The sequence below is a fragment of the Arthrobacter sp. Bi83 genome (assembly GCF_918698095.1).
Classification (GTDB): Bacteria; Actinomycetota; Actinomycetes; order Actinomycetales; family Micrococcaceae; genus Arthrobacter.
Genome location: NZ_CAKKLY010000027.1, coordinates 1 through 56,951 on the forward strand (window position 1 = coordinate 1; position 56,951 = coordinate 56,951).

Genomic DNA, 56,951 nt, shown 5'->3' on the forward strand with positions numbered 1-56,951 from the left:
CCTTGGCCAGGGCCAGGACGGACAGCGGGGTGTATTCGGACGGTTTGACCACCACGGCGTTGCCCATCCGCAGGGCGGGGGCGATCTGCCAGATGGTGATCATCATGGGCCAGTTCCACGGGCCGATGGCACCGACGACGCCGATGGGCCGGTAGTGCAGTTCGGCGCGGGTTTCGCCGTCGTCCACGACGGTTTCCGCCTCCAGCGGCGTTCCGGCGGCGGCGCGCAGCCAGGCGGCGCAGGCGCCGACTTCGAAGCGGGCGTTGGGGCCGTTGAGCGGTTTTCCCTGCTCGCGGGAGAGCAGGCGGGCGAGTTCCTCGGCGGAGCGTTCGACGGCGTCGGCTGCCTTGAGCAGCGCGGAGCTCCGGGCGTCGTGGCCCAGCGCCGCCCACGCCGGCTGGGCGGCCGATGCGGCGGCTATGGCCTGCTCCAGGTCCTGGACGCTGTGGACCGGCGCCTCACCGACTGCTTCTCCGGTGGCGGGGTCAAGGATGGTCCGGGTTTCGCCGGACTCCGGGGTGATCGAGGCCAGCAGGGCATCGTAGGTTTCCATGGGGTACTCCACTTCGAGTAGGTCAGGGACCGCAGGCCGGTGTGGCCTGTCAGCGCTGCTTCAAGCGTGCTCCGCCGCACGCCGCGGGTCTTGTCTATCCGCGAAGGGCTGTTGTGCGGGAGCGAACGGAACGGGATCATATGGGTGTGATTGCGCTCAGGAACAAGAACTGATCGCTGCAAGACAAGCCGCAGCCGGAGGCGACTGCCATGCTGGATTTCACGGTGCAGCCCTTGCCAGGCCCCGGCACCCATCCCAAGTTTTGCAGCACATTCCCCAGCACAATCCCAGCACTCATGACCGTTAAGAAGGATCCAATGAGTATTTCGAATCCCGAATCCCGGACCGCGGAACCCGGTTCCCGCCAGGAACACTCCACCGCCCTGCGCGCAGGCAGCATCGGAGTCCTGGGCATTCTGTTCTTTGTCCTGTCCGCGCAGGCCCCGCTGACCGGAATCGTCGGAGCAGCACCCCTGGCTGCAGCGCTCGGCAACGGTGCCGGCGCCCCCGGCGCGTACCTCGTCGTCGGCATTGTCATTGTGATCTTCGCCGTCGGTTTTGTGGCCATGAGCCGGAAGGTGCAGACCAACGGCGCCTTTTACGCCTACGTCACGGCAGCGTTCGGTCGCAAGGTCGGTGCGGGGGCGGCGTGGCTTGCACTGCTGGCCTACAGCACGGTGCAGGCGGCAATGTACGGGCTGTACGGTGCCGCGTTCTCCGGCCTGCTGGCATCGGCCGGGGTGACGCTTCCATGGTGGCTGCTCGCACTGGTCACCATGGCCGGCGTCCAGGTCCTGGGATCGAAGAACATCGAGCTGGGTGCCCGCGTGCTTGCGGTCCTGGTGGGCCTGGAAGTGGCCATCCTGTTGATGTTCGGATTCTCTGTCCTATTCCACGGCGGCGGCCCCGAGGGGCTGAACATCGGCGCCTCGTTCGCACCGGAAGCCATCGCCAGCGGGGCTCCGGGAGTCGCCATTATGTTCGCGGTGGCGTCCATGTTCGGCTTCGAATCCACGGCCATCTACTCCGCCGAGGCGAAGGACCCGCACCGGACCGTTGCCCGGGCCACTTATCTCTCTGTAGGCATCATCGCCGTCTTCTTCTCCTTCATCACCTGGATGCTGGTCAGTTTCTACGGCCCGTCACGCGTCGCCGATGCCGCAGGCGCCGCATTGGAGTCCGGCGACGCCACATCGTTCGTGATCGGCCCGATCGTGGAGATGTTCGGGCCATGGGCCGGGGTGACCGCCGGAGTCCTGCTGGTGACATCCCTGTTGGCCGGCATCATTGCGTTCCACAACGGCATCAACCGGTACCTTCACTCGCTGGCGCTCCGCGGCTCGATGCCCGCCGTCGTGGCCCGGACCAATAGGCACCGCGCCCCGGCCACCGCGGCCTGGATTCAGACCGCGGTTGCCGCCCTGCTCGTCGCGCCGTTTGCGCTGCTGGGAATGGACCCCGTCCTGACCCTTTTCTCGTGGTTCAGCGGCCTTGCCGTGGCAGCGCTGCTGGTGCTGTACATGCTGTGCTCACTCGCCGTCGTCGCCTATTTCCGCCGCGAACGGGTGACCGGACAGCACTGGCAGACACTGCTCGCCCCCGGGATCGCGTCCCTCCTCCTGGCCTGGGTGCTCTACCTGGTGGTCAGCAACTTCACGTCCCTCATCGGCGGAAGCGCCGAAACAGCCGTGGGGCTGCTGGTGGCCGTTCCCGTGATTTTCCTGGCCGGAGTGCTGGTGGAAGTCCGAGTGGAGAAGCGGGTCCGGATCCTAGAGCCTCAGCCCGCCGGGTAACGGGGGAGCGGGGGCGGCCGCGGCGTCGGCGCGCGCGGCGTCCCGGTGCCGCCCGCGCCACCCGACGCAGCCGGCCAGCAGCAAAAGCGCCACGATGAAGGCCGCCGCCCCCATCACCGCCTCGGGGTCGGTGGGCCAGTGCCCTGTGATGCCCATGAACGCCGGAACCGTGGCTGACGCCTGGCTGGTGAGGACGAGGGACCACCCAATGAGGGGCGTGAGGCGTTCGAACCCCAGCGCCAGTTGAAGGAAGCACAGCATCCACAGGTAGGTCCAGCAGAGCCAGAGAACGGCCAGAAGAGGATCCTCCCCGGACCAGGCCGCGGAGAGCAGGAGGCCGCATGCGCCCACCATCCCGCAGAACCAGCCGAGGCCTTTGGAGCCGAGCCCCAGCAGGAAATCCAGCCCCACATAGACGTACGTCAGGCCGAAGAGGAACATTCCGGCCGCGCCGAGCAGCAGGGGTGTTCCGCCGGCGTCACCACCGCGGCCGCCGGTAATCCCCAGGTACGTGATGCCCAGGATCAGCTGGATGCTGCCGATGACCAGGCTGAACACGGCGGCGTCCCTGCGGGGGAGCAGCTTCAGCGCTGCGAGCCCGTTGATCAGGAGCGCGGCCCCGGAGAGAAGCAGGCAAATATGGGCCATCAGAAGTCCCCCGCCGGGCCGCAACCCGAGGCCATTGTTTTCGTTTCATGGAAATTAGATGTCACAATACGGAGGCTAGTCGAAGACCGATTGGCCATGCGCGGCCCGCGCAGTCACAATTGGATATGTTGAAGTTTCAATAAAAGCGTATGCCGGAGACTTCCCGCGCCCGGTTCGACGTAAGGAATCACCATGGATGCACGGCTCGAGGCCATCAGGGATACCGTCCTGGCCAGAAACCCGGGCGAAGCCGAGTTCCACCAGGCGGTGACCGAGGTGTTTGAAAGCCTGGGCCCCGTCCATGACCGGCACCCCGAGTTCCTCGAAGCCGCCATCCTGGAACGGCTCTGCGAGCCCGAGCGGCAGATCATCTTCCGCGTGCCGTGGACCGACGATGCCGGCCGCGTACAGATAAACCGCGGTTTCCGCGTGGAGTTCAACTCCGCGCTTGGCCCCTACAAGGGCGGTCTGCGCTTCCACCCGTCCGTCTATCTCGGCATCGTGAAGTTCCTCGGCTTCGAGCAGATCTTCAAGAACGCCCTCACCGGCATGCCCATCGGCGGCGGCAAGGGCGGCTCCGATTTCGATCCCCGCGGCCGCAGTGATGCCGAAGTGATGCGGTTCTGCCAGTCGTTCATGACCGAGCTGTACCGCCACATCGGCGAGTACACCGACGTGCCGGCGGGCGACATCGGTGTCGGCGGCCGCGAAATCGGTTATCTCTTCGGTCAGTACAAGCGGATCACCAACCGCTATGAATCAGGCGTCCTGACGGGCAAGGGCATCTCCTGGGGAGGCTCGCTGGTTAGGCCCGAAGCCACCGGTTTCGGCACGGTGATCTTCACCGACGAGATGCTCAAGACCCGGGGAACGTCCTTCGACGGGCAGCGCGTGGTGGTATCCGGCTCCGGCAACGTGGCGATCAACGCGATCGCGAAAGCGCAGGCACTGGGCGCCGCAGTGGTGGCCTGCTCGGATTCCTCCGGCTACATCGTGGATGAGGCGGGAATAGACGTCGGCCTGCTCCGACAGGTCAAGGAAGTGGAACGCGGACGCCTCAAGGACTACGTGCTGCGCCGTTCCGGCGTTTCCTACGTGGAGGCCGGCTCGGTGTGGGACGTCGACGCCACAGTCGCACTGCCGTGCGCCACGCAGAACGAGCTCGACGGCGATGCTGCCGCGAGGCTGGTCCGCAACGGGCTGCTCGCCGTCGGTGAGGGTGCCAACATGCCCTCAACCCGTGAAGCCGTGGCGGTGTTCCAGGATGCTGGCGTGCTGTTCGGCCCCGGCAAGGCCGCCAACGCGGGCGGCGTGGCCACGTCGGCGTTGGAGATGCAGCAGAACGCGAGCCGTGACTCGTGGTCCTTCGACCATACGGAACAGCGCCTCACGGACACCATGGTGGGCATTCACCACCGCTGCGCCGCGACTGCGGACGAGTACGGACAACCCGGCAATTACGTGCTGGGCGCGAACATTGCAGGCTTCGTCAAAGTGGCTGATGCCATGCTGGCCCAGGGGCTGATCTAGGGCCTGGGCAGGGTCCCGTATGCGGGACTCGACCGCTGAACCCCGTCCGCCGGGCCGGGAGTTCGGGGGGTCAGGCGCCGCGCCGCCAGTCGCTGGGGGATTCGCCGAAGGCGTCCCGGAAGGTGCGGCTAAAATGCGCTGCGTCCAGGAATCCCCAGCGCGCTGCCACTGCGCCCACTGAGGTTCCGGAATGTAGCGGGTCCCTGAGGTCGCGGCGAACCCGTTCAAGCCGCCGGCTCCGGATCCAGCTGGCAACTGTTGTGCCCGACTCGTGGAAGACGTTGTGCAGGTGGCGCGTCGAAATGAAATGGGCCGCCGCAATGCTGGCCGGTGACAGCTGCGGATCCGCGAGGTTCGTGTCGATGTATTCGCGGACCGATGTCGCCAGCACCATCTGGGGCTTCATGCTGTCCGCGGCCAGGTCCAGTTCCGAATGGAGCATCGTTGACACGAGGTCAAGGGTATTGGCGGCCAGCCGGGAACCGCTGGGGCCGCTGAGCGCCTCGAGATTGCCGGCGAGCTGCGCGATGAACGGTCCCACAATACTGGTCAGCCCGTGCCCGGCGGCCAAGCGGACCGCGGAAAGCTGCCCCACGTAGTCCGGCGGCAGGGACAGCGAGTCGTGCGGGAACATGACCACCATCATCCGGGCCTGCTCTTCGAACGCGAGGGTGTAGGGGCGGTTGGTGTCGTAGATGGCCAGGTCCCCGGGGCGCAGCACGGCTTCGCGGTTGTCCTGGATGAGGAGGCCGGTCCCCTCCAGCTGGAGGTTGAGCTTGAAATAGCGCTGGTCCGACTGCGCCAGGAGGGCCGGTGTGCGGTGGACGCTGTGGGACGTGGACGACACCTCCACGATGCACATGCGGTCCAGAACCCTGGACCGCATGCGGCCGCGGAAGGAGTCGGGGCGGTCCGTCTCCGCGGTCAGCGGCACGAAGGACTGCGCCACGAGGTGTCGCCAGTGGTCAAACGACGCGGCCACGTTGGAGGTGAGGTCCTGGCCCACCGGGCGGACTGTTGTTGCAGACATTGGATGTTCCTGACGACGGACGGCCACCTGAATTTCGGTCCCCAGACTGTGTCCTGGAACACAGTCATTTCAGGTTAGCGCCGAAATTCCGCCGTGTCATCTTTTTTCGACGCATGTCGAAAAAAGATCAGTTCTTCGCCTCCAGGAGAGTCAGGAACGCCTCCAGCTGTTCGCTCAACCCCGGATCTACCTGCCCTTCGGGGGCCAGGGCGGCGGCGATCTGCGCGCCCAGCAGCATGTTCAGGAGGTGGCCGGCCACCGCCGCGTCGTCGACGGCGGCACTGACGGTTCCGTACTCCCGCGCCTGCGCCAGGTACTCCAGAATCGCCGCGTGCCACTGCTCCATGGACTCCCGGTGGATGGCGGCCTTTTCCGGATCGTTGATGGCTTTTTGCCAAAAGGGAATGACAATCCGCGCTTCACTGACGCGTTCGGAGTCCAGTGGCAGCACCTCAACACAGAAGGCCCGCAGCGCCGGGATGCCGGTCTTGCCTGCGGTCACTTCCCCGATGCGTTCATTGGTCCGGTTGAAGACGTGGCCGAAGGCGAACGTCAGCAGGGTGTCCTTGGTGGGGAAGTACGGTTTCAGGGCGCCGTTCGCGAACCCGGCCTCGAGTGCGATCTCCCTCATGGTGGCGCCTTCAATGCCCAGCCGGGCGATGATCCGCCAGGTCGCATCCACCAGCTCCAGACGCCGTTCATCATGGTCAACAATCTTTGGCACGCTGCCGCTCCCCGGAAATATGTGGCATCTGGCTATTGTGAGCCATCTTACGGACGGTTATTCTCTACAACTATAGAAAATAAAAATCCCGACCGAACCACGGTCCCGGACAAAGGTCGCTCATGACACTCGCACCAGCTGACACAGCCACCCAGTACCGCCTGGCAACGGGCACTGAAATCACCGACGTCCAGGGCATCCTCCGCGCCGGGGGACTTCTTGGCCCGGAGAAGCGCATAGCGTACCTCGGCCTGCTGGATCCGGCCCGGGGCGCGGCTCCGGATACCCAGGACCGGCGCTTCCGCGTCTTCGTCCATGATGTGTCCGGCGGACGACCCCTGGATGTCACGGTCTCCGCCACGAGCGGCACGGTGACCGCGGCCGTCGAACTCGACACCGCCGCCACGGGCGAACTGCCCGTCCTGGAAGAGGAGTTTGAAGTCGTTGAGGAACTGCTGGCATCTGACGAGCGCTGGCTGGCCGCGCTTGCGGCCAGGGGCCTTGACGTCGCCAAGGTCCGCGTCGCGCCGCTCTCCGCAGGCGTCTTCGAGTACCCCGATGAAAAAGGACGCCGCATCCTCCGCGGCCTGGCTTTCGTGCAGGAGTTTCCGGAGGACAGCGCCTGGGCGCACCCCGTTGACGGACTGGTTGCCTACGTGGACGTCGTCAGAAAAACCGTGACGCAGGTGCTGGACACCGGAGTGGTCCCCGTTCCGGCAGAGCACGGCAACTTCACCGACCCGGAGCTCACCGGACCGCTTCGCACGTCCCAGAAACCCATCAGCATCACGCAGCCGGAGGGACCCAGCTTTACCGTCGCGGGCGGAAACCATGTTGAGTGGGAAAAGTGGAGCGTCGATGTCGGCTTCGATGTCCGCGAGGGCGTGGTGCTGCACAACATTGCGTTCCAGGATGGCGACCGCAAGCGGCCCATCATCAACCGCGCATCCATTGCCGAGATGGTGGTTCCCTACGGCGACCCGTCGCCCATCCGGTCCTGGCAGAACTACTTCGACACCGGTGAATACCTGGTGGGCCAGTACGCCAATTCGCTCGAACTGGGCTGTGACTGCCTCGGCGACATCACCTACCTCAGCCCCGTGATCAGCGACGCGTTCGGCAACCCGCGCGAAATCCGCAACGGCATCTGCATGCACGAGGAGGACTGGGGCATCCTGGCCAAGCACAGCGACCTTTGGTCAGGCATCAACTACACCCGCCGGAACCGCCGACTGGTCATTTCCTTCTTCACCACCATCGGCAACTACGATTACGGCTTCTACTGGTACCTCTACCTCGACGGCACCATCGAGTTCGAGGCCAAGGCCACCGGCGTCGTTTTCACGAGCGCGTACCCGGAGGGCGGCTCGGACAATATCTCGCAGCTGGCGCCGGGCCTGGGCGCCCCCTTCCACCAGCACCTTTTCAGCGCCCGGCTGGACATGGCAATCGACGGGTTCACCAACAGGGTGGAAGAAGAGGATGTAGTCCGTCAGGCCATCGGGGAGGGCAACGAGCGGGGCAACGCCTTCTCGCGGAGGCGGACCCTGCTGGCCCGGGAGTCCGAAGCCGCCCGTGAAGCTGACGCCCGCAGCGGCCGGACCTGGGTCATTTCCAACCCGGGCTCAAGGAACCGCCTGGGGGAGCCCGTGGGCTACAAGCTCCACACCGAGGCTCAGCCGACCCTCCTGGCTGATCGCGACTCCTCCATCGCCAAGCGTGCGGCATTTGCCACGAAGGACCTGTGGGTGACCCGCTTCGCGGAAGACGAGCGGTACCCCACCGGCGACTTCGTGAACCAGCATGCCGGAGGAGCGGGCCTGCCCGCCTACATTGCCCAGGATCGGGACATCGACGGCCAGGACATTGTTGTCTGGCACACCTTCGGACTTACCCATTTCCCGCGGCCCGAAGACTGGCCGATCATGCCCGTGGATACGGTGGGGTTCAAGCTGCGGCCGGAGGGCTTCTTCGACCGCAGCCCGGTCCTGGACGTTCCCGCTTCAGCCCAGGCAGCCGGCGGCCACTGCCATGGTTAGCAGCTAGCTCATGACACCGATTCAGGCATGGGGCCGGGCAGCCGGGCCCAGGCTCCACTCGCGGATGTGCGCCGCCGTGACGGCCGGCTCCTGCCTCCTCCACCTGTGGCTGGTCGCCGGCAACCACCATGCGCTGTGGCTGAACCTCTCGATGCTGGCCATGGTTGCCGTATGCCTGCCGTGTTCGGTGCACATCTGGCGACACGTCCGCGTCGGCACACTCCACCGCGTCATGGCCTCCGCCCTGGCGATGGCGCTCCTCCACGCTGTCCTGCTCCTCGCCGCGGGACCGGCCAGCCACAGCCACGGAACGGCGGCGGCCGTCGGAGCCGCCGGCATCGCCGGAACCGAGGCCTTTGCGGAAACTGCCGCAGCCCCCTCGGCTTCGCTGGGTGTCATCGCCCTGGAGATTACGACGGCGCTGCTCGCCGCCACCCTCGTCGCCCGGCTGCGCCGTGGTCAGGTCGCATGCGTTTAGGGTGCCAGGCGGTGGTACTGGGAACCGAAATGGATGAGCGGATCCACGGCCTCGGCCGCTGCAGCATCACTGCCCATGGCCAGGACCTCGCCCACAACGAGCAGGTGCGTGGCGGCCGGATGGGTGGCAACAGTCCGCAGTTCGAAGTAGGCGAGCGCTCCGTTGAGGATCGCCGATCCGGTGGCGGGACCCCGGCGGTAGGGAACCTGGGCGAGCATCCCCTGTAGCGGAATCCCGGGACTGGCCAGCCAGTTCGCGGCGCCCTGATGCTTGCCGGACAGCAGGCTCAGTGCCCACGTTCCCGCCTCCGCCACCGCCTCGCCGATCCGGGACTCCGCATAGAGGCTGACCAGCAGGGTCGGCGGATCGTAGGAGACGGAGAGGAAGGCGCTCACCGTGGCTGCGTAATCGCGGTTCCGCAGGGACGTGGAAACGACGGCCACGCCGGCCGCGATGTCGGCGCTGAGCCTGCGGTACAGATCAATGTCCGCGTCCGACGGCGGCCCGCCGGCCAGGCGATGGGCGTCCAGGTCTCCGGGGGTCTCCATAACGCACATCGTGCCACGCGGCGGCCACGCCTGCACCCGTTCTCTGCAGGGAAGGCTGCTGATCACCAGAGCTGCATCTTTCACCGGCACGAGCACAGTGGGACCATGCAACCATGAGCGAAAACACGGAACCCAGGCCGGAAAACCCCACTGCGGATCAGCCCAGCACTGAACGGCCAGGCACTGATCAGGCCGGTCCTGACGGCGAGGAAAAGAAGGCACCCGCCGAACGCCATGACGATCACAGCGCACCGTCCACGCACCAAACGCGCACCGTGGGCCAGCGGCGCCGGGATTCAGAAGAGAAGCTCCAGCAGCACCAGAAGGACGCCCGCGACAAGCCGGAACACTGAGCCCGGGCCCACGCTCCGGGCCGGCACGCCACTGCTGTACCTGCCCTGCATCACAAAACCCCTTCCCAAATTTAGCCGTGGCGCAATGCGACGCCCGACCCACTACGACTGAGGCGCGTCCAGCGCAATGGGGACCCTGCATGTGTAAGCCAATATGCCGCCGTCGTTAATCCTCCGTTCACCTTGGACCCCAATACTCGTTACCTGGGACCCCTAACTTCAATGAAGGTACACAACGTACGCAGCTCCCAATCCGAACGTCTCCGGTTCGGATCGCATCAGAAACCCTGGAAGGGGTACACCCAAGTGAAGGCACTCCGCTTCGGCCGCCACGCGGCAATCGCTGTCATCGCCGCTGGCGCACTCGCGCTCACAGCCTGCGGTTCAGACAACGCCACGAATTCCCCGGCAGGCACCCAGTCCGCTGCCGGCACCAAGGTCACCGGCACCCTGACCGGCATCGGCTCCTCCGCGCAGGGCGCGGCCATGGACGTCTGGAAGACCAACTTCGCCACCGCAAACCAGGGCGCCACCGTGCAGTACTCCCCGGACGGTTCCGGCGCAGGCCGCAAGGCCATCATTGACGGCTCGGCGCAGTTCGCCGGTTCCGATGCCTACCTTAAGGACGAGGAACTCACCAAGGCCAAGGACCAGTGCGGCCCGGACGGCGCCATCGAGGTCCCCGTCTACATCTCGCCGATCGCCATCGCCTTCAACGTGCCGGATGTTACGGACCTGAAGCTGGATGCCTCCACCGCGGCCAAGATCTTCCGCGGCGAGATCGCCAAGTGGAATGACCCGGCAATCGCCGCCATGAACCCGGACGCCAAGCTTCCGGACCTCAAGGTCACCCCGGTCAGCCGCTCTGACGACTCCGGCACCACCAAGAACTTCACCGAGTACCTCTCCGCTGCGGCTCCCGACGTCTGGAAAGACAAGGCTGACGGCGTGTGGCCCGCTTCGCTGAAGGGCGAGAACGCCAAGGGCACCTCCGGCGTCGTCAAGACCGTCACCGACACCCCCGGCGCTGTCACCTACGCCGATGACTCCGCTGTCGGCGGCAAGCTGGGCACCGCCGAGATGAAGGTCGGCTCCGAGTTCGTCAAGATCTCCCCGGAAGCCGCCTCCAAGGCTGTGGACCTCGGCAAGGCTGTCGAGGGCCGCGGGGCCAACGACGGTGCCATCAAGCTGGACCGCACCACCACGGAATCCGGCGCCTACCCGGTAGTCCTGGTGTCGTACCACATTCTCTGCAGCACCTACGCCAAGCAGGAAACCGTCGATCTGGTCAAGGCCTTCGAGAAGTACGTACTCTCCGAAGAGGGCCAGAAGGCCGCTGCCGAGTCCGCCAAGTCGGCTCCGCTGTCCTCCACCCTGGCCGAAAAGGCCGTCAAGTCGGTCGAGTCCATCAAGGTCAAGTCGTAAGGTTTGACCCAAACGGCCGAGTTCCCCGCCCCGCCGCAAGGCAGGGCGGGGAACTTAGCCGTGTAATCCGCAGCTTCGAAAAGTTCCGCACTCCCGCAACATCAACACCGAAGGGCCAGGTATGACCACCACCTCCCTGACCAACCCCCAGGGCGCAGGACGTGCCGGGGATAAAGTCTTCTCAGGGGCCGCCTTGGCAGCAGGGTGCCTGATCCTCGCCGTGCTGTTTGGCGTTGCGCTGTTCCTCGTCATCCAGGCCATCCCGGCGTTCACTGCCCCTGCGGAGGACATCCAGGGCGGCCAGGGGTTCTTCGCCTATATCTGGCCGATCGTCGTGGGCACCCTTATCGCCGCCATCATCGCCCTGGTCATCGCCACCCCCGTGGCCATCGGCGTCGCGCTCTTTATCTCGCACTATGCCCCGCGCAGACTGGCCTCGGGCCTTGGCTATGTGGTGGACCTCCTGGCCGCCATTCCGTCGGTCATCTACGGCGCATGGGGTGCCGCCTTCCTGGCCAAGGAAATCGCGCCTGCCTACGACTGGCTCGCGAAAAACCTCGGCTGGCTGCCCATCTTCCACGGACCGGCTTCCTCCACAGGCAAGACCATCCTGACGGCGGGAATCGTGCTGTCCGTCATGGTCCTGCCCATCATCACGTCGCTGACCCGCGAGATCTTCCTGCAAACCCCCAAACTGCACGAAGAGGCCGCCCTTGCTTTGGGCGCCACGCGCTGGGAAATGATCAAGATGGCAGTCCTGCCCTTCGCCCGCCCCGGCATCATCAGCGCGGTTATGCTGGGCCTCGGACGCGCCCTCGGCGAGACCATGGCCGTTGCGCTGGTGCTCTCCTCCGGTGCTCTCACCGCCAGCCTGATCCAGTCCGGCAACCAGACCATCGCCGCCGAGATCGCGCTGAACTTCCCCGAAGCGGGAGGCCTGAAAGTCGCCACCCTGATCGCCGCCGGGCTGGTCCTGTTCGTGATCACCCTGGGCGTGAACATGGTTGCCCGCTGGATCATCACCCGGCACAAAGAATTCTCGGGAGCAAACTAAATGACCTCCACCCTGACCCCGGCCCGCAAGCGGTCCGCACTCACCAAGGGCCAGTTGCCAAAATTCGCCCCGTACGCCGTCCTGGCCGTAGCGCTGGTCCTCGGGGCGGCCATCCTCGCGCTGATCGGCTTCAACGCCTTCGGCTGGGGCATCGTCTCCGCCATCCTCTTCGCCGCTGGCCTGGTGGGCTGGAGCGCGGCCGTGGAAGGCTCCCGCAAGGCCAAGGACAAACTCGCCACATGCCTCGTGGTGGGCTCCTTCCTGATCGCGCTGCTCCCGCTCATCTCCGTCATCTGGACCGTCCTGGTCAACGGCATCCCGGGCATCATCACCCCCGGATTCCTCGGCACGTCGATGAACGGCGTCACCGGTGTCTATGACAACAAGGCCGTGGAGGGCGGCGCACCCGTCCTTGGCGGCATCTACCACGCGCTGCTCGGCACGGTGCAGATCACCCTGCTGGCCACGGTCATTTCCGTGCCGGTGGGCCTCCTCACCGCCATCTACCTCGTGGAGTACGGCAACGACCGTTCCGTGGCCCGCGCCATCACCTTCTTCGTAGACGTCATGACCGGCATCCCGTCGATCGTGGCAGGGCTCTTTGCCGCCGCCTTCTTCTTCGCCGTGGTAGGCCCCGGCACCAAAACCGGTGCCGTCGCCGCCGTCGCGCTTTCCGTGCTGATGATCCCCGTGGTGGTCCGCTCCAGCGAGGAAATGCTCAAGATCGTCCCCAACGAGCTCCGCGAGGCCGCCTACGCCCTCGGCGTCCGCAAATGGCGGACCATCCTCAAGGTGGTCATCCCGACGGCGATTTCCGGCATCGCATCCGGCGTCACCCTGGCGATCGCCCGCGTGATCGGCGAGACCGCCCCCATCCTGGTGACTGCAGGATTCGCCACCAGCATCAACAACAACGTGTTCGGCGGCTGGATGGCCTCCCTGCCCACGTTCATCTATACGCAGATCCTGAACCCCACCTCGCCGTCCAACCCGGACCCCTCCTCGCAGCGGGCCTGGGGCGCCGCCCTGGTGCTCATCATCCTGGTGATGCTCCTGAACCTCGGCGCGCGCCTGATTGCCAGGGTCTTCGCCCCGAAGACCGGCCGCTAGGCGGGCCTTCCGGCCATCCCGCCGCGGAGCTTTACCCTGCGAACCGTTCCCCGGCCGGCCGTTTCCCGCCGGGCCGCCGGGACCTAGACTTCAATCCATACCAGCAAGTTAAGGAACATCATGTCCAAGCGCATCGACGTCAAAGACCTGAACGTCTACTACGGCAACTTCCTGGCCGTCGAGGACGTCAGCATCAACATCGAAGCCAAGTCCGTTACGGCGTTCATCGGCCCCTCCGGCTGTGGCAAGTCCACCTTCCTGCGGACGCTCAACCGCATGCACGAGGTCCTTCCGGGTGCCCGCGTCGAGGGCGAAGTCCTGCTCGACGGCGACAACCTGTACGGCCCGGGCGTGGACCCCGTCACGGTGCGCTCCCAGATCGGCATGGTCTTCCAGCGGCCCAACCCGTTCCCCACCATGTCCATCCGGGACAATGTGCTGGCCGGCGTGAAGCTGAACAACCAGAAGATCTCCAAGGGCGAGGCTGATGCCCTCGTGGAACGCTCGCTCCAGGGCGCCAACCTGTGGAACGAAGTCAAGGACCGGCTGGAAAAACCCGGCTCGGGCCTGTCCGGCGGCCAGCAGCAGCGCCTGTGCATCGCCCGTGCCATCGCCGTGGAACCGCAGGTGATCCTCATGGATGAGCCGTGCTCCGCCCTGGATCCGATTTCCACCCTGGCCGTTGAGGACCTTATCAACGAGCTGAAGGACCAGTACACCGTGGTGATCGTGACCCACAACATGCAGCAGGCAGCGCGCGTGTCCGACCGGACGGCGTTCTTCAACATTGCCGGTACCGGCAAGCCGGGCAAGCTCATCGAGTTCGCCGAGACGAGCACCATCTTCAACAACCCCAGCAACAAGGCCACGGAAGACTACGTCTCCGGCCGCTTCGGATAAACCCCTTCGCGCAGCTAAGCGACTTCGCGGCGGCCACGCCGCCCGCTAAACACCCATCGGTTGTTCCGTGACTGGCCAAGTGAACAGTTACGGAGCAGCCGATGCGCGGTTAAGCCCCGGTGAGCGGAGAGAGCGCAAGCGCCAGCACGAATGCTCCGGCTGCCGTGGCAGCGGGGGTCAGGACCCACAGCGAGAGGATCTGCGCCACGAGCCTCCGGTGCGTTCCGGACACGTGCTGGTTTTCCCCTGCACCGAGCACCCCTGACGTGACGGTGTGCGTGGTGGAGATGGGCCAGTGGAGCCCGATAGCTCCGATGAAGAGCAGGATGGCGCTGAAGCCCTGCGCAACCACCCCGCGGAGCGGATCTATCCGAATGAGCTTGTATCCCACCGTGTGGCAGATCCGCCAGCCCCCGAACAGCGTGCCGACGGCGATCATGACCGCCGAGAGCATCACTACCCAGAACGGGACCGAACCGCCGTCGCCGTACCCCGCCGCCAGGGTGGCCAGGAGGAGGACGGCGCTGACACGCTGACCGTCCTGGAGTCCGTGGCCGAACGCGACGGCGCCCGCAGCTATTGACTGGGCAGCGCGGAAACGCTGATTGACGACGCTCGGCTGCGCATACCGGGCTGCCCACGTGACAGGGAAGACCAGCAGGTAGGCGCCAATGAACGCGATGACCGGGGAGAGGGCCAGCGGGAGCACCACCTGGAACAGGAGAGACTGATCCGCGCCGCTTACGGAGTTTCCACCCACCAGCACACTCGCGGTTCCGGCGCCGGCCAACCCGCCAACCAGTGCATGGGTGGAGGACGAGGGCACACCCCGCCACCAAAGGAGCAGGCCCCAGATGCAGGCGCTGGCCAGCCCTGCCACGAGGACAGTGAGACCGCTGTCGCCCTGCGGCAGAGTTACCCAGTTTTGGCTGATGGCCACCGCCAGGCCGGCACTCAGCAAGGCGCCCACGAAGTTGAAGACGGCCGCCAGCAGCACCGCGACAGTTGGCGTCAGAGCACGGGTCCGGACGGCCACGGCCACGGAGTTGGAGACGTCCCTGAAGCCGTTAATGAAGGCGAAAGCCGCGGCAAGAACCACCACAAGCCCGAAGATGAACGCCGTCACCTTATGATTCCTTGACGATGATGCTGCCTACCTGGGTGGCGATGCGCCGCATGTCCTTGGTGACATCCACCAGCTGGTTGGCGATGTCCCTGTTCCGGGCATACTGCGCGGACTTCATGTCCTTCAGCATGTCCGCCACCCAGACCCGGTGCGTCCGTTCAGCACGTTTGGCCAGCCGCACGATCTCGATCCAGTAGTCCTCAAGTTCGTCCAGGTCATTCAGCCGGCGCATGGCGTCCGCTGTGAGCTCGGCCTGGCGGCTGATGATCTCCAGCTGATCCGCCGCGCGCTTCGGAAGCCGGTCCAGCTTGTACAGCGCCACCAGTTCAGCGGCGGCGTCCAGCCTCTCCATGGCCTCATTGAGGCACAGGGACAGCCCGTACATGTCCTCGCGCGGGAGCGGGTTTACAAAACTGGTCCGCATGTGGGTCAGCAGGGCGAAGTGCAGTTCGGCGGACTTGGCCTCGTGGTTGTGCATGTCGTCCACGAGCCGGTCATGCTCGCTGGCCGGCGCGCCCAGGATTTCCGCCATGGTGGCACTCGCGAAGACAATCTGCCGGGCCAGCTGCGAAAGGAGGTTCAGCCCCGCGGGCTCCTGGGGAAAAAGGCGCAGCTTCATGAGTACCGGTCTCCGGAGGATCGTCAGGGCGGGGAACCGCGGCCCGTATGACTTGACGCCGGCCCGCAGCTAGTCAGTACTTTACCGGCAGCTGCATCCGGGCATGAAAATGGTGCCGAACCGGATACGCCTCTCGGCGGTAGGCCGCTCTAGGCGGCTAAATGTTGAAGCCCGGGGGTTTCGCGGCTCGGCACCAGTTTCAGTGTTCTACTTTGGCGGGACCAAGTCAACATTGACAGATCCGGTCCGATGGGGTCAGTCCAGCTCGCCCAGCCGCCACGCATTGGCTGCATGTTCAAGATCCTCGGCGGTCTTCACCAGCAGGTGCGAATTCCGCGTCAGCTTGCGTGCGTGGCTCTCGTTGCTGTGGTCCGCACCGTCGGCCAGGGTGGCCTGTCCCAGCGCAACAACCCGGCAGAAGGCGGCCGAACGCTCCAGCGCGACATCGAAGTCGCCGTCGAATGCTCCGGACAAGATGGCATCAGCCATGGTCTTCATTTCGTCGGCCCCTGGCGGCTCAGCGGCTCCCGCCACGACGTTGGAGACCTGGGCCGTGTCCTTGCCTGCCTTGAAGTAGACCGAGATGCGTTCGGGGTCCTGGACCGTCGCCGCGCGTAGGGCGTACAGCCGCCACAGGGCGCCCGGCAGCGAGCGTGCAGGGCTTTCGGCCCACATCTCGGCGATGGCTTCGAGGCCCTGCTCGTCGGCCAGCTTCACGAGGCGGCTGGTGATGACGGGATCGTCGCTGTCGCGGCCGTGGCGCACCAGCGCCTGGGCCGCCAGGTGGGCCGCTTCGGAGACCCGTGCCGGATCCGCACCGCCCGCGAAAGGCTCAAAATCAATGGGCGCAAAAGGCTTCGGTTTGTGGTGCCGTTCCGCCCCGCCCGGACCGCTGGTTCCTGCTTTCTCGCTCATGGTCCCACGCTACTCCTGTGCCGGACGGTAATCGAGCGCGGGGTTTTGGCCCCCCGGGGGCAGCGTCGCGGCCGCAGGCGGGACAGAATTGAAAACGACGGCGGCGGCGGCAGGCCCGTCAGTAAGGCGCCGCGGACTGCGGTACAGTATTAAACGTCCAGAAATGGACTGGAACTGACACGCGTCTTGTGTGCCGCTGGCACGCGCTTCAACGGTCAGTTTGGGCCTTTAGCTCAGTTGGTAGAGCATCGGACTTTTAATCCGTGGGTCGTGGGTTCGAGCCCCACAGGGCCCACTCTTTTAGCGAAGAGTGGAAAGTCCCCGGTTCCCTGGCAACAGGAAACCGGGGACTTTTTGTTTGCCCTCTTTGTGCCTTCTTTCTGCCTTCGGCGGGTGCCTATTCGTGCTTGTGCCGCCGAGTCGCGCAGAATAAGCCCATGACGAAAAGCAACGCGCGGCTGCCGCGGCTTGAGGATGTGGCGGAACTCGCCGGGGTCTCGCACCAGACAGTGTCCCGCGTGATCAACAACCACCCCAACGTCAGCAAGGCCACGCGCGAGCGGGTCGAAGCGGCCGTTGCCGAACTGGGTTACCGGCGCAACACGGCGGCGCGGAGTCTGGTCACCCGACGCTCCCAGACCATCGGCGTCCTGGCCAGCGAGCTCTCCCAGTACGGTCCTGCCAATACGCTGCTGGGGGTTGAACAGGCGGCCCGGAACGCCGGCTACTTCGTCAGTATCGCGGCGCTGAAGTCCGTCAGCCGTGAATCCATTTTCGACGCCGTCAGGCACTTCATGGACCAGTCCGTCGACGGCATCGTGGTGAGCGTGCCCCACTCCGAAACCCTGCTCGCCCTCGCGGAACTGAAGCTCGGTGTACCGGTAGTGGCGGTCGGTTCGCTGGGAAACGACGCCGTGAGCGGCGCCATGGTGGACCAGACGCGGGGGGCCGAACTCGCCGTCGGGCATCTAATTGACCTGGGCCACCGGCGGATCGGGCACGTCGCCGGACCGCAGGACTGGATCGACGGTGTAGCGAGGGCCGAGGCCTGGAGCGCCGCCCTGCGTACCGCGGGCCTTGAGGACGATCTCCTGATGACTGGTGACTGGAGCGCCGGCAGCGGCTACGAGATCGGCAGGAAGCTCGCCGCGGAACGCACCGCCACCGCGATTTTCGTGGGGAACGACCAGATGGCGCTTGGCCTGCTGCGCGCCTTCAATGAGGCCGGAGTCCGCGTGCCCGAGGACGTCTCCGTGGTCGGCTTCGATGACCAGCCCGAGGCGGGCTACTTCACGCCGCCGCTCACCACGGTCCGCCAGGACTTCGAGGAGCTCGGCCGGCGCTGCATGGATCTGATGCTGACCGCTATCGGGGACGGCGACGGCGTAAGCGCCACGGTGGTGGAGCCCGAGTTGGTGGTGCGGCGCAGTACCTCTGCCCCCGCCTGATCGCCGCACTCCAGCCCAATCCGCCCGGCTGATCGCCCCCGTCTGATCCGCCCCGGCAGAAATTTCCGGCGTCCCAAATGCACCCGGGCTGGTAAGCTGATTGTTAGCGCTAACGTCGGGGGTGGGAATGTCACTGGGTTCAGAGATCAGGCGTCCCCCCGTGATGGAGGACGTGGCCAAACTGGCCGGCGTTTCGCACCAGACTGTCTCGCGCGTCCTCAACGCCCATCCGAACGTCAGCACGGTGACCAGGGAGCGGGTCGAAAAGGCCATCGCGGAGTTGGGCTATCGCCGCAACACGGCAGCGCGCAGCCTGGTCACGAGACGGTCCCAGACCATCGGCGTTCTGGGAAGTGACATGTCCCATTACGGTCCGGCCAATACGCTCCTCGGGGTGCAGCAGGCAGCGCGGGACAAGGGCTATTTCGTCAGCATGGCCAGCCTCGATGAAGTCACTCCGGCCGCGATCCAGGACGCCCTCGAATACTTCATGATGCAGTCAGTGGACGGCATCGTCGTTATTGTGCCCCACGAAACCATGTTTGAATCGCTGAGCACCATCAACATCTCTGTCCCGCTGGTGGCCGTGGGCTTCGGCGTTGACGAGCGGCTAAGTGTCGCCGCGGTGAACCAGCGGATGGGTGCCAGCCTCGCCGTGCAGCACCTGGTGGACCTTGGCCACACAGCCATCGCGCATGTTTGCGGGCCGCCGGACTGGATCGACGCAGCCGCCCGCATTGACGGCTGGCGGCGTACTCTGGCCCAGGCAGGGCTGCCCGACTCCGTGCTGATCCGAGGCGACTGGAGCGCCGAAAGCGGTTACCGGGCCGGGCTTGAACTTGCGGCCGCCGGCAACGTCACCGCCGTTTTCGCGGCCAATGACCAGATGGCGCTTGGCGCCCTGCGTGCCTTTAGCGAGGCCGGCCTTCGCGTACCGCTGGACATCAGTGTTGTGGGTTACGACGACCAGCCTGAGGCCGCCTATTTGGTCCCGCCCCTGACCACTGTCAATCAGGGGTTCAAGGAACTCGGAGCCCGCTGCATGCAGATGCTTCTCTTCGATATGGCCAACGGCCATTCCGGTGCGTCGTCAGTCGTGAACCCAAGGCTTGTGGTTCGCTCCACCACTGCGTCACCGTCCGGACCGTGAGCGTCCGGCTGGATAGGCGCCGCCGATCCAGCTGATCAATTCCCGCCTTTGCTTCCCCAGCGTCAGGCCCGTCGCTCGATTTGCGTTGACGCAGGCCCGTCCCCCCGTTGCGTTGACGCTGGGTGGCAAACGCAGGGCCCGGCAGCGGGGAGCGTGCCGGGCCCTGCGGTGGAACCACCACATCACCAGTGATTCGTACCCTTACCGTGCGGTCAGGAGTCCAGAAGGAAAGTTGCGGCGGCCCTGTCGTTCTTGCCGACTTTGGCTACGGTCAGGACGCCTTGCCGGAGCAACAGATACGAACCGGGCAGGTCGACCGACTCGAATGAGGCTCCTGCCGGATCTGAAAGGCCACCCCGCCGGATGAACGCCGACGACGACCCCGCGGTGGAAGCGATCGCCACCGTTGAGCCCTGGATCCGAAGATAACGCCCCTTGGCCAGGACGGGTTCGATGACGACGGAGTTTTTCTTGGCGTAGCCGGGAGCAATCCGGAACTGGGACGCTCCCAGCGTCGGTGCCGACGAGGCGGTGACGGTTGTTCCGTCATGGACCAGGTAGGCGCCCGGGGCCGATGCGGGTTCCATTCTGACGGGCAGTTCGCCGTCCCCGACGGGGACGCCGAAATCGGGCGTTCCATCTGCGTTCCAGTACAGTCGCTGAACACGTGCATGCCTGTTGGGGTCAAAGAGCGGGTTGCCGATCGGGTCGCGGTAGGACCTGGCGTGGTAAACGAGAACGTCATTGCCTGCTTCATCCACCGTGAAGGAGTTATGACCGGGCCCGTACTGCTTTGACCCGTCGGACGTAGCCAGAACCGGCGTCGGGGCCTTGGTCCAGGAGGCCGCGTTAAGCAGATCGGCGTCTTCATTCGCCGTCAGCAGGCCTATGCAGTAGTTGGCGTCCGTCGCACTGGCGGAGAAGGTGACGAAGATGCGGCCGTTCCGTTTGATCACGGCGGGCCCTTCGTTCACCTTGTATCCCCGGGTTTCCCAGGCCAGGGTTGGCACTGCGATGCGGATCGGAGCGCTGGAGAGAGTGGACGGTGATGACATGGAAGCGATGAAGAGGCTCGAATTCACGCCGGTGTCGCTTTGGGCCCAGATCAGGTACCGCGTGCCGGCGTGCTCGAACGTGGTGGCGTCCAGTGAGAAAGAGTCGGCGTGCGTGTACACCCGGACTGGCGGCTCCCACACCGCAGTGGTCGGGTCCGCGGCGGCGGTAGATATCACGTAGATCCGCACCCGGAAAACGTCGTCGCTGTCGCCGGCGGCGAAGTAAATGTGCCATTTCCCGTCAAAGTGATGCAGCTCCGGTGCCCAGATGTAGCCTCCCATTGTCCCGGTGACAGGCCGTGTCCAGACCACAGCTTCCGGGGAGCCGCCCAGTCCTGAGATGGAGGATGAAGAGCGGAGGACGATCCGGTCGTATTCGGGCACAGAGCCGGTGAAGTAGTACTTGCCATCCGTGTGCTTCATGAGCCACGGGTCCGCCCGTTGCGGAACGATGGGGTTGATGACCGGTGCTGAACCGGCGGGGGCGGCAGCCGCGGCTGGTGCAGTCACCAGAGCGCCGGCGCCGGCGCCGGCGAGCAGCACAGCGGCAGCTGTGGCAGTCCCGGTGCCGAGGAACGAGCGGCGTGAAAACTGCGTGTTGATGGGAACATTCATGCTGAAGGCATCCTTCCTGGGTCCCCTTCGCAGCGTGCGGGCGGCAGCACTAATCGGCAGCCCGCGCGGCGCAGCAGCGAAGGGGTGAAATGGTTATGGAGCTGATGAATTGGTGTGTGAACAAATCCGGACAGCCACGGAGGGCTGGAAATGGCGTGGGACTGCCGCAGTTAGGCTCTTCTGGCGAATAGCCGCTGGAGCAGGATGAAGACGAGGAGCAGGCCTCCGATGACGATCTTGGTCCACCAGGAACTGAGGGTTCCGTCGTAGGCGATGAAGGTCTGGACAATTCCGAGTACGAGCACGCCCACCACAGATCCCAGGACGTAGCCGGTTCCGCCGGTCAGCAGGGTGCCGCCGATGACAACTGCGGCGATGGCGTCGAGTTCCATGCCCTGGGCTGCGAGGCTGTAGCCGGAGAGGCTGTAGAAGGAGAACAGGATTCCGGCGATGGCGGAGCAGAGGCCGCTGAGTGCGTAGACCAGGATTTTGGTCCTTGTGACCGCCAGTCCCATGAGCATCGCGGAGTGTTCGTTGCCCCCGATCGCATACACGGTCCGCCCGAAGCGGGTGTGGTGCAGGACGAAGAAGGCTATGGCCACAATCGCGAGGGCGAGGAGAACGCCGGGGGAGACGAAGAGGTCCCCCGGAAGCGGGATCTGGGCCTGGGCCATGTTCGTGAAGAATTCATCCGTGACCGGGATCGAGTCGAGGCTGATGACGTAGCAGAGGCCACGGGCGAGAAACATGCCGGCCAAGGTGACGATGAAGGGCTGGATGTCGAAGTATTGGATGATCAGCCCCATCAGCAGGCCCAGCCCGCCGCCGATAAGAAGCACCAGGATGATGACGGCGGCCGGATTCCAGCCGTGCTGGAGGAGGGTGGCGCTGACCATCATCGACAGTGCGACGACGGCTCCGACGGAGAGGTCGATGCCGCCGGTCAGGATCACGAACGTCATGCCGACGGCGAGCACGATCAGGAAGGTGTTGTCGATGAAGAGGTTTAGGAACACCTGGCCGGAGAGGAAGCTCGGGTACATCCCGGCGCCCACGGCGAACATGGCGATGAAGAGCCCGAGTGTTGCAAGGGTGGGCGCATAGCGGGCTCCTCCGCGAATGCGGCTGCGGGCGGGGGAGGGCTTCTTGACTGTCGGTGGCGTCAGCGTGGACAGGGGTGACATCAGACGGCGACCTTTTCCTTAGAGCCGAGTTCCTTCGAGTCGGGTTTCTTTGAGCCGGGCTTGGGGCCGGCTTTGAGGTTCCTGAGCAGGTTCCGTGCCTTTGGTGCCTGCAGCAGGCATACGGTGATGACGACGAGGGCTTTGAAGACCAGCGTCACTTCCGGCGGGATACCGAGGGTGTAAACGGTGGTGGTGAGGGTCTGGATGATGAAGGCTCCGACGACGGTTCCCACCAGCGTGTACCGGCCGCCGGCGAGTGAGGTGCCGCCGATGACCACGGCGAGGATGGCGTCCATTTCGATGTAGAGTCCGGCGTTGTTCGCGTCGGCGGCGGTGACGTTGGAGCTGATCATCAGGCCGGCGATTGCGGCGCAGGCGGCGCTGAAGACATAGACGATCCAGATGATGTTCCGTGCGCGGATACCGGCGAGCCGGCTGGCGACGGGATTGATGCCGACGGCTTCGATGAGGGTTCCCAGGGCCGTGCGCCGGGTGAGGACGGCGGCGAGCACAAAGACGGCGGCGGTGATCAGGATGGAGATCGGAAGGGTGAGGAGGTATCCGGCGCCGATGGACTTGTAGGAGTCGTTGGAGACGGAGATGATCTGGCCGCCGGTGATGAGCTGGGCGATGCCGCGTCCGGCGGTCATGAGGACCAGGGTTGCGATGATGGGCTGCACACCGATGGTGGAGACCAAGAAGCCGTTCCAGACCCCCAGTAGGAGCCCGGCGATTACTGCGATGAGAACGGCCGTGGCGGCCGTGACGGGAGAGGCCGGTTCCGGGGAGGCTACGATGTAGGCACAGGATGCTGCGCCGGCGATCGCCACGACGGCGCCGACCGAGAGGTCGATGCCCCGGGTGGCGATGACCAGGGTCATGCCAAGGGCGATAAGGATAGTGGGAGCGCCGTTGCGCATGATGTCGATGATGCTGCCGTAGAGGTGGCCGTCCTGCATTCTCAGGCTCAGGAAGTCCGGCCGGAAGATCTGGTTCAGCAGCAGTAGCAGGGTGAGGGCGATGACCGGCCAGGCAATGCGGTTTTTCATAAGGGATTTCATTGGGCACCTCCGGCGATGACCGTCATGACGTCTTCCACGGAGACGTCGTCATTCTTGATTTCGGCGACCATCGCCCTGTCCTTGATGACCGCGATGCGGTCACTGAGGCGAAGTACTTCTTCCAGTTCCGAGGAGATGAAGAGGATGGACATCCCCTCGTCCGCGAGCTTGTTGACCAGTTTCTGGATCTGGGTTTTCGCGCCGATGTCGATTCCCCTGGTCGGTTCATCGAGGATCAGCAGTTCGGGGGAGGTGACCAGCCAGCGTGCGAGGAGAACTTTTTGCTGGTTTCCGCCGCTGAGGTTGCGGATCAGCGCATCGGGGTTCGCGGGGCGGATGTCCAGGGTTGCGATGTATTCGGCTACCAGTTCATCCTGGACACGGCGGGGGATGCGGCGGGCCCAGCCTTTGCTGGCCTGCATGGCGAGCACCAGGTTGTCGCGCACGGACAGGTCTCCGATGAGGCCTTCCTCTTTGCGGTCCTCGGAGCAGAACCCGATGCGCTTGTCGATGGCGGTGCGGGGGGAGCGCAGTTTCTGGCTGTCTCCCTTGATCTTGAGAGAGCCTTCATCGGCCCTGTCGGCGCCGAAGATGAGCCGGGCAATCTCCGTCCTGCCCGCTCCGAGCAGACCCGCGAGCCCGACGACTTCACCGGGGTAGATGGATAGGTCGACGTTGGAGACCGATCCTTTCCGGCCCAGACCGCTGGTCTCAAGGAAGGGTGGCAGCCCGGCAGCTGAACCGGCCCGCGTCCGGGCCGGGGCGTGGTCCAGTTCGGCGAGGGCTTCCATGTCCTTGCCGATCATCCTGGAGATGAGTTCCATCCGGGAGAGGTCGCGGGTCATGTACTCGCCCACGAGTTTGCCGTTGCGGAGCACGGTCATGCGGTCGGAGATCTCGTAGACCTGCTCGAGGAAGTGGGAGACGAACAGGATGGCCACTCCGCGGTCACGGAGGTCCCGGATGACACGGAAAAGCTGGTTGACCTCATCGGCATCGAGGCTCGATGTTGGTTCATCCAGGATGAGGACCTTGGCGTTGATCTCCACGGACCTGGCAATGGCGATGAGCTGCTGGACCGCTATCGAGTGGGAGGACAACAGGGATCCGGGGTCAACATGGCCCAGATGCAGCTCTGCGAGGACCTCCCTGGTCCGGGAACGGACGCCCTTCCAGTCGATGGTGCCGCGGCGGCGCGGCTCCCGTCCGAGCAGCACGTTTTCTTCAACCGTCAGGTTGGTGCACAGATTGACTTCCTGGTAGACGGTGCTGATGCCGGCCGCCTGGGATTCGGCGGGAGTCGAGAACTGCTGGGGCGCGCCAAGCACCGTTATCGTGCCGGAATCAATGGTGTACACGCCGGTCAAGGCCTTGATCAGGGTGGACTTGCCTGCACCGTTCTCTCCCATGAGGGCGTGCACTTCACCCTGGAACAGGCGGAAGTCGACTCCGTCGAGCGCCTTAACTCCTGGAAATCCAATAGCTATGTCGGTCATCTCGACGACCGGAACGATTTCGTTCATCCTCGCATCTTTTCTGTGCTAGTTCTGCCGAGCGGCGGGCTGCCGTGCGGCGGCGGTGATCCGCCGCCGCACGGTCGTTCAGGGGTGCCCGGACTTAGTAAGGGCGGCTGGCGAGAACCTGCTTCGCCTGCTCCTGGGTGAAGGTCGTTTCCTTGGTCACGACACGCTCCGGAACGCTCTCACCGGCGACAACCTTCTTCGCCAGATCCATGAGCTGGTCACCGAGCATCGGGCTGCATTCGACGATGTAGTTGATCTTGCCGTTGCTCAGGGCCGTCATGCCGTCCTTCACCGCGTCAATGGTGATGATCTTGATGTCCTTGCCCGGGACCTTGCCGGCTGCTTCGATGGCTTCGATGGCGCCTAGGCCCTCATCGTCGTTATGGGCGAAGACAACATCGATCTTCGGGTTGTTCTTCAGGAAGGCCTCCATGACCTGCTTGCCGCCGCTGCGGGTGAAGTCCCCGCTCTGGGAGGCAATGATCTTGAGCTTCGGGTCAGCCTGGATGGCATCGGCGAAACCCTTCTTCCGGTCATTGGCCGGCGCGGATCCGGTCGTGCCCTGGATTTCGACGATGTTCACGGCGCCGGAGGCGGACTTGGAATCGTTGACGAGCCAGTCTCCGGCCTTCTTGCCCTCTTCGACGAAATCAGAACCGATGAACGTCTTGTACAGGGACTTATCGGACGAATCCACCGCGCGGTCGGTGAGAATTACGGGGATTTTCGCGGTCTTGGCTTCCTTCAGCACGGTATCCCACCCCGACTCCACTACGGGGGAGAAGGCGATGACGCTGACCTTCTGCTGAATGTAGGAGCGGATCGCCTTGATCTGGTTCTCCTGCTTCTGCTGCGCGTCGGAGAACTTCAGGTCGATCCCGGCCGTCTTGGCGGACTCCTGAACAGACTTGGTGTTGGCCGTACGCCAGCCGCTTTCGGCACCGACCTGGGCAAAACCCATGGTGACCTTGTCACTGCCCGCGTTGCCGGCAGCACTGCCGGTTCCGCCGCAGGCGGTCAGGGTAAGCATCGATGCGGCGGCAACCGCAATAAGGGACTTCTTAAACACAACATCCTCCCGGAAGCGTTAGTTACATGCAGGCGGGAGAATCTCGAACACCGCCATTGCTGCAAGTGAGCCGATGAGCTCTGCGACTCATTGTGAACGCTAACAAAGAATGCCGTCAAGTAGTCCGGGTCACAATTCGGTGACTTGGCTGCCTCCTCGGCCGGCCGCGCGTCCGGTGGGGGACGAGGGTGAATCCCGGGAGGGGTCCGGGGGGCAGTTCATCCGACAGCAATACTTGTCAAGCCTCTTTACAACCCCGCGAAGATGTCCAATACTTTTCCCGACGCGCATTTTGTTAGCGTTAACAGCTTCTGTCACCCATTCACCGGCGGCCACGCCCGAGGGCGGTATTGCACCCTGCAACCGTCGGCGGCCGCCCCGCCTGAGCTGCGCCGGCTAGCCGGCGGACCGTTCAATGGAGAAAGGCCATCTCTTCCCATGCCATCAAGTTCATCAAGCCCCGCAAAGCGGGCCTGCACCCTGGCGCTAGCCGGATCACTGGCAGCAGCGATGCTGTCACTGGCCCCGGCATTGGGCGCCAACGCAGAGTCCGCAAACCGAACAATCAACGTCAACGCCGCTGAGGCCGGGCCCAAGATCGATCCGGCCATGTACGGGGCATTCTTCGAGGACATCAACCAGGGCGCCGACGGCGGCATCTATGCCGAGCTCGTGCAGAACCGGTCGTTTGAATTCAATTCGGGGGACAACCGCACGTTTACGCCGATGACCGCCTGGGAGGTCCTGAAGCGTGGCAGCGACGGAACTGCCGCCGTCGTCAATGACGACAACCGGCTGAACCAAAACAACAGGAACTACCTGAAAATCGAAGCTACCTCTGCCGGCGCAGGCGCCGGCGCCGGAGTCGGGGTCCGCAACAGCGGCTGGAACGCGGGGCAGAAGCTCGAGGCGCACAAGAAGTACACCTACTCAGTCTGGGCGCGCACGTCCAACCCGGCCGGAACAAACCTGGCTGTAACGTTGGAGACCCCCGAAGGTGCCCGGCTCGATCTCGCGTCGATCAAAGTCAAAGGTGACAAGTGGGCCAAATACGATGTGACGCTGTCGCCCAAATCGTCCACCGGGGCCGGCCGGCTGGCGACAGTGGTGCAAGGGACCGGCACCGTCAGGCTCGACATGGTCTCGCTCTTCCCGAAGGACACCTGGAACGGCAGGGAAAACGGCCTTCGCAGGGACCTCGCCGAAAAGATTGCGGACCTGAAGCCGGGATTCCTGCGCTTCCCCGGCGGCTGCATCGTCAACACGGGGAGTTACGACACGTATTCGGCGCCCAATTACACCCGGGCCCGCACCTACCAGTGGAAAGACACCATCGGTCCGGTGGAACAGCGGCCCGCGAACCGTAACTTCTGGGGCTATAACCAGACGTACGGACTCGGCTACATGGAGTACTTCCAGTGGGCCGAGGATATGGGTGCGGCCCCGGTGCCGGTCGTGCCGGTCGGCGTCACGGGCTGCGGCGATAACAACAGTGCTCCGGACCAGGCAACCCTTGACCGGTACATCCAGGACACCCTGGACCTGATCGAATTCGCCAACGGTGACGCCAGTACCACGTGGGGCGCCAAACGCATTGCCTACGGCCATCCGGCGCCCTACAACCTGGACCGCCTTGAGGTTGGCAACGAAGAGTACAAGCCTGAATTCAAGGAATACTTCGTCCAGTTCCAAGACGCTATCCGCGCGAAGTATCCGAGCATCAAGATCATCAGCAACACCGGCCCGGACGACCAAGGCGCAATCTTCGACGACCTGTCCAAGTTCAACACCGATCGAAAAGTCGACATGGTCGACGAGCACTACTACAACGATCCGTCCTGGTTCCTGAACAACAATCACCGCTACGACTCCTATGACCGCAACAGCTACAAGGTCTGGCTCGGCGAATACGCATCGTTGGGCAATAAGCCGGCCAACGCACTCGCCGAAGCGTCCTACATGACCGGCCTGGAACGCAACGCAGACGTTGTGAAGATGGCCTCGTACGCGCCTCTGATCGCGAATGAGGCCAACACCCAATGGAGCCCGGACATGTTGTTCTTCAACGGAACCTCTGTGCGGACCACCCCCAACTACGAGGTCCAGAAGCTGTTCATGACAAACGTCGGCACCCAGGTGGTGCCCAGCGCGCAGAAGAACCCGGCCTCAACCGTGGTGCCGATTGCAGGGAAGATCGGGCTGTCCACCTGGGCCACCTCCGCCAAATACGACAATGTGAAGGTGACCGGCAGCGACGGGGCCGCGCTGTTCAGCGACGACTTCTCGGGCACGGCCGCCGCCTGGACGGGCAACGGCACCGGCTCCTGGTCGATCCAGGACGGCGCCTACGTCCAGTCAAGCACCACGGCACAGAACACCATGGTCACGGCCGGCAGCCCGGAGTGGAGCAACTACACGCTCAGCACGAAGGCCACAAAGCTGGCCGGTTCCGAGGGGTTCCTCGTCTCCTTCGGCGTCAAGGACACCGGAAACTACTTCTGGTGGAACCTCGGCGGCTGGAACAACTCGAAGTCCGTCGTCGAGAAGGCCGTCAACGGTGCCAAGACCACTGTCATTGAAAAGAACACCGTGATCCAGACCGGCCACGAGTACGACATCCGCATCGAAGTCACCGGGCGCACCGCGAAACTCTACCTGGACAACGTTCTGTGGGGAACGGTGGACGACACCACCGCCGATCCCGTCTACTCGGTGGTCACGAAGGATGAAAAGTCGGGCGACACCATCGTCAAGGTCGTCAACACTTCAACCGACAAAGCGCCGGTAGACATCAACGTGACCGGCGCCGCCAACATCGCAGCCACTGCTGCGGTGACGACACTCACCGAGACTGCCGACGGGCAGACCCTAGCCCCTGCTGCCAGCACTTTCAGCGGTGCAGGTCCGAAGTTCACCTACACCTTCGAGCCCAATTCCGTCACGTTCATCCGCCTGGCTGACGGCAGCTCACGCAAATAAGAGGGGTAACCCGGTCTTGAACCAGGAGGGGCCGGGCCAGCCCGGCCCGGCCCCTCCGCAGCGTTCAAAAAAACGACACCCGGGCCACCTGGCAATTTCCTCCGCGCGGCAACGTATCGGAGATCCAATGACGAATCACGTATCCAGGCGTAATGTCCTCAGGCTCGGAGCGGCTGCGGCGGCGCTTCCGTGGCTTCCATCGCTTGCAGCGGCAACCACGACGGCCGCTGCGCAAGGGCCCATGGCGACCGCCAACGGCCTTGCCTCGGCCATTACCGTGCGTCCCTTCAATCTGTCCGATGTCACCCTCGGCCCCGGAGTGTTTGCCCGGAAGCGCGAGCTGATCCTCAAGTTCGCCCGGGGCTACGACGAGCGGCGCTACATCAACGTATTCCGGGCCAACGCCGGCCTCCAGCCCATTGCCGGCGTAACCCCCTTGCCTGCCGGCGGGGACGGCCTCGACGGAGAAGCAAACGGAAATCTCAGGGGCCATTTCACCGGCCACCACATGTCCTTGCTGGCCCAGGCCTATGCCAGCACAGCTGAGGACGTGTTCGGGACGGATCGACTTTGCCCAGCGAAGCGTCGGTGAGGCGGCCCTGCGGGACCTTCTCGTCAGCGGCGCGCAAGCGCTCATCATCAGGCTGACCTCCTGAACCGGTCCGCCCTGGCCCGCATTAGTTCCCATCCCGTCAACCGCGGCCTCGCGGCCGCCCTAACGAAAGCATCCTTCATGCCCCTAATGATTCCCAGAGCCCGCACAGGGCCGGCCGTCCTCACGGCGGCCGCCCTTGTGCTTGGCGGCCTCGCCGCAGGCGCTCCCGCCCAAGCCGCCATTGACGACGGCCTCGTCCTCAAATACAACCTGACCGAACCGGCCAGCTCCGTCGCCGAAGACACCTCCGGACATGGCCGCAACGGCGTGATCAGCGGCGATGCCACCAGCCTGGGCAGCGAAGGGCTGCAGCTCGGCGGCACGGACGCCCATGTCCGCCTGCCGAACGACGTTATGCGCGGGCTCGACTCCATCACCGTCTCCACCGACGTGAGGATCGCGCCCGACCAGGCTGCCCCCTACTTCATTTGGGGGCTGGGCAACACCACCAACGGCGCAGGCAACGGCTACCTCTTCACCACCGGCAACTCCTACCGGACCTCCATCGCCAGCGGCAACTGGTCAACGGAGCAGACCACCAGCGCCAACCGGGATCTGGCACGCGGCGCGTGGAAAACCATTACCTATACCCTCAGCGGCGGAACGGCCGTTCTCTACGAAGATGGTACGGAAGTTGCGCGCAAGACCGGCGTCACCATCACCCCGGGAAGCATCGGGGGAGGAACGACGACGGCGAATTACCTTGGCAGGTCCGTCTACACCGGAGACAAGTACCTGAAGGGGCAGGTCCGCGACTTCCGCATCTACAACCGTGCCCTCTCGGCAGCCGAAGTACGCGAGCTCGGCTACGTGTCCCCGGAACAGCGGGTGGCCCTCGATCTGCAAAATCTGTCGCTCGGAGACACCAGTGCTGTGACGGCCGACCTGAAGCTGCCCACTGCCGGACCCAACGGCTCGGCTTACACCTGGACCTCCTCCGATCCGGCCTCCGTGTCACCCCAGGGAATTGTGGCCCGCCCGGCCAACGGAACCGGCAACGCCACTGTGACCCTGACCGCCACGGCCACCTCCGGCGCGGCATCGGCGTCGAAGTCGTTCTCCGTCACGGTGCCCGAAGACATCAGCGACGACCAGAAAGTCAGCGAGGCCGCCGCAGGACTGAACGTGTGGGATGCCGACGCGATCCGCGGGAACATCACCCTACCCGCGGCGGGGTTGCTCGGAACCAAGGTGGAGTGGAAGTCGAACCACGACGCCGTCATCACTGCCACCGGCGAAGTCAACCGGCCCGCCTACGGCAGCCGGGCGGCAAGCGTTGATCTGCAGGCAACCGTCACTCTCGGCAAGGCGAAGTCCAAGAAGAAGTTCCGTGTCACGGTCCTTCCGCTGCCCAAGACAGAGGCCAAAGAGGGCTACGCCTTCGCGTACTTCACCGGCAACGACATCGCCGGGGAGAACATCTCCATGGCTGCCAGCCGGGGAAATGACGCACTGAAGTGGGACGAACTCAATGGCGGAAAGCCGGTGGTGAAGTCCAGTCTTGGCACAAAGGGCCTGCGCGACCCGTTCGTCATCCGCTCGCCGGAAGGCGACAAGTTCTACATGATCGCCACGGACCTCTCCATCGGCAGTGGAACCTCGTGGGACGCCTCCCAGCGCCAGGGCAGCCAGTACCTGGAAGTCTGGGAGTCAACGGACCTTGTGAACTGGTCCGGGCAGCGGCACGTCAAAGTCTCCCCGGACACCGCGGGAAACACCTGGGCGCCTGAAGCCCATTACGACGAGAAAATCGGAGCCTACGTCGTCTACTGGGCCTCCAAAATCTATGCCGACAACGACCCGGGCCACGCGGGCGGCACCCACAACAAGATGATGTACTCCACCACGCGGGACTTCCGGACCTTCAGCGAGGCCAAAGTCTGGAACGACCCGGGTGACTCCGTCATCGACTCCACTGTTATCAAGGAGGGCGACACCTACTACCGCTTCACCAAGGACGAGGCCCGTGTCTCCGGGTGCCTCGACATCATGCAGGAGAAGTCCACGGATCTGCTGGCCGTCGATCTGCCCGAAACGAACCCGCGCAACTGGTCCCTGATGGCCAACTGCATCGGCAAGAACGCCGGGACCGGCGGCGTTGAAGGGCCGACCGTCTTCAAATCGAACACTGAGGAGAAGTACTACCTGTTCGTGGATGAGTTTGGCGGCCGCGGCTACATCCCGCTGGAGAGCACCAGCCTGGAGAACCCCAACTGGAAGCTCTCGACCAACTACGAGCTGCCGCGGGCTCCGCGCCACGGCACCGTCCTGCCCGTAACCAAATCGGAGTTGGACCGGCTGCACAGCCAGCTGGGTTAAGGCCCCGCGTCTCAGCGCGCCGCATCGCAGCGTCTGACGTTTAGCAGGACAGGGGGCTCCGCCATGCCGGCGGGGTCCCCTGTGCTGTTTTTGCAACACAGGACCTGGAAATTGGTCACGGCCAATGCTTGACGCGCGATATGTTAGCGTTCACAATCTAAGAGAATCATTTACGTTTTCGACACCGGGCACAGGGGCCAGTACCTCCCGGATGGAGGTTTTAGCATGCAATCTGTTGATGACACCGGTTTCACTGCCGGCAGCGAAAACTATGTGATCGGGGTGGATTACGGCACCTTGTCGGGCCGTGCCGTGGTGGTGCGGGTTCGCGACGGCAAGGAGCTGGGCAGCGGCGTGTTCGACTACCCGCACGCGGTGGTCACGGAGGCGCTTCCGGCGGACGTGGCGGACGACGGCGTAGCCCGGCTTCCCGGGGAGTGGGCGCTTCAGGTGCCGAACGATTACCGGGATGTGCTCCGGCACGCTGTGCCGGCGGCGATCGAGGATGCGGGGATTGACCCGTCCGCGGTGGTCGGGATCGCGACGGACTTTACAGCGTGCACGATGGTGCCGGTCAAGGCTGACGGCACGCCGCTGAACGAGCTGCCGGGCTTCGCGAACCGGCCGCACGCCTACGTCAAGCTCTGGCGTCACCATGCGGCACAGGGCCAGGCGGACCGCATCAATGCGCTGGCGGCGGAGTTGGGCGAGACATGGCTTCCGCGCTACGGCGGGCTGATCTCGTCCGAGTGGGAGTTCGCCAAGGGCCTGCAGCTGCTGGAAGAGGATCCGGAAGCGTACGCGGAGATGGACCACTGGGTGGAGGCGGCGGACTGGATCGTCTGGCAGCTGTGCGGCAACTATGTCCGCAACGCCTGCACGGCCGGCTACAAGGGCATCTACCAGGACGGCAATTACCCGTCCGAGAAGTTCCTGGCCGCCCTGAATCCGCAGTTCAGGGACTTCGTGTCCGCCAAGCTGGAGCACACCATCGGCCGCCTCGGCGACGCCGCCGGCTTCCTCACCGCCGAGGCCGCTGCCTGGACCGGACTGCCTGAGGGCATCGCGGTGGCCGTCGGCAATGTGGATGCCCACGTCACTGCACCGGCCGCCAAAGCGGTGGAGCCGGGCCAGCTCGTGGCCATCATGGGCACGTCCACGTGCCACGTCATGAACGGGGACGTGCTGCGCGAAGTGCCCGGCATGTGCGGGGTGGTGGACGGCGGCATCGTGGAAGGACTCTGGGGTTACGAGGCCGGCCAGTCCGGTGTGGGCGACATCTTCGGCTGGTTCACCAAGTACGGCGTCCCGCCGGAATACCACCAGGCTGCTGCGGCGGCGGATCTGGGCATCCACGAATACCTGACCGAACTGGCCTCCAAGCAGGCGATCGGCGAGCATGGCCTGATCGCCCTGGACTGGCATTCGGGGAACCGGTCCGTGCTCGTGGACCACGAACTGTCCGGTGTGGTGGTGGGCCAGACGCTGGCGACCCGCCCGGAGGACCTCTACCGGGCGCTGCTGGAGGCCACGGCCTTCGGCACCCGCACCATTGTTGATGCCTTCCGCGACTCGGGCGTGCCGGTGAAGGAATTCATCGTGGCCGGCGGGCTGCTAAAGAACAAACTCTTGATGCAGATCTACGCCGACATCACCGGGCTGCAGCTCTCCACCATCGGCTCCGCCCAGGGCCCGGCCCTCGGCTCTGCCATCCACGCGGCCGTCGCCGCGGGCAAGTACGCGGACATCCGGGCAGCCGCGGCGGCCATGGGCTCGGCACCCGGAGGCGTTTACACTCCCATTCCGGAGAACGTCGCGGCCTACGAGGAACTCTTCCGGGAATACCGCACTCTGCACGACTACTTCGGCCGGGGAACCAACGAGGTCATGCACCGGCTCAAGGCCCTCCAGCGGAAGGCCGCCAGCCAGCGCAACGACGCCAAGTCCATGCAGGCACGGGCCCTCCTCACCGAAGGAGTCCCCGCGTGAGCGCCCTGCTGGATACCCTGGCCCGCGTCCGGGCCGAGGTCTGCGCACTCCACGCCGAACTCACCCGCTACGAACTGGTGGTCTGGACCGCCGGCAACGTCTCCGGCCGCGTCCCGGGCTATGACCTCATGGTCATCAAGCCCTCCGGGGTCTCCTATGATGACCTGACCCCGGAGCTCATGGTGGTCACGGACCTGTACGGCACTCCTGTCACCAGCCTGTCTGCCGACGCCAACGGCGAACCGGCGCAATGGGAGAACCCTGCCCTCACGCCGTCCTCGGACACGGCTGCGCACGCCTACGTCTACCGGCACATGCCGGAGGTCGGGGGAGTGGTGCACACCCACTCCACCTACGCCACGGCCTGGGCGGCGCGGGGAGAATCCATCCCGTGCGTGCTGACCATGATGGGTGATGAATTCGGCGGCACCATCCCGGTGGGCCCCTTCGCGCTGATCGGCGACGATTCGATCGGCCGCGGCATCGTCGAAACCCTGCAGGCCTCCCATTCGCCCGCGGTCCTGATGCAGAACCACGGCCCGTTCACCATCGGCAAGGACGCCCGGTCCGCGGTCAAGGCCGCCGTCATGTGCGAGGAAGTGGCCCGCACGGTCCACATCTCACGGCAGCTGGGCGAGCCGCTTCCCATCGACCCGGGCCAGATCGAATCCCTCTACGCCCGCTACCAGAACGTCTACGGCCGCTAGGCCCCTTAACCTGGCCGCCAGGCCCCTCAACTTTTCAGGAGAAACACATGTCCGACGCCAACACCACCTCCCTCGAGTCCTACGAGGTCTGGTTCCTCACCGGCAGCCAGCACCTCTACGGCGAAGACGTGCTGAAGCAGGTCGCCGCCCAGTCCCAGGAGATCGCCGCCGCGCTGAACGAGTCCTCCGAGGTCCCGGTCAAGCTGGTCTGGAAGCCTGTGCTGACGGATTCGGATGCCATCCGCCGCACAGCGCTCGAAGCGAACTCTGATGATTCGGTGATCGGCGTGACCGCGTGGATGCACACCTTCTCCCCGGCCAAGATGTGGATCCAGGGCCTGGACCTGCTCCGCAAACCCCTCCTGCACCTGCACACCCAGGCCAACGTGGAACTGCCGTGGGCGGACATTGACTTCGACTTCATGAACCTGAACCAGGCCGCGCACGGCGACCGCGAGTTCGGCTACATCCAGTCCCGCCTCGGCATCCCGCGCAAAACCGTCGTCGGGCACGTGTCCAACCCGGAGGTCGCCCGCCAGGTCGGGGTCTGGCAGCGCGCTTCGGCCGGCTGGGCCGCCGTCCGGACCCTGAAGCTGACCCGCTTCGGTGACAACATGCGCAACGTCGCCGTCACCGAAGGTGACAAGACCGAAGCCGAGCTGCGCTTCGGCGTTTCGGTCAACACGTGGTCCGTCAACGAGCTCGCCGACGCCGTACACGGCGCCGCAGAGGCCGACGTCGACGCCCTGGTCGCCGAGTACGAGCGCCGTTATGACGTGGTTCCGGAACTAAAGGCCGGCGGCGCCCGCCACGAGTCCCTGCGCTACAGCGCCCGCATTGAACTGGGACTGCGGTCCTTCCTGGAGGCCAACGGCTCCGCCGCTTTCACCACCTCCTTCGAGGACCTCGGCGAACTGCGCCAGCTGCCCGGCATGGCCGTGCAGCGGCTCATGGCCGACGGCTACGGCTTCGGCGCCGAGGGCGACTGGAAGACCGCCATCCTGGTCCGCGCCGCCAAGGTCATGGGAGCGGGACTGCCCGGCGGCGCCTCGCTCATGGAGGACTACACCTACCACCTCACCCCTGGCCAGGAGAAGATTCTCGGCGCGCACATGCTCGAGGTCTGCCCCTCCCTGACCGCCACGAAGCCGCGCGTGGAGATCCACCCGCTCGGCATCGGCGGCAAGGAAGACCCCGTCCGCATGGTCTTCGACACCGACGCCGGCCCCGGCGTCGTCGTGGCCCTCTCCGACATGCGCGACCGTTTCCGCCTCGTGGCGAACGCCGTCGACGTCGTGGACCTCGACGAGCCGCTGCCCAACCTGCCCGTCGCCCGCGCCCTCTGGTCACCGAAGCCGGACTTCGCCACCTCCGCCGCCGCGTGGCTGACCGCCGGCGCGGCGCACCACACGGTCCTCTCCACCGCCGTCGGCATGGACGTCTTCGAGGACTTCGCCGAAATAGCCCAAACCGAGCTGCTGACCATCGACGACGGCACCACCATCAAACAGTTCAAGAAGGAACTCGCCTGGAACGCCGCCTACTACAAACTCGCCGGCGGACTCTAGCCCCTCCTGCAGCCTGATTGCGTGCCCGGCCTTACGGGGCCGGGCGCGCAACAAGCTGAACTTTGACCTCCTGCCTGTCCGACCCCCGGCGGAATTCAACCGTCACGGTCTGCCCTGGACTCTTGCTCCTCAGTGCGGCGAGCAGGTCCTCGGGAGACGCGAGCTGGTCGCCGTCGAGCCTGACGAGCACGTCACCCGGGCGGATGCCAGCCTTGGCTGCCGGCCCACCCTCCTGGACCGAGAGCGCCAGCGCGCCCCGGGTGTCCGGCAGGCCCAGCCGGTCGGCGATCTGCTGGGTGATGTCCCCCAGCCCCAGGCCAATGAAGGAGTGATCGGCGGTGCCGTCCTCCCGGAGTTGGTCTGCCACCTTCACCACGGTGGCGGCCGGGATTGCGAAGCCAAGCGCCACCGCCCCGGACGACGGCGGAATGTACGCCTCGCTGATGCCGACCACCTCGCTCCTGCTGTTCACCACGGCGCCGCCGGAGTTGCCGGGGCTAATCGCGGCATCGGTCTGGATCAGGTCCACGAGGGACTGGCTGCTTGACGCCGATCCCGGAATCTCCCGGTGGAGGCCCGAGATGATCCCCGCCGTCGCCGTGTTTTCGAATCCCAGCGGCGAGCCAATAACCACTGCCAGCTCGCCGATCCGGGGCAGTTCTGACTGGAACTTGGCGGCGGGGAGGCCTGTCCGCTTTGCCTCCACCAGTGCTAGATCCGAGATCGCGTCAGTTGCCCGTACGTTTCCGGCCACGCGCTGGCCATCGGCGAAGCCCACTTCCACTGTGCTGTTGCCTCTCACCACGTGCTCGTTGGTGAGTATCAGACCCTCCTGCGAATACACCACGCCGCTTCCCAGTCCGCCGTCGGTGAAGACTGTCACCACGGAAGGCTGGATGTTGCTGACGATCGTGGGAATGTCGGCCGCCCCTTGTGCGGTTGCCTGGCCGGTGCCACCCTTACCCGGCGTTGAACTGCCCGTCGTCGAACTGCCCGGGGTCGAACTGACCGGCGTTGAACTGGCCGACGGCCCGCCTGCAACAGCGCCTCCCGAAGCGCTCCCCGAAGCGCTCTCAGATGCGCTGCCTGAGGGGGCGCCTGAAGACTGCGTGGACGACGGCGGCGCCGGATTTGGCCCGGGCCCGGTGCAGCCGCACGCAACGGTTGCGACGACGGCCGCCACGCCGAGGATGCCCGCCGCGCGGGACGCGCTGTGGGGTGTCGCTAGCCCGAGGTTCATCGAACTTCCTCTCGCTGCCGGACCTGTTCGAAAGCTGATTAAAAGCTAATCCCGGCAGGGAGCGGCTGCCAGAGTGGATTAGTTTGCCATTTCCGTCCGGGCTCTTGACGCGCGGTCAAGCAACCCCAAAACTGGTTTCTATAACGTTGTAAAACGAATGCATCAGAAGTGAGGACATCGCCCCGATCATGACCGAGCCCGGCGGCCGCGCCTGGAAGCAGACCATATTCCACCCGTTCGCCCTGACCTCGCGGCATGCCGCAGGCACGGTACTGCAGCTCGCCGTCGAATCCCCACTGTTGAGCGGCGGCAAGACGGCGGACTTCGCCGCGCTCTCCGCTGTGGCGACCTTTGACGCCAAGGCCGGCGAAGCGGTGGTTTTCGCCGTCAACCGTTCGTCGGCCGAGGACCTGACCCTCGACGCCTCGGTGGCCGGGCTGGGCAACGTGCGCCTCATCGAGGCGGTCACCTACGACAATAAGGACCCGTACTGGCACGCCACTGCGGACGACTCCACGTCCGTGCTGCCGGGGGAGAACGTCAGTGCAAAGCTCGACGACGGCCGCCTCACCGCTGTCGTGCCGGCGGTGTCCTGGTCAATGATCCGCTTGGCTGTGGAGTCCTGAACTAACCCGCCGCCGGCATGATGCGGACCGGCTCCTGCCGGTCCGCATCATCGGGTTCCACTTTCAGTCCGTAGAGGGCCTCGAGGGCGGCAGTGTAGTCGTCCTGCCGGCCCGCGGCGGCGAGTTCACGCGCCCTGGCCGTGGGCACGTGCAGGAGCTGCCGGACCACCCGCCGCAGCGCGAACTCCACGGCCTCGGCGGTGGCAGTGCAGCCATGCTGGTTCTTCACCCGAGCCATTTCGCTGGCCAGCACCTGCTGCATGTGTCCGCGCAGGGCCACGATGGCCGGATCCATCACCCGCGCCTGCCGCTCCTCCTCGTACCTCAGCGCAGCCTGCCGGACCAGCTCCGCTGCCCGCCGGACACCGTCCGAGTGTTCGCGCGGTGCGGCAAGCCGCACCTCATCGAGCGTGATCAGCTCGATTCCGGGCAGCTCGCCGGTGGCCGGTTCAAAGTCCCGGTTAAGGGCAAGATCGACGACGACGAGACGCTCGTTCGTGCCCTGCCGGAAGAGCCTGAAATCCTCGGTGCCCAGGCGGGTTCCGCGCCCGCTGCAGCCGATAACCACGTCCGCGCCCTGCAGCGCGGCTGTCAGTTGGGACCGTGTCAGTGCCGCAGCGCCGCGGGGCGCGGCAAAGGCCTCAGCGCGTCCGGACCAGGAGAACACAGACACTTTGGCGCATTTTCCGGCCGCCAGCAGCGCCAGGGTGGTCCCGGCGTAGGCCCCCGTGCCGATGACAACCACCGACAAGCCGGATGGGCAGCTTTTTGCCAGCCTTGCGGTGGCCAGGTCCAAGGCCACGGAAACCATCGAGCGCCCGGCGTCTCCCAGCGTTGTCAGGGCCCCGACGTCGCGCGCGGCCCGGGAAGCGGCCTGGAAGAGACGGATGAGGGCGCCGCTGGCAGATTCCGATTCCTGGGCGGACGTGAGTGCCCGGCGCAGTTGGCCCGCGATTTCGCGTTCGCCCACCACCGCAGAGTCCAGGCCCGCTCCTACCGAAAAAAGATGCTCGGTCAGTGCCGCGCCGGCCAGGAAATCCAAGGACTGCGCCAGCTCTTCTTCGGGGATGCCGGAGCAGCGGCTGATCGCTGACTGCACGCGCCGGCGTGCAGCAGACGGCTCCGTGCCGGACGAAATCTCGAAATAGACCTCGAAGCGGTTGCAGGTGGACAGCACTACAGCCCCCGCTACGTGGGCGGGTTCCACAACAGCTGCAGGGGTGATCCGCCGCGGGCCGGAGCCCAGCCGTGCCAGGAAATCCAACCCCGTTCCGCGATGCGAGGCAACCAAGGCAAACAGCCGCCCGTCCGGGGCAGTCCGGCCCCCGACGGGCCCCTCAAGACTTTGCGACACGTCTGCCCCTCTTCCTCAACATTCCTCCGCGACGAGGAGTCCCACCACGAAACCCTGTGGCCAGGCGCCGTTGCCCGGCCACAGAGCTTGGAGACCTTGAAACAGGGTGGGCCCCCCACCTTGGGAAATACCTGCGGGCGGGGCGGTCCGCCGGACTTTCTGCAACGATGTATCCAGACGTATCGCCGTGAGAAGGAGCCTTGGATGGCTGTGACCATGAATGATGTTGCACGTGCAGCGGGGGTTTCCCTGAAGACGGTGTCCAACGTCCTTAATGACTATGAGTTCATCAGGCCCGCAACCAGGCAGAAGGTGCTGGATGCCATCGCCGAGCTTGGCTATGAGGCCAACCTGACGGCCCGGAGCCTCCGGTCAGGAAAATCGCGCATGCTTGGCCTGGTTCTGTCCGACCTTTCAGCGCCGTACTACGCGGAGCTCGCCTCGCGTCTCATGACCGTGGCCTCCGCCCGGGGCTATCGCGTGCTGATTGAGCAGTCGGCCGCTCTCGAGGCCAATGAGCTCAGCGCCCTGCAGGGGCCCTTCCGGCAGCTGACGGACGGACTGCTGTTCACTCCGCTGGCGCTGGAGCCGGACACGGTGGCTGGCCGGCGCGGAAGCAAGCCACTCGTGATGCTCGGCGAGCACATCGACGACGCCCGGTTCGACCTTGTCACGATGAAAAACGTGGGGGCTGCCCAGGCAATCACCGCCCACCTGCTGGCGGGAGGCCGCCGTCGGATAGCAGTGATCGGAGCGGCAGTGGAGGACCACACCGGAAGCCCCGGCCTGCGCCTGACCGGCTACCGGGCGGCGCTCGCCGCCGCCGGGGTGGACTTTGATCCCGCCCTGGTAGTGCAGTCCGAGTGGCGCCGCGACGCCGGCGCGGCGGCGGTGGGCGAGCTGCTGGACAGCGAAATAGGGTTCGACGCCGTCTTCGGCCTGAACGACGCGTTGGCGCTGGGCGCCATGCATGAGCTCCTCGTCCGCGGTGTGAAGGTGCCGCAGGACGTCGCCGTGGCCGGCTTCGACGACATTGATGAGGCCCGGTTCGCGTCGCCGTCTCTCACCACGGTGTCACCGGGCATGGAGGAGATCGCCGAGCGCTCGGTCGGGCTGCTGATCGACCGGATCGAAGGGACGGAGACAGCGGATAGGGGTGTCCACATTGAAGCCGGGTTCGAGCTGAGGATCCGCGCCTCGGCACCCTAGGGGAGGTGCCGGACAGCCCGCGCCTGCGGCCCGGTGACTGGACCCGCCGCGAAACCGGAATCGGAAATCTCGCGGAAATGTCCACGGCTTACGCTGGTCACGCACCGCCGCACGGGTGCATTGTTGCTTAGGTTCATTGTTGCTTAGGTTCACGGTTGCTCAGGCAGTGTTGTGCAGGCGCTGTCGTGTAGGCACAGTTACTGGGGAGCATTTGCCGGGGCGCGCCGCGGTGGTGCCCGTCGTAGAAGGGATTCCGTAATGCACCTGTTGCCCCGCGAGCAGGAGAAGCTCATGATCGTGGTCGCCGCCGACCTCGCGCGTCGCCGCCAGTCGCGCGGACTCAAGCTGAACTTCCCCGAGGCGGTCGCCATCATCAGCTATGAACTGATCGAAGGGGCGCGGGACGGGCGCACCGTGGCCGAGCTCATGAGTTACGGCACCACGCTGCTGGGCCGCGACGACGTCATGGAGGGCGTGCCGGAGATGATCCACGACGTCCAGATCGAAGCCACGTTTCCGGACGGCACCAAGCTCGTCACAGTCCACGATCCCATCCGATAGGGAGCCCCATGATTCCGGGAGAGTATGTCCTGCGGAGAGAACCGCTCACCGTCAATGCGGGACGCGAGGCGGTCGACGTCGCGGTTGTTAATACGGGTGACCGCCCTGTGCAGGTGGGCTCGCACTACCACTTTGCCGAAGCCAACAGCGCCCTGGAGTTTGACCGCCAGGCAGCCTACGGGCGCCGGCTCGACATCCCGGCCGGGACCGCGGCACGGTTCGAGCCCGGCGACAGCAAGACAGTCAGGCTGATCGAGCTTGCCGGCAGCCGCGAGGTGTTCGGGCTGAGTAACGCGGTCAACGGAAGCCTGGGGCCGGCACAGTCAACGGCTGGGGGAGCACAGTGAGTTTCGAGATGTCCCGCAAGCAGTATGCGGACCTGTACGGCCCGACGACGGGCGACGCCATCCGCCTGGCCGACACCGAGCTCTTCCTCGAGATCGAGAAGGACCTCACCAGCTACGGCGAGGAAGTGGTGTTCGGCGGCGGCAAGGTGATCCGCGACGGCATGGGCCAGAACGGCCAGGTGGTGCGGGATGAGGACGTCCCGGACACCGTGATCACCAACGTGGTGGTGCTGGATTACACCGGCATCTACAAGGCGGACGTCGCTCTCAAGGACGGGCATATCTTCAGGATCGGCAAGGCCGGGAACCCGCAGATCGCCGACGGCGTGGACATCGTGATCGGCGCCAGTACGGAGATCATCGCGGGGGAGCGCAAGATCCTCACCGCCGGCGGAGTAGACACGCATATCCACTTCATCTCCGCGGACCAGGTCCCCACGGCGCTGTGCAGCGGCGTGACCACCATGGTGGGTGGCGGCACCGGCCCGGCGGAAGGCACCAAGGCCACCACCGTGACGCCCGGCAAATGGCACATTCAGAGGATGCTGCAGGCGGCCGAGGGCCTCCCCATCAACATCGGCCTCTTGGGCAAGGGGCACGCATCGGCGGTCGAACCGCTGGCCGAACAGATCCGTGCCGGGGCCATCGGCCTGAAGGTCCACGAGGACTGGGGCTCCACCACCTCCTCGATCGACACCTCCCTGAAAGTTGCGGACGACTACGACGTCCAGGTGGCGATCCACACCGACACCCTCAATGAGTGCGGCTTCGTGGAGGACACCATCCGGGCCATCGACGGCCGCGTCATCCACACTTTCCACACCGAGGGCGCCGGCGGCGGCCACGCCCCCGACATCATCAAGATCGCCGGCCTGCCCAACGTCCTGCCCGCCTCCACCAACCCCACGCTGCCGTACACCCGGAACACCATCGAAGAGCACCTGGACATGCTCATGGTGTGCCACCACCTCAACCCGGACATCCCGGAAGACGTGGCGTTCGCGGATTCCCGCATCCGCGCCGAAACCATCGCCGCCGAGGACGTCCTGCAGGACATGGGGATCTTCGCCATAACCTCCTCCGACTCCCAGGCCATGGGCCGTGTGGGTGAGGTGATCACCCGCACCTGGCAGGTGGCGGACAAGATGAAGAAGCAGCGCGGAGTGCTGAGGGACCCCGCCGGCGGCACGCACGGATCCGCAGAAAGCGACAACTTCCGGCTCAAGCGCTACGTGGCGAAATACACCATTAACGCGGCGATCGCCCAGGGCATGGCGGACTCCATCGGCTCGGTGGAGGAGGGCAAGTTCGCGGACCTGGTGCTCTGGGATCCGGCGTTCTTCGGAGTGAAGCCGGAGCTCGTGCTCAAGGGCGGGCAGATCGCCTACGCGCTGATGGGCGACGCCAACGCCTCCATCCCCACCCCGCAGCCGCGCACGATGCGGCCCATGTTCGCCACCTTCGGCAAGGCGCTGCAGCAGTCCTCCATCACGTTCTTGTCCCAGGCCGCCATCGACGCCGGTGTGCCGCAGGAGCTCGGACTGGAGAAGGTCATCCGGCCTGTCTCGGGGATCCGTTCGCTCACCAAGGCCGACCTCAAGTACAACGATGCGACCCCGGACATCGAGGTGGATCCCGAGACGTACAAGGTGAAAGTCGACGGCGAGGACGTCACGTGCGAACCTTCGGATGTGTTGCCGATGGCCCAGCGCTACTTCCTCTTCTAGGCGCTACCGGTTCAAAGCACTACCGCTGTCAAAGCACTACCGCTGTCAAAGCACTACGGAGAACGACATGATCATCGAGAAGATCCTGGGCAACCTGCACGACCAGGCCCCGGGTACGGATCCGTACTTCGGGCTGCACACGGAGAAGGTGGTGCTGCCCAGCGCCCAGCTGGTCAAGCGCATCCAGCGCGTCATCACCGACCACGGCAAGGAACTGGGCATCCGGCTTCCCGCAGGTTCTGCGGACCTCCGCGACGGGGACGTCCTCTTCGTAGCCGAATCCAACATGATCGTGGTGTCAGTGCTCCCCACCGATGTACTGGTGATCGCGCCACGGACCGTCCACGAAATGGGCGTCGTGGCGCACTCCCTTGGCAACCGGCACCTGCAGGCGCAGTTCTTCGACGCGGCCTCCGAGTATGCGGCCGAGGTCATGGTGTGCCAGTACGACCACACCGTGGAGGACTACCTCAAACACGTCGGAGTCCCCTACGACCGCCAGGAACGCGTCATGCCCGTACCCTTCCGCCATGCCGAACACTCGCACTGAGATCGAGTCCGCCGCTCGAGCGGGCTCCGCCGGTCGAGCGGACTCCGCCGCTCGAGCGGACTCCGCCGGTCGAGCGGGCTCCGCCGGTCGAGCTTGTCGAGACCAGGTTTCGCTCCCCAACCGCTCCCTAACCCCGCAAGCCCGGCCAGGGAACCCTGCGGTCGTGGCCCCAGGCGCAATCAGCGGGGGCTATCAGCTCGCCCTGCAGCAGCTCACAGACTCCGCGTTGCCCACTGGGGCGTTTGCGCACTCTCTTGGCTTTGAGACCTATATTGAGCGCGGGCTGGTGCATGACGAGGAGTCTTTCGGGGTGTGGTTGTCAGCGTTCATCGGGCAGCAGCTGACGTACTCTGACGGGCTGGCCATCCGGTTCCTTTATGAGGGCGGCCCGGTTGAGGAGCTGGATTCCCTGCTCACGGCTCAGCTCCTGCCGCGGCAGCTCCGCGAGGCCAGCATCAAGATGGGCACCCGGCTGCTGGAGATCGGCTCCGAAGTCTTTCCGTCTCCCGAGCTCGTGGCGTACCGGGAGTTGGTGACCGCAGGCCGGGCCGCCGGCCATCAGCCGCTGGCGTTCGCCGTCGTCGCCCGTTCCCTGGGCGTCCCGCTTCCCGAAGCGCTCGCCGCCTACCTGTTCGCCGCGGTCACCTCGCTGACCCAGAATGCGGTGCGAGCCATTCCGCTCGGGCAGAACGCCGGCCAACGGCTGCTGCGGAAAGCGTCCGACGGCGTCGCTGCCGCCGTCGGGCACGTCAGCCACCTTTCGCCGGACGACTTTGGGGCAGTCAGCCCCGGGCTGGAAATTTCGCAGATGCGGCACGAGCGCCAACGTGCCCGCATGTTCATGAGCTAGTAGGAGGACACAATGTCTGAACCCATCAAGATCGGCATCGGCGGCCCGGTTGGCGCCGGCAAGACCCAGCTGGTGGAGCGTCTCACCCGCCACATGAGTCGCGAAATTTCCATGGCCGCGATCACCAACGACATCTACACCATCGAGGACGCCAAGATCCTGGCCGCCAACGGAATCCTTCCGGAGGACCGGATCATCGGAGTCGAAACCGGCGGCTGCCCGCACACCGCCATCCGCGAAGACACCTCCATGAACACCGCAGCCATCGAGGAGCTCAAAAAGCGCCACCCGGACCTCCAGGTCATCTTCGTCGAGTCCGGCGGCGACAACCTTTCCGCCACGTTCAGCCCCGAACTGGTGGACTTCTCGATCTACATCATCGACGTGGCGCAGGGCGAAAAGATCCCCCGCAAGGCCGGGCAGGGCATGATCAAGTCCGACCTCTTCATCATCAACAAAACCGACCTCGCCCCGCACGTCGGCGCCGACCTCACTGTCATGGAGCGGGACTCTCGCGAGTTCAGAGGTGCCAAGCCGTTCTGCTTCACCAACCTGAAAACGGATGAAGGGCTGGACGCCGTCATCGAATGGGTCCGCAGGGACGTCCTGATGCTCGACCTGGCGCAATGAGCGCGACGGCGCGTGGTTCGGCCCCGCTGGTCGAGCCGGTGGGGAGCGAGACCCGGGGATTTGGACAGGCTCAATCAGCGGCCATGGGGGAGCTCGCCTTGCGCATCGAGCAGCGCGCGGGAAAGTCCGTGGCCTCGCATCAGTACCATCGGGGCGCCTTGCGGGTTTTGCGGCCGCACTATCTGGATGAGTCGGGGCAGGTTTGTTATGTGCTCGTGAATCCTGGAGGCGCCTATCTTGGGGCTGATCTTTATGTCATTAACGTGGAGGTGGGCGATGGGGCGAAGCTGCTGCTGACCACCCAGTCCGCCACCAAGATTTACCGGACTCCGGGGTCGTTTGCCGAGCAGCGGATGACCGTCCGGCTGGGGGAGGGGGCGCAGCTGGAGCTCGCTCCTGACCAGGTCATTGCGTACCGGGAGGCCAGCTACCGGCAGAATGCGCACATTACGGTCCGGCCGTCGTCGAGTCTGGTGATGGCCGAGGTGGTCACGCCGGGATGGTCCCCGGACGGGGCGTCGTTCCGCTACGAGGAACTGCGGCTGCGCACCGAGATCCACGTCGCAGGCACGCCAGGCACCGACCTTCTGGCGCTGGACAACCTGCTGATCCGGCCGCCCTGCAGCGACGTCACCGGCATGGGGTTCATGGAGGGCTACAGCCACCTGGGTTCGCTCGTGGTGGTGGACGCCCGCGTGGACCAAGCGCTCGCCGACGAACTCCATGCCCTAACGGCCGGCCACGACGCCTACACCGGGGTGTCCCTCACGGTGTCCGTTGGCGGAACTGTGGGCCTGGTCCTGCGGTCGCTGTCCAACAGCACAGAGGAACTCGCCACGCTGCTGGGTGACTGCACGGCGCTGCTGCGGAAACGCTGGTACGGGCAGGCGCGCCTGAACCTGAGGAAGTACTGATGACCACACTGACCCAGTTCGCCGCGCTCTACCGCGAGCGGGAGCGGCTGCCGGTCCGGACGAGGCTGATGATCACCTTCGGTGCGGTGGCCGCACTCCACCTTGCCGCCGTCGTGCTTCTCCTTGTCGGAAGTCTTGGGGTCGGAAGTCTTGGGGTCGGAAGTCTGGGGGCCGGAAGTCTTGGGGCGGGAAGCCTCGGCGCCGGAACAGCGACGGCGGGACAGCCGCTGGCGTTGAGCCTGGTGCTCACTGCCTACCTGGCGGGCATCAAACACAGTTACGACTGGGACCACATCGCCGCGATCGACAATTCGACGCGCAAGTTCGTGGCCCAGCGGAAGGACCCGGTGAGCGTCGGGTTCGCGTTCAGCCTGGGCCACAGCTCGGTGGTGATCCTGGCCGGCATCCTGGTGGTGGGCGGCGCAGCGATGGTGGGCCAGTTCATGGAGGATGGCACCACCGGGAACCTGGTGCTGGGGCTGGTCGGCAGCGGCGTCTCCGGGCTGTTCCTGCTGGCCATGGGACTTTTCAACGGTTCCGCGTTTGTGCGGGCCGCACAGGCCTACCGGAGTGTTCAGGGTGGCGGGGAAGTGCGGGTCGAGGATCTCGAGGCGAAGGGGTTCGTTGCACGGCTGCTGGCCAAACCCTTGTCCCGTGTCCAGCGGCCGCGGAACATCTACGTGATCGGATTCCTTTTCGGGCTGGGCTTCGATACTGCCACCACCATCGGACTGCTGGTCATGACGACGGCGGCATCCCTGGCCGGAGTTTCCCCGCTGGCCCTCCTGGCGCTCCCGCTGGCGTTCACCGCCGCCATGACGCTGTGCGACACCACGAACGGCGTCGCAATGATGCACATGTACAGGTCGGCCATCCACAATCCGTTGCGGAAACTGGGATTCAACGCCGTGATCGCGGGTATTTCGGCGGTGTCCGCCCTGTTCGTCTCCGTCATCACGCTGGGCGGATTCTTCAACGCTGCCTTTGGCCTCGATGACCCGCTGACCACCTGGCTGGGAAAAATCGACCTGGGCGACGCCGGACTGCTCCTCATCGCTTTGCTCCTGGCCGCATGGGGTGTGGCCACGGTGCACGGACGGCTAAAGGGCCGCTCCCCGGCCGCGTAACCTGAACACAGGCGCACCCTATGACGCTGACCGGGGCGGGTGCAAGGATAGGACGCATGGAACTGCACATCACAGGGGACCCCGCTGCCGATAAATTGCTCAGCGATGACGCGTTTGCGCTGCTCACCGGCATGCTGCTTGACCAACAGGTGACCATGGAGTCGGCGTTCGCCGGTCCCGAAAAGATCCGGACGCGCATCGGATCCATGGAGCCCGCTGCGATCGCCGGGTACGACCCCCGGGGCTTCGTGGAGATGTTCAAGGAGCGGCCGGCAGTGCACCGCTTCCCGGGATCCATGGCCGGACGTGTGCAGGCCCTCGCCGAGACTGTGCACCGCGATTGGAACGGGGACGCCGCAACCATCTGGACGCAGGGTGACCCCGACGGCCAGGAGGTGCTGCGCCGGCTCAAAGCCTTGCCCGGATTCGGCGAGCAAAAGGCCAAGATCTTCCTTGCGCTCCTTGGCAAGCAGTGCGGACTCCAGGCGGAAGGCTGGCGCGAGGCCGCCGGCCACTACGGCCAGAAGGATGCGTTCCTGTCTGTTGCCGACATTGTGGATCCGGAGTCGCTGAGCAAGGTGCGCGCCAGCAAGCAGGCTGCCAAGGCCGCTGCCAAGGCCGCGAAAACCGCCGGGGACTGACGCTTCGTCCTGTACGGCGCCGCCAAGGCGGCGTCAGGCAGCCAGCCTGGCCCGGAGCCCGCCGATAATTACATCCAGGCCGAAGTCGAAGGCGTGCCCGCCCCGTTCCTCCGATGGTCCTGCGTTGCCGAGCGCGCGCTTGAGTGTGGGATAGCCCTCCGCCGGCGGGTCCCAGACAACTTCCGGAGCCGCCAGGTCCAGGGCTGCGCCCAAGGCAAAACTGTCGATCGTGGAGATGGCCGCCACCACGTCCCGTCCCCGGAACCCCGCACTCTCCAGGGCCAGCGCGAGGTCCTCGTAGAGGCCGATGACATCCGGATCCGTGATCGTCTGAAGGACCAACAGCGGGGCCAGCCGGGGGTGGCGGACGAACGCGTCCCGGTAGGTACGGATCAGGACCCGGAGGGCAGCCTCCCAGTCGCTGTGGTCCACCGGCGGATACGGCTCCTCGGTGATGATCCGGTGGCGCAGGAGCTCCAGGATCTCGTCCCTGCCGCTGACGTGGTTATAGATGGAGGATTGGCTGACGCCGATCTTCTTCGCCAGTTTCGGGAAGCTGAAATCGCCGCTCTCATCCACCAGTTCCAGGGCGGCTGTGGTGAGGGCCTCCACGGATATCAGCGGGAGGAGCGGGCGCCCCATGTGTTCTCCTGACTGCAGCTCTTGAAGGTCAAGCCCAGCCTAGTCGGCGGGGCCCCGCGACGTGCGGAGAGCGGCGGAAACGGCGGGGCAGCACCTTTCCCGTTGCTACAGTGCGGTGAATTTCAGCAGCAGTGCGTGTTCGGGGTTGAGGGCGGGCATGGGCAGTCCCACCTCGGCGAGGAAACGCCCGCTGGCCACTGCGCCGTCCGCCATCCAGGCCGGGGGCTGGACCTGCGTGAACGTGTGCGAATAGTCGGCGTCACCCGGAGCCGGGAAGACGGCCTCCACCCGGTACTCCCGGTCCGGCTCCAGACCGGGGATGGAGATCCGGCCGGGCTGTTCAGCGAACGCGGTGCGTGTGCTGACCAGGGCGAACAGCGCCGCCGTCGAACCTTCACCCATGTCTGCGCCGCCGTCGGCCACCACGCCGTGGAGCATGAGCGAGTCATCAGCGACGTCGGCGCGGATCATCCGGCCACTGTGGATCAGGCCGCGGTGTTCCTTGTACAGGCCGATGAAGCGTTTGAGCTCCTCCCGCTCGGCGCCCTGAACGCTGCGGACATCCCATTCCATGCCGAAGTGGGCGAACAGGGCGGTGATGGCGCGGAAGGACAGGTCGTGCGTGCGCGCCGTGGTATGCGAGGTTGTGGGCCCAATGTGTCCGCCCACCAGCTCCGGCGGAACCACCACGCCGGTCCAGCGCTGGATGGTCTGGCGTTCCAGCGCATCGTTGCAGTCCGAGCCCCAGATACGGTCTGTGCGTTCCAGTATCCCTAGGTCCACGCGTGCTCCGCCGGAGGAGCAGCTCTCAATTTCGACGCCCGGATAGGCCTTGCGGAGTTCGTCGAACAGACGGTAGGCGGCCAGGGTCTGCTCGTGGACCGAGGAGCGTCCGCCGTGCCCGTGTTCGAGCAGGTCGCGGTTTTGGTCCCATTTGAGGTAGCTGACGTTGTTTTCACTCAGAAGGGCGTCAATGCGGTCGTAGATGTACTGCCACGCCTCCGGGTTTACGAGGTCGATGACGTGCTGCTGCCGCCATTCAAGTGGCAGGCGGCCGCCGTCCTTGTAGCTCTGGGCGGACGGGCCAACAATCCATTCGGGGTGCGCACGGACAATATCGGAGTCGAGGTTGACCATTTCCGGTTCCACCCAGAGGCCGAACTCCATGCCGCGGGAGGTAACGGCGTTGATCAGTGGCGTGAGGCCGTCGGGCCAGAGTGATTCGTCGACGTACCAGTCGCCCAGGCCGGCGCGGTCGTCGCGGCGTCCGCGGAACCAGCCGTCGTCGAGAACAAAACGCTCAACACCAAGCTCCGCGGCGGAGTCAGCCAGTTCCATCAGGGTGGCCAGGTTGTGGTCGAAGTAGACCGCTTCCCAGACGTTCAGCACGACCGGACGAGGCTTGCCGGTGGGCAGGCCGGTGGCTGCGGCGGGCAAAACGTGATGGGGGCGGGACCGGAACCAGTTGTAGAACGCCTCGCTGATGCCGTCCAGGCCGCGGTCCGAGTAAGCGGCGAACAAGGTGGGGGTGGTGTAGCTGCCGCCCGGCTCAAGGACGACCTCGGCGGGGCCCAGGAGCTCCGAACCGCCGATCATGGTGCGGCCGTCCCCGATGCTGTCCGCGAACTGCTCGTGGTTGCCACTCCAGGCCAAATGAGTGGCCCAGACCTGCCCGTGCCGGTTGCCGAAACCGGCGGTTCCGGCGGCGAAGAGTAGGGAGGAGTCGTGCCCGGTGCGGCCGTGCCGGCCCGTGCGGACCCAGGTGCCCTGCTGGATGGGGCGGCGCTGCGGGTGGCGTTCCCGGCACCAGCGCCCGGTCAGGTCAAGGATTTCGACGGCTTCGGGCGCCACAGGGAGGACGGTGGCCAGTTCGTCGAGCTGATAGGGCGTGGTGCCATCGTTGGTGAGGGTGTGGCGCAACTCCAGCAGGCCGCCGTCGTGCAGTGTCAGGGCGGAGGAGACTGTGAGGCCGGCCTCAGGATCGGACTGGACGATCACCGCGGAGGTCCCCTCGGCAGCGGCGCTCACTACGCGGAGGCGGGCTGAGAAGTCCAAGCCGGAGACGCCGTCGGCGATGCGGTGGCCGCGCAGGGCGGGACGGCCCCGCCAGCCGGCTGAAGCCTGCGGCAGGAGGCCAGTCGGTACAGTGGCGTCGACGGACGACGGCGGGATGGCCGCCGTGAGGATGGCGAGGTCCGGCAGCGTGCTGCCAAGGTCCGCGCCCCAGTGGATGACCTCAGCCTCCCCGCTGTCGAAGCTGATCACTAGGGTGGTTCCGGCGGAACGGAGGTGGAGGGGATCCATGAAATGCTGTCCTTCTGTGTGGGAGTAGGGGGTCGAGTACTGCGGGGGAATTAGACGCCCGCGGCACGCAAGCAATAGAGCTGGTGGCCTACTTGAAGAGGGCGTTGACCTTCTCGTTGGCCTCAATCAAGGTGCTGGGGCGTCCTTCGTGGGAAAACTACGCCCTTGGAGGCTTCGACGTCCTGGCAGCCAGCCGGGGCGAGGTACTCGACCCACTTGGCGGAAGCAGCCGGGTTCTTGGTGCGGGCCCAGATCGAGTTGGCAAGTCCGTTGAACGCTTGCCCTCGGGGCCTTCCGGGGTAGGGGCGATGCCGGCCGGCACTGATGATGGTGAGGCGGGTGCCGAGGCCACGGGTCAGGTCCCAGCCGGACACTTTAGCTCCACCTGCCGACAGCGGAACTCTTCTCCGCCCGGGGGTTGATATCGGATTCGACGGCGAACTCGTCGATCGCCGTCAACTCCTCCTGCGTGAACGCCAGGTTGTTGATGGCGGACAGCGTGTCCTCGAGCTGCTGGACGCTGGAAGCACCCACCAGCGCGGACGTGACGGGCGAGCCCTTGGGCTGGTCGCGGAGGATCCAGGCGATGGCCATCTGCGCCAGTGATTGCCCGCGGCCGGCGGCGATCGTGTTGAGCCCTCGGACGCGGTTCAGTTTGTCCTCGGTCAGCGCGGATTCGGACAGGAACCGTTCCTTGGCCGCGCGCGAATCGGCCGGGATGCCGTTCAGGTAGCGGTCCGTCAGCATTCCCTGCGCCAGCGGGGAGAACGCAATGGAGCCGGCACCAACCTGGTCCAGCGCCTCGTACAGGTTGGGGGCGCCGTTCTCGGTCCAGCGGTTCAGCATGGAGTAGCTGGGCTGGTGGATCAGCAGCGGGGTGCCCAGTTCTTTCAGGATCAGCGCCGCCTCGAGGGTCTGTTCCGGGGTGTAGGACGAGATGCCGGCGTAGAGCGCCTTGCCGGAGCGCACGGCCTGGTCCAGGGCGCCCATGGTCTCTTCCATCGGGGTTTCCGGGTCCGGGCGGTGGCTGTAGAAGATGTCCACGTAGTCCAGGCCCATCCGGCCCAGCGACTGGTCGAGGCTGGCCAGCAGGTATTTGCGGGAGCCGAAGTTGCCGTAGGGGCCCGGCCACATGTCGTAGCCGGCCTTGGTCGAGATGATGAGTTCGTCGCGGTACGGGGCGAAGTCGTCCTTGAAGTGACGGCCGAAGTTGGTCTCTGCCGAGCCGTCCGGGGGTCCGTAGTTGTTGGCGAGGTCGAAGTGGGTGACGCCGAGGTCGAAGGCGCGGCGGAGGATGGCGCGCTGTTCATCGAAGCGCTTGTCGTCGCCGAAGTTGTGCCACAGGCCCAGGGAGATGGCGGGAAGTTTGAGGCCGCTGAGTCCGACACGGCGGTAGGGCATGGACTCGTAGCGGTTTCCCGCAGCGGGGTAAGTCATAGGTTCATCCTGTCGGGACCGCTCACGTGCAGGTCCGGGGTCACGGGGTTCTCTGTTGGTTGAGGTGGTTTTCGGCTGCTATTCATCGTGGGATGAGTGGTTCCTGGTCACGGTTTCCAGGGGAAGCTGTTCCCATCGCGGGTTACCATTCCTGCTTTTCCTGGATGGATCCGTACGGGATATCCGGGTGGAGCTGGACCGTGAAGTCCCGGGGGGAGTGCCGGGCAACGAGGATCCCTTTGCCGCCGCAGAGCGGGGCCCGCTCGGCGAGGATGTTCACGGCTTTGTCCAGTTGGTCCTCTAGTTGGCTGCGTTTCTGGACGCGAATGTGGAGGAGGTCTTCATTTGATGCATCGGTGTACATGATGGTCCTGTAGATCGTCGTCGCGCGGGCGGAGGGGCGCAACCGAAAGGGCCCGCCCCTCCGTGGCGTCGAATGGTTATTTGAAGAGGGCGTTGACCTTTTCGTTGGCCTGGGTGAGGGAACTGGCCGGGGCCTTGCCGGAGACCACTGCGTCCATGGCGGGATTCATGATGCCGTCAACTTTGGCAGCCTTGTCCGCGATCGGGAAGAGGAACGTCGTTTCATCCTCCACCTGTTGGGTGAAGGCGGTGACGTCGACGCCCTTGGCTTTGAAAGCCGCGGCAGCCTTGGCGGTGGAGGACTTGATGGCGGGAAAGACGACTCCCTTGGACGCGACGACGTCCTGGCAGGCTGAGGAGGCGAGGTATTCGACCCACTTGGTGGCTCCTGCGGGGTTCTTGGTGCCGGCCCAGATGGAGTCGGCCAGGCCGTTGAACATGGACGCGCGCTTGCCGTCCGGTCCCGTCGGGGTGGGTGCGATGCCGGTCTGGATGCCCTTGTAGCCGGTGTACTGGCCGGTCGTCCAGTCGCCCTGGCTGTTGATGGCGGCCTTGCCGGCGCCAAAGTTGTCCTGCATGCTGGCGCCTACCGTTGTTTCAAGTTTGGGCATGTAGCCCTTGTCCGCCAGCCCGGCCCACCAGGCGATGGTGTCCTGGAACTTAGGGTCGTCGTAGTTGAACTTGGTGCCCCAGGGGTTCTTGTCCGTGTGGGTCCAGCCGGTGGTGGCCGTCAGGAAGCTCCACTGGGTCTGGCCCTGGCCCGAGCCCGAGGACTCCAAACCCAGGCCGTAGACGGCCACATTGTTCTTATCGAAGCCGGCTTCGTCTCCGCGTTTACCGTTCTTGTCAACGGTCAGGTGGGCGATGGTCTTCTCGTAGCTGCCACCATCCTTGGGGTTCCAATCCAGCTTGGCCATCTGCTCGGCCGTGATGCCGGCGGCGTCGGTCATGGCCTTGTTGTAGAAGAGGCCCACGGTGTCCCAGTCCTTGGGAAGGCCGTAGCGCTTGCCGTCCTGGCCCACCCAGAGATCGGCCAGGCCCTTGTTGTAGATCGAGAGATCGACGTGGTCCTTGGCCACGGCGTCGTCGAGGGCCAGCAGCTGCTTCTTGGAGGCAAACTCCGGGTACTTGGACAGGTGGTCGGCGAAGACGTCCGGGGCGTTTCCGGCGACGAATCCGTTGGTCAGGGTGGTCCAGTAGTCACCCCAGCCGCGCTGGGTGATCTTGACCTTGATGTCCGGGTTGGCCTTGGTGAAATCCGCCGCGCAATGCTGGTAAGCGGGCAACTGATTGGCATCCCACAGCCAATAGTTGATTTCGCCCTTGGCCTCGGTGGAGGTGGATCCGCCGCTGCAGGCGGAGAGGGAGATGGCGATGGCTGCGGCGGCAGCGACGGCGCCTAGGGTTTTTTTCATGATGGACCTTTCGAAGAGGGCATGAGGTGCCCGGAGTGGACTTTGGTGGGGGTGAGCGGTTGGATTGGCGGTCTATTTGATGCCGGAGAATCCGATGGAGTTGACCACCTTTTTGCCAAAGGCGAGGAACAGGATGAGGATGGGCACTGCCGCAACGATGGTGGCGGCCATGAGTCCGGACCAGTCCGGGGCGCCCTGGGGGGACTGGGACTTGAAGACGCTGAGGCCCACGGTGAGGACGCGGATGCTCTCGTCGTTGCCGACCAGCAGTGGCCAGAAGTATTCGTTCCATTGGCCGATGAACGTCAGCAGCGCGAGGGTGGCCATGGGTGCGGCGGCGTTGGGCAGGACGATCTGGAAGAAGATACGCAGGCTCTTGGCCCCGTCGAGCATGGCTGCCTCCTCCACTTCGCGGGACATGCTGAGGAAGAACTGCCGCAGGAAGAAGATGGCGAACGCGGACATGAACAGGAAGGGCAGCGTCAGGCCGGCGAACGTGTTCAGCAGTCCCAGGTTCTTGATCATGAGGAAGTTGGGCAGCGCGGTGAAGATCCCCGGAATCATCATGGTGGCCAGGAACACGGAGAAGACCTTGTCACGCCCGGGCCAGCGGAGCCGGGCGAAGGCGTAGGCGGCAAGTGCGCTGAAAAAGACCTGGGCTGCGGTTGTCACGGTGGAAAAGAGTATCGAGTTGCGCAGGTACAGCCAGAAGTCGATGACTGCCCCGGAACCTCCTTCGGCGATGGCCTCCTCTGTGGTCTGCATTCCAAAGACACGCTTGAACGCGCCCCAGGAGAAGTCCGCCGGCAAAAGGTTCCCGGAGTTGGAGGCCAAGGAGTGGTTGCTGGAGAGGGCCGTCCGGAGCATCCAGAGGAACGGGAAGATGGTGACGATGAGCGCCAGGGCGATGAGGGCCCAAGCGCCGACGCGGCGCCAGTCGAGGGCTTTGCGGGTGGTGAGTGTTTGAGTGGTCATGGCTGGTGTTCCTTAGTCCAGGTCCGATTCGTTGCCTTTGAGGAACTTCATCTGGATGAAGGCCACGAGTGCAAGGATCACGAAGAGAATGACGGACAGGGCGGAGGCGTAGCCGAAGTCCGATTCGCCGAAGGCTTTTTGGTAGATGTACATCTGGATGACGCGGGTGGCGTTGACCGGGCCGCCGCCGGTGGTGACCGCGACGGTGTCGAAGACCTGGAACGATCCGATGACGGTGACCACCAGGACCAGTGCCAGGACCGGGCGCAGGAGCGGCATGGTGATGCTCCAGAACGTCCTGGTGGGCGAGGCGCCGTCCAGGGAGGCCACTTCGTAGACATGGTGGGGGATGGCCTGGAGGCCGGCGAAGATCAGCAGGGCGGTGTAGCCCATGTGGCGCCAGACGTTGACGAACGCGATGGTGGGGATGGCCCATTGCTCGCTGCCGAAGAAGGCGACGCGGGGCAGGCCCAGCCAGCTGATGATTTCGTTGACGATGCCGATCTGGTAGTCGAGCATCCAGAACCACAGCAGGGCGACGATCACGTTGGCCACCAGGAAGGGCAGCAGCAGTGCGCCGCGGACGAACGCGGACTTGGCCACGCGGTGCATCAGCAGCGCCAGGCCGAGGGCGATGACTATCTGGAAGACGATGTTGATTGCGACGTACTGGATGGTCACAGCCATCGCGTTCCAGAAGAGCTCATCCTTGAAGATCGCCGTGTAGTTGTCGACCCCGACCCATTTGGGCTCGCCGAGGATGCTGTACTCGGTGAAGCTCAGGTAGACGCCGCGGATGGTCGGGACCAGACAAAAGGCAACGAGGCCGATCATCGCCGGGAGGATGAACAGCAGTGCGATCCTGACGTCACGCAGTTTGGCCCTGCGACGGCCGCGGTTTGAACGCTGCGGCATCTTATGCGCTGCGGCGGGTGGGTCCTTGGTAATGGTGGTCATCTTTGATCCCTCTCCTGTGAGGCAGGTAACAATTGACCGCTACTCTACGCGCGTAGCTTGGAAAAACGCAACACCTTCCCTGAGAAACAGAGGTTTTTGGCTAATCAAAAAAGCACTATTGACGCGCGTAGATTTCATGGCCATACTTTTTTCATGACTTCTTCAATTGGAATCGTTGGTGCGGGACAGTTCGCAGGCGTATTCGCCAAGCTCTTCGCCGCCCACCCCGGAATCTCAGACATCTATCTCACCGACCTCATCACTGAGCGTGCAGAGGCCCAAAGCAGCAGCGCCGGCGCGTCAGGGACGTTCGACAGCTTCGAGGCAATGCTTGAAAGCGACGTCGACGCCGTAGCGATCTTCACCCAGCGCTGGACCCACGGACCCCTGGTGCTGCAGGCGCTGCGCGCCGGCAAGCACGTCTACTCCGCCGTGCCGATGGCGATCTCCGAAGAGGAGATCGCAGAAATTATCGAAGCGGTCCGCGAGACCGGGCTGACGTACATGATGGGTGAGACCAGCTACTACAACCCGGCAACCGTCTTTGCCCGCAAGAAGAATGCCGAGGGTGCCTTCGGTCGGATCTTCTACGCTGAGGGCGACTACGTCCACGACATGGACCTCGGCTTCTACGACGCCTACCAGTACAGCGGCGGCGAAAACTGGAAGCGCACCGCCAGCTACCCGCCCATGCTCTACCCCACCCACTCCGTGGGCGGGGTGCTCGGAGCAACCGGCTCCCACGCCGTCAGCGTCAGCTGCGTCGGGGTCCGGGATGAGCGCGGCGACGGCGTCTTTGACCGTGAGGTGAGCATGTTCGCCAACGACTTCTCCAACGCCAGCGCACTGTTCGAACTCGCCGGCGGCGGGTCCATGCGCATCAACGAGTTCCGCAGGGTGGGCTACCCTTCCCAC

50 protein-coding genes, 1 tRNA gene and 2 pseudogenes (1 of these 53 running past the window's edge) are annotated in these 56,951 nt (G+C 65.1%); 30 read left to right on the forward strand and 23 right to left on the reverse strand.

The window, feature by feature from the left end; translation table 11 throughout:
- Window positions 1-553: aldehyde dehydrogenase family protein (locus LQ144_RS13535; protein WP_230119227.1), on the reverse strand; the 553-nt coding region annotated here is incomplete at its 3' end.
- A gap of 317 nt (window positions 554-870) precedes the next feature.
- Between LQ144_RS13535 and LQ144_RS13540 the strand changes: the two genes are divergently transcribed.
- The gene (locus tag LQ144_RS13540; protein WP_230119228.1) at window positions 871-2,346 is read left to right on the forward strand and encodes an APC family permease; all 1,476 of its coding nucleotides are present in this window, start codon (window positions 871-873) and stop codon (window positions 2,344-2,346) included.
- Here LQ144_RS13540 and LQ144_RS13545 read toward each other — a convergent pair.
- Entirely contained in the window at window positions 2,323-2,994 is a 672-nt protein-coding gene (locus tag LQ144_RS13545; protein ID WP_230119229.1) for an AmiS/UreI family transporter, read from the reverse strand. The two genes, LQ144_RS13540 and LQ144_RS13545, sit on opposite strands and share 24 nt — an antisense overlap.
- Window positions 2,995-3,186: 192 nt before the next feature.
- On the opposite strand from LQ144_RS13545, the gene gdhA reads away from it, so the two are divergent.
- On the forward strand, window positions 3,187-4,524 hold the full coding sequence (gene gdhA, locus LQ144_RS13550) for an NADP-specific glutamate dehydrogenase (RefSeq protein ID WP_230119230.1): 1,338 nt from the start codon (window positions 3,187-3,189) through the stop codon (window positions 4,522-4,524).
- Window positions 4,525-4,594: 70 nt separating this feature from the next.
- Here gdhA and LQ144_RS13555 read toward each other — a convergent pair whose 3' ends face one another.
- Together LQ144_RS13555 and LQ144_RS13560 are read right to left on the reverse strand one after the other, a co-directional pair.
- On the reverse strand, window positions 4,595-5,554 hold the full coding sequence (locus LQ144_RS13555; RefSeq protein ID WP_230119231.1) for a helix-turn-helix domain-containing protein: 960 nt from the start codon (window positions 5,552-5,554) through the stop codon (window positions 4,595-4,597).
- 127 nt (window positions 5,555-5,681) lie between these two features.
- Window positions 5,682-6,278 carry a TetR/AcrR family transcriptional regulator gene (locus LQ144_RS13560; RefSeq protein ID WP_230119232.1) on the reverse strand — a complete coding sequence of 199 codons (597 nt, stop codon included), beginning with the start codon at window positions 6,276-6,278 and terminating at the stop codon, window positions 5,682-5,684.
- A gap of 122 nt (window positions 6,279-6,400) precedes the next feature.
- Between LQ144_RS13560 and LQ144_RS13565 the strand changes: the two genes are divergently transcribed.
- Both LQ144_RS13565 and LQ144_RS13570 read left to right on the forward strand, forming a co-directional pair.
- Window positions 6,401-8,317 (forward strand): primary-amine oxidase, encoded by a 1,917-nt coding sequence (locus LQ144_RS13565; RefSeq protein WP_230119233.1) that lies wholly within the window; start codon window positions 6,401-6,403, stop codon window positions 8,315-8,317.
- A gap of 10 nt (window positions 8,318-8,327) precedes the next feature.
- A complete protein-coding gene (locus tag LQ144_RS13570; RefSeq protein ID WP_230119234.1) occupies window positions 8,328-8,795 on the forward strand; it encodes a hypothetical protein in 468 nt (155 codons plus the stop codon).
- On the opposite strand, the gene LQ144_RS13575 is transcribed toward LQ144_RS13570, so the two are convergent.
- Complete coding sequence (locus LQ144_RS13575) at window positions 8,792-9,343, reverse strand: flavin reductase family protein (protein WP_230119235.1); 552 nt, start codon at window positions 9,341-9,343, stop codon at window positions 8,792-8,794. The two genes, LQ144_RS13570 and LQ144_RS13575, sit on opposite strands and share 4 nt — an antisense overlap.
- Window positions 9,344-9,456: 113 nt before the next feature.
- On the opposite strand from LQ144_RS13575, the gene LQ144_RS13580 reads away from it, so the two are divergent.
- From LQ144_RS13580 to pstB, 5 genes are all read left to right on the forward strand, one after another.
- A complete protein-coding gene (locus LQ144_RS13580; RefSeq protein WP_230119236.1) occupies window positions 9,457-9,696 on the forward strand; it encodes a hypothetical protein in 240 nt (79 codons plus the stop codon).
- A gap of 306 nt (window positions 9,697-10,002) precedes the next feature.
- Window positions 10,003-11,121: a phosphate ABC transporter substrate-binding protein PstS gene (pstS, locus tag LQ144_RS13585; RefSeq protein WP_230119237.1), complete on the forward strand. Its 1,119-nt coding sequence runs from the start codon at window positions 10,003-10,005 to the stop codon at window positions 11,119-11,121.
- A 121-nt stretch (window positions 11,122-11,242) separates the two neighbouring features.
- On the forward strand, window positions 11,243-12,175 hold the full coding sequence (pstC, locus tag LQ144_RS13590) for a phosphate ABC transporter permease subunit PstC (protein WP_230119238.1): 933 nt from the start codon (window positions 11,243-11,245) through the stop codon (window positions 12,173-12,175).
- Window positions 12,176-13,285: a phosphate ABC transporter permease PstA gene (pstA, locus tag LQ144_RS13595; RefSeq protein ID WP_230119239.1), complete on the forward strand. Its 1,110-nt coding sequence runs from the start codon at window positions 12,176-12,178 to the stop codon at window positions 13,283-13,285.
- Window positions 13,286-13,405: 120 nt separating this feature from the next.
- On the forward strand, window positions 13,406-14,185 hold the full coding sequence (gene pstB, locus LQ144_RS13600) for a phosphate ABC transporter ATP-binding protein PstB (RefSeq protein WP_205655225.1): 780 nt from the start codon (window positions 13,406-13,408) through the stop codon (window positions 14,183-14,185).
- 109 nt (window positions 14,186-14,294) lie between these two features.
- On the opposite strand, the gene LQ144_RS13605 is transcribed toward pstB, so the two are convergent.
- The 3 genes from LQ144_RS13605 to LQ144_RS13615 form a co-directional block, all read right to left on the reverse strand.
- Window positions 14,295-15,311 (reverse strand): inorganic phosphate transporter, encoded by a 1,017-nt coding sequence (locus LQ144_RS13605; protein WP_230119240.1) that lies wholly within the window; start codon window positions 15,309-15,311, stop codon window positions 14,295-14,297.
- 1 nt (window position 15,312) lies between these two features.
- Entirely contained in the window at window positions 15,313-15,930 is a 618-nt protein-coding gene (locus tag LQ144_RS13610) for a nuclease PIN (protein WP_230119241.1), read from the reverse strand.
- 255 nt (window positions 15,931-16,185) lie between these two features.
- Entirely contained in the window at window positions 16,186-16,845 is a 660-nt protein-coding gene (locus LQ144_RS13615) for a hypothetical protein (protein ID WP_230119242.1), read from the reverse strand.
- A 222-nt stretch (window positions 16,846-17,067) separates the two neighbouring features.
- Between LQ144_RS13615 and LQ144_RS13620 the strand changes: the two genes are divergently transcribed.
- The 3 genes from LQ144_RS13620 (at window position 17,068) to LQ144_RS13630 (ending at window position 19,443) form a co-directional block, all read left to right on the forward strand.
- A tRNA-Lys gene (locus LQ144_RS13620) sits at window positions 17,068-17,140 on the forward strand.
- Between the two features lie 142 nt (window positions 17,141-17,282).
- On the forward strand, window positions 17,283-18,293 hold the full coding sequence (locus LQ144_RS13625; RefSeq protein ID WP_230119243.1) for a LacI family DNA-binding transcriptional regulator: 1,011 nt from the start codon (window positions 17,283-17,285) through the stop codon (window positions 18,291-18,293).
- A gap of 127 nt (window positions 18,294-18,420) precedes the next feature.
- A complete protein-coding gene (locus tag LQ144_RS13630) occupies window positions 18,421-19,443 on the forward strand; it encodes a LacI family DNA-binding transcriptional regulator (protein ID WP_230119244.1) in 1,023 nt (340 codons plus the stop codon).
- 212 nt (window positions 19,444-19,655) lie between these two features.
- On the opposite strand, the gene LQ144_RS13635 is transcribed toward LQ144_RS13630, so the two are convergent.
- From LQ144_RS13635 to LQ144_RS13655, 5 genes are all read right to left on the reverse strand, one after another.
- Entirely contained in the window at window positions 19,656-21,113 is a 1,458-nt protein-coding gene (locus LQ144_RS13635; RefSeq protein WP_230119245.1) for a family 43 glycosylhydrolase, read from the reverse strand.
- 170 nt (window positions 21,114-21,283) lie between these two features.
- Window positions 21,284-22,297: a galactofuranose ABC transporter, permease protein YjfF gene (gene yjfF, locus LQ144_RS13640; protein WP_230119246.1), complete on the reverse strand. Its 1,014-nt coding sequence runs from the start codon at window positions 22,295-22,297 to the stop codon at window positions 21,284-21,286.
- Window positions 22,297-23,346 (reverse strand): ABC transporter permease, encoded by a 1,050-nt coding sequence (locus tag LQ144_RS13645; protein ID WP_230119247.1) that lies wholly within the window; start codon window positions 23,344-23,346, stop codon window positions 22,297-22,299. Before LQ144_RS13645 ends, yjfF begins: the two co-directional genes overlap by 1 nt.
- 8 nt (window positions 23,347-23,354) lie before the next feature.
- Window positions 23,355-24,881 carry a sugar ABC transporter ATP-binding protein gene (locus tag LQ144_RS13650; protein WP_230119248.1) on the reverse strand — a complete coding sequence of 509 codons (1,527 nt, stop codon included), beginning with the start codon at window positions 24,879-24,881 and terminating at the stop codon, window positions 23,355-23,357.
- A gap of 94 nt (window positions 24,882-24,975) precedes the next feature.
- A complete protein-coding gene (locus LQ144_RS13655) occupies window positions 24,976-25,950 on the reverse strand; it encodes an ABC transporter substrate-binding protein (RefSeq protein ID WP_230119249.1) in 975 nt (324 codons plus the stop codon).
- Between the two features lie 438 nt (window positions 25,951-26,388).
- Here LQ144_RS13655 and LQ144_RS13660 point away from each other — a divergent pair, with 438 nt between their 5' ends.
- The 6 genes from LQ144_RS13660 (at window position 26,389) to araA (ending at window position 36,167) form a co-directional block, all read left to right on the forward strand.
- Window positions 26,389-28,929: an alpha-L-arabinofuranosidase C-terminal domain-containing protein gene (locus LQ144_RS13660; RefSeq protein WP_230119250.1), complete on the forward strand. Its 2,541-nt coding sequence runs from the start codon at window positions 26,389-26,391 to the stop codon at window positions 28,927-28,929.
- 127 nt (window positions 28,930-29,056) lie between these two features.
- Window positions 29,057-29,521: a glycoside hydrolase family 127 protein gene (locus LQ144_RS13665; protein ID WP_230119251.1), complete on the forward strand. Its 465-nt coding sequence runs from the start codon at window positions 29,057-29,059 to the stop codon at window positions 29,519-29,521.
- Window positions 29,522-29,662: 141 nt separating this feature from the next.
- Window positions 29,663-31,903: an immunoglobulin-like domain-containing protein gene (locus LQ144_RS13670; protein ID WP_230119252.1), complete on the forward strand. Its 2,241-nt coding sequence runs from the start codon at window positions 29,663-29,665 to the stop codon at window positions 31,901-31,903.
- Between the two features lie 225 nt (window positions 31,904-32,128).
- Window positions 32,129-33,892 carry a ribulokinase gene (araB, locus tag LQ144_RS13675; protein ID WP_230119253.1) on the forward strand — a complete coding sequence of 588 codons (1,764 nt, stop codon included), beginning with the start codon at window positions 32,129-32,131 and terminating at the stop codon, window positions 33,890-33,892.
- Window positions 33,889-34,599 (forward strand): L-ribulose-5-phosphate 4-epimerase, encoded by a 711-nt coding sequence (locus LQ144_RS13680; protein ID WP_230119254.1) that lies wholly within the window; start codon window positions 33,889-33,891, stop codon window positions 34,597-34,599. Before araB ends, LQ144_RS13680 begins: the two co-directional genes overlap by 4 nt.
- A 47-nt stretch (window positions 34,600-34,646) precedes the next feature.
- Complete coding sequence (araA, locus tag LQ144_RS13685) at window positions 34,647-36,167, forward strand: L-arabinose isomerase (RefSeq protein WP_230119255.1); 1,521 nt, start codon at window positions 34,647-34,649, stop codon at window positions 36,165-36,167.
- 31 nt (window positions 36,168-36,198) lie between these two features.
- Here the strand turns inward: araA and LQ144_RS13690 are convergent, their stop codons facing one another.
- Complete coding sequence (locus LQ144_RS13690) at window positions 36,199-37,407, reverse strand: trypsin-like peptidase domain-containing protein (RefSeq protein ID WP_230119256.1); 1,209 nt, start codon at window positions 37,405-37,407, stop codon at window positions 36,199-36,201.
- A 101-nt stretch (window positions 37,408-37,508) separates the two neighbouring features.
- Between LQ144_RS13690 and LQ144_RS13695 the strand changes: the two are divergent.
- A pseudogene (locus tag LQ144_RS13695) lies at window positions 37,509-38,033 on the forward strand (alpha-L-arabinofuranosidase C-terminal domain-containing protein); the annotation flags it as partial.
- Between the two features lies 1 nt (window position 38,034).
- Here LQ144_RS13695 and LQ144_RS13700 read toward each other — a convergent pair.
- Complete coding sequence (locus LQ144_RS13700) at window positions 38,035-39,387, reverse strand: glutamyl-tRNA reductase (RefSeq protein WP_230119257.1); 1,353 nt, start codon at window positions 39,385-39,387, stop codon at window positions 38,035-38,037.
- Between the two features lie 204 nt (window positions 39,388-39,591).
- On the opposite strand from LQ144_RS13700, the gene LQ144_RS13705 reads away from it, so the two are divergent.
- The 10 genes from LQ144_RS13705 (at window position 39,592) to LQ144_RS13750 (ending at window position 47,943) form a co-directional block, all read left to right on the forward strand.
- Window positions 39,592-40,596, forward strand: a complete 1,005-nt coding sequence (locus tag LQ144_RS13705) for a LacI family DNA-binding transcriptional regulator (RefSeq protein ID WP_230119258.1) — start codon at window positions 39,592-39,594, stop codon at window positions 40,594-40,596.
- 258 nt (window positions 40,597-40,854) lie between these two features.
- Window positions 40,855-41,157, forward strand: a complete 303-nt coding sequence (locus LQ144_RS13710; RefSeq protein ID WP_230119259.1) for an urease subunit gamma — start codon at window positions 40,855-40,857, stop codon at window positions 41,155-41,157.
- An 8-nt stretch (window positions 41,158-41,165) separates the two neighbouring features.
- Window positions 41,166-41,504, forward strand: coding sequence for an urease subunit beta (locus LQ144_RS13715; RefSeq protein ID WP_230119260.1), 339 nt, complete (start codon window positions 41,166-41,168; stop codon window positions 41,502-41,504).
- The gene (gene ureC, locus LQ144_RS13720; protein WP_230119261.1) at window positions 41,501-43,231 is read left to right on the forward strand and encodes an urease subunit alpha; all 1,731 of its coding nucleotides are present in this window, start codon (window positions 41,501-41,503) and stop codon (window positions 43,229-43,231) included. Before LQ144_RS13715 ends, ureC begins: the two co-directional genes overlap by 4 nt.
- 67 nt (window positions 43,232-43,298) lie before the next feature.
- Complete coding sequence (gene ureE, locus LQ144_RS13725) at window positions 43,299-43,781, forward strand: urease accessory protein UreE (protein ID WP_230119262.1); 483 nt, start codon at window positions 43,299-43,301, stop codon at window positions 43,779-43,781.
- Window positions 43,782-43,959: 178 nt separating this feature from the next.
- A complete protein-coding gene (locus LQ144_RS13730) occupies window positions 43,960-44,631 on the forward strand; it encodes an urease accessory protein UreF (protein ID WP_230119280.1) in 672 nt (223 codons plus the stop codon).
- Between the two features lie 12 nt (window positions 44,632-44,643).
- Window positions 44,644-45,261, forward strand: a complete 618-nt coding sequence (gene ureG, locus LQ144_RS13735; protein ID WP_230119263.1) for an urease accessory protein UreG — start codon at window positions 44,644-44,646, stop codon at window positions 45,259-45,261.
- The gene (locus LQ144_RS13740; RefSeq protein WP_230119264.1) at window positions 45,258-46,175 is read left to right on the forward strand and encodes an urease accessory protein UreD; all 918 of its coding nucleotides are present in this window, start codon (window positions 45,258-45,260) and stop codon (window positions 46,173-46,175) included. Before ureG ends, LQ144_RS13740 begins: the two co-directional genes overlap by 4 nt.
- Window positions 46,175-47,302 carry a nickel transporter gene (locus LQ144_RS13745; protein ID WP_230119265.1) on the forward strand — a complete coding sequence of 376 codons (1,128 nt, stop codon included), beginning with the start codon at window positions 46,175-46,177 and terminating at the stop codon, window positions 47,300-47,302. The genes LQ144_RS13740 and LQ144_RS13745 overlap by 1 nt, the downstream gene beginning before the upstream one ends.
- Before the next feature lie 56 nt (window positions 47,303-47,358).
- On the forward strand, window positions 47,359-47,943 hold the full coding sequence (locus LQ144_RS13750; RefSeq protein WP_230119266.1) for an HhH-GPD-type base excision DNA repair protein: 585 nt from the start codon (window positions 47,359-47,361) through the stop codon (window positions 47,941-47,943).
- A 33-nt stretch (window positions 47,944-47,976) separates the two neighbouring features.
- Here the strand turns inward: LQ144_RS13750 and LQ144_RS13755 are convergent, their stop codons facing one another.
- From LQ144_RS13755 to LQ144_RS13790, 8 genes and pseudogenes are all read right to left on the reverse strand, one after another.
- A complete protein-coding gene (locus LQ144_RS13755) occupies window positions 47,977-48,585 on the reverse strand; it encodes a TetR/AcrR family transcriptional regulator C-terminal domain-containing protein (RefSeq protein WP_230119267.1) in 609 nt (202 codons plus the stop codon).
- 105 nt (window positions 48,586-48,690) lie between these two features.
- Complete coding sequence (locus LQ144_RS13760; RefSeq protein ID WP_230119268.1) at window positions 48,691-50,889, reverse strand: alpha-galactosidase; 2,199 nt, start codon at window positions 50,887-50,889, stop codon at window positions 48,691-48,693.
- Between the two features lie 149 nt (window positions 50,890-51,038).
- A pseudogene (locus LQ144_RS13765) lies at window positions 51,039-51,202 on the reverse strand (sugar ABC transporter substrate-binding protein); the annotation flags it as partial.
- Between the two features lie 62 nt (window positions 51,203-51,264).
- The gene (mgrA, locus tag LQ144_RS13770; protein ID WP_230119269.1) at window positions 51,265-52,326 is read right to left on the reverse strand and encodes an L-glyceraldehyde 3-phosphate reductase; all 1,062 of its coding nucleotides are present in this window, start codon (window positions 52,324-52,326) and stop codon (window positions 51,265-51,267) included.
- Between the two features lie 142 nt (window positions 52,327-52,468).
- On the reverse strand, window positions 52,469-52,690 hold the full coding sequence (locus LQ144_RS13775) for a hypothetical protein (protein WP_230119270.1): 222 nt from the start codon (window positions 52,688-52,690) through the stop codon (window positions 52,469-52,471).
- 76 nt (window positions 52,691-52,766) lie between these two features.
- On the reverse strand, window positions 52,767-54,104 hold the full coding sequence (locus tag LQ144_RS13780; protein ID WP_230119271.1) for a sugar ABC transporter substrate-binding protein: 1,338 nt from the start codon (window positions 54,102-54,104) through the stop codon (window positions 52,767-52,769).
- 72 nt (window positions 54,105-54,176) lie between these two features.
- A complete protein-coding gene (locus LQ144_RS13785; protein ID WP_230119272.1) occupies window positions 54,177-55,079 on the reverse strand; it encodes a carbohydrate ABC transporter permease in 903 nt (300 codons plus the stop codon).
- Window positions 55,080-55,091: 12 nt separating this feature from the next.
- A complete protein-coding gene (locus LQ144_RS13790; protein WP_230119273.1) occupies window positions 55,092-56,036 on the reverse strand; it encodes a sugar ABC transporter permease in 945 nt (314 codons plus the stop codon).
- Between the two features lie 153 nt (window positions 56,037-56,189).
- Here LQ144_RS13790 and LQ144_RS13795 point away from each other — a divergent pair, with 153 nt between their 5' ends.
- A protein-coding gene (locus tag LQ144_RS13795; protein ID WP_230119274.1) for a Gfo/Idh/MocA family oxidoreductase crosses the window boundary here: on the forward strand, window positions 56,190-56,951 show its 5' portion. 471 nt of this gene lie beyond the right edge of the window; 762 of the gene's 1,233 nt are visible here — the first part of the coding sequence; it begins with the start codon at window positions 56,190-56,192; its stop codon lies beyond the right edge, outside the window.

Bases quoted from the DNA above. Each gene is read 5' to 3' on its own strand.
- LQ144_RS13780 (WP_230119271.1), bottom strand. From the start codon at position 54,104: ATGAAAAAAACCCTAGGCGCCGTCGCTGCCGCCGCAGCCATCGCCATC.
- araB (WP_230119253.1), top strand. From the start codon at position 32,129: ATGCAATCTGTTGATGACACCGGTTTCACTGCCGGCAGCGAAAACTAT.
- LQ144_RS13740 (WP_230119264.1), top strand. From the start codon at position 45,258: ATGAGCGCGACGGCGCGTGGTTCGGCCCCGCTGGTCGAGCCGGTGGGG.
- LQ144_RS13705 (WP_230119258.1), top strand. From the start codon at position 39,592: ATGGCTGTGACCATGAATGATGTTGCACGTGCAGCGGGGGTTTCCCTG.
- LQ144_RS13690 (WP_230119256.1), bottom strand. From the start codon at position 37,407: ATGAACCTCGGGCTAGCGACACCCCACAGCGCGTCCCGCGCGGCGGGC.
- LQ144_RS13665 (WP_230119251.1), top strand. From the start codon at position 29,057: ATGACGAATCACGTATCCAGGCGTAATGTCCTCAGGCTCGGAGCGGCT.
- LQ144_RS13715 (WP_230119260.1), top strand. From the start codon at position 41,166: ATGATTCCGGGAGAGTATGTCCTGCGGAGAGAACCGCTCACCGTCAAT.
- pstA (WP_230119239.1), top strand. From the start codon at position 12,176: ATGACCTCCACCCTGACCCCGGCCCGCAAGCGGTCCGCACTCACCAAG.
- LQ144_RS13635 (WP_230119245.1), bottom strand. From the start codon at position 21,113: ATGAATGTTCCCATCAACACGCAGTTTTCACGCCGCTCGTTCCTCGGC.
- LQ144_RS13750 (WP_230119266.1), top strand. From the start codon at position 47,359: ATGGAACTGCACATCACAGGGGACCCCGCTGCCGATAAATTGCTCAGC.
- LQ144_RS13575 (WP_230119235.1), bottom strand. From the start codon at position 9,343: ATGGAGACCCCCGGAGACCTGGACGCCCATCGCCTGGCCGGCGGGCCG.
- LQ144_RS13610 (WP_230119241.1), bottom strand. From the start codon at position 15,930: ATGAAGCTGCGCCTTTTTCCCCAGGAGCCCGCGGGGCTGAACCTCCTT.
- LQ144_RS13570 (WP_230119234.1), top strand. From the start codon at position 8,328: ATGACACCGATTCAGGCATGGGGCCGGGCAGCCGGGCCCAGGCTCCAC.
- LQ144_RS13785 (WP_230119272.1), bottom strand. From the start codon at position 55,079: ATGACCACTCAAACACTCACCACCCGCAAAGCCCTCGACTGGCGCCGC.
- LQ144_RS13580 (WP_230119236.1), top strand. From the start codon at position 9,457: ATGAGCGAAAACACGGAACCCAGGCCGGAAAACCCCACTGCGGATCAG.
- LQ144_RS13540 (WP_230119228.1), top strand. From the start codon at position 871: ATGAGTATTTCGAATCCCGAATCCCGGACCGCGGAACCCGGTTCCCGC.
- LQ144_RS13755 (WP_230119267.1), bottom strand. From the start codon at position 48,585: ATGGGGCGCCCGCTCCTCCCGCTGATATCCGTGGAGGCCCTCACCACA.
- LQ144_RS13545 (WP_230119229.1), bottom strand. From the start codon at position 2,994: ATGGCCCATATTTGCCTGCTTCTCTCCGGGGCCGCGCTCCTGATCAAC.
- gdhA (WP_230119230.1), top strand. From the start codon at position 3,187: ATGGATGCACGGCTCGAGGCCATCAGGGATACCGTCCTGGCCAGAAAC.
- LQ144_RS13650 (WP_230119248.1), bottom strand. From the start codon at position 24,881: ATGAACGAAATCGTTCCGGTCGTCGAGATGACCGACATAGCTATTGGA.
- LQ144_RS13760 (WP_230119268.1), bottom strand. From the start codon at position 50,889: ATGGATCCCCTCCACCTCCGTTCCGCCGGAACCACCCTAGTGATCAGC.
- ureE (WP_230119262.1), top strand. From the start codon at position 43,299: ATGATCATCGAGAAGATCCTGGGCAACCTGCACGACCAGGCCCCGGGT.
- LQ144_RS13630 (WP_230119244.1), top strand. From the start codon at position 18,421: ATGTCACTGGGTTCAGAGATCAGGCGTCCCCCCGTGATGGAGGACGTG.
- LQ144_RS13565 (WP_230119233.1), top strand. From the start codon at position 6,401: ATGACACTCGCACCAGCTGACACAGCCACCCAGTACCGCCTGGCAACG.
- LQ144_RS13745 (WP_230119265.1), top strand. From the start codon at position 46,175: ATGACCACACTGACCCAGTTCGCCGCGCTCTACCGCGAGCGGGAGCGG.
- LQ144_RS13710 (WP_230119259.1), top strand. From the start codon at position 40,855: ATGCACCTGTTGCCCCGCGAGCAGGAGAAGCTCATGATCGTGGTCGCC.
- pstB (WP_205655225.1), top strand. From the start codon at position 13,406: ATGTCCAAGCGCATCGACGTCAAAGACCTGAACGTCTACTACGGCAAC.
- araA (WP_230119255.1), top strand. From the start codon at position 34,647: ATGTCCGACGCCAACACCACCTCCCTCGAGTCCTACGAGGTCTGGTTC.
- yjfF (WP_230119246.1), bottom strand. From the start codon at position 22,297: ATGTCACCCCTGTCCACGCTGACGCCACCGACAGTCAAGAAGCCCTCC.
- LQ144_RS13775 (WP_230119270.1), bottom strand. From the start codon at position 52,690: ATGTACACCGATGCATCAAATGAAGACCTCCTCCACATTCGCGTCCAG.
- LQ144_RS13660 (WP_230119250.1), top strand. From the start codon at position 26,389: ATGCCATCAAGTTCATCAAGCCCCGCAAAGCGGGCCTGCACCCTGGCG.
- LQ144_RS13615 (WP_230119242.1), bottom strand. From the start codon at position 16,845: ATGAGCGAGAAAGCAGGAACCAGCGGTCCGGGCGGGGCGGAACGGCAC.
- LQ144_RS13645 (WP_230119247.1), bottom strand. From the start codon at position 23,346: ATGAAAAACCGCATTGCCTGGCCGGTCATCGCCCTCACCCTGCTACTG.
- LQ144_RS13790 (WP_230119273.1), bottom strand. From the start codon at position 56,036: ATGACCACCATTACCAAGGACCCACCCGCCGCAGCGCATAAGATGCCG.
- mgrA (WP_230119269.1), bottom strand. From the start codon at position 52,326: ATGACTTACCCCGCTGCGGGAAACCGCTACGAGTCCATGCCCTACCGC.
- LQ144_RS13625 (WP_230119243.1), top strand. From the start codon at position 17,283: ATGACGAAAAGCAACGCGCGGCTGCCGCGGCTTGAGGATGTGGCGGAA.
- pstC (WP_230119238.1), top strand. From the start codon at position 11,243: ATGACCACCACCTCCCTGACCAACCCCCAGGGCGCAGGACGTGCCGGG.
- ureG (WP_230119263.1), top strand. From the start codon at position 44,644: ATGTCTGAACCCATCAAGATCGGCATCGGCGGCCCGGTTGGCGCCGGC.
- LQ144_RS13555 (WP_230119231.1), bottom strand. From the start codon at position 5,554: ATGTCTGCAACAACAGTCCGCCCGGTGGGCCAGGACCTCACCTCCAAC.
- LQ144_RS13670 (WP_230119252.1), top strand. From the start codon at position 29,663: ATGCCCCTAATGATTCCCAGAGCCCGCACAGGGCCGGCCGTCCTCACG.